Genomic DNA, 57,671 nt, shown 5'->3' on the forward strand with positions numbered 1-57,671 from the left:
ATTTAAAAAAGATGACCCCTGTTCAATACAGAGATCATCTTCTTCAATCTGCCTAGACTTTTTTTAAATGTCCTTTACATAGGGTACAGTTTAAAATAGACCTGTCTTGTTTTTTTGTTTGTGTTTACGCTAGGCCTTAGCTATAATGATGAACTCAGCCAGAAGCACAAGTAGGGCAGTAGCAACGCCAAGCGAATTAATTACCGTTAAAGCATCTGGGTAGCTTTCTTTCTTAAATTGCGAGAATAAAGATACCATCCATAATACACTGAAGAATAATGCGACCAATCCGGAAATAGCCTCACTATCCACTTTTCTGCTCCGCATAAAAAATCCTACAAGGCCAACAACGGTAAAAATCATGTATATAACAAGCTCTATGGATGTGATGATAATCGCCTCGCCTGCAGAGAACAAATGCATTAACATGTATTGAATCCCTAAACAAATAAACACAAGCTGGTTAAAAGAAACTTTGCTCACTCTCATAGCTTATCTCCTTTTAATTTAAGTAAACTGCAATAAAAAGATAACGCTTTCATTATATCGATAATTAAAATAATCCTCTGTGACTTTCAGTACTCTTCCGATATCAGCCCAATCAAAAACAAGCCCTGAACAAAAAAAATCTCCTGGCAATATGGTTGCCGGAGATTTTAGATTAGAGTTTAAATGCTGACATAAAGGATGTATCCAAAACAGCCAATTTTCTAATAAAACTTCATCAAAAACAGGATCTCAATTAATGATGCATAAATCCACTAATTTTTAACTGCATTCAAAGCATCTAATTGGTCACTATGTCTTTTTTCTGTAAAAATAAGGCATAGGCACATACACCAGCAAGCTGCAAATGTAGAGACCATAGGAGCTACTTGTTGAGAAGCGTTTTTATTCAGTTCCATTGTTTAGTCCCCTCCTTTCAGTTTGTCATAGGGTCTGTTTTGAATACATCTCTTATGTCAGCATTGAGAATGATAGAGCGAAATTTCTATGCCACTACTTTAGATGTTTCGGTATAACTTCAATAAGTTTTTCTACAGTTAAGTCTTTGATTTCACGGATAAAAGAATCATTGATTTGGAATCCTAGTTCATTCTCGAGATCTGTTAAAATATAAATGATATTTCTAACAGAAGTTACACCTAATAGATTGGTCGTTCTATCGAATTCTTTAACATAATTTTTGACTGTTTCTTCTATAACCTGTTCGTTTAGATACAACAACTCCTTCTCCTCCTTTAAATCATCGGAATATTATTTTGCAGCTCACTTATAATTCTTCTAAAAGCCTCTTCTTGGCTTGTAGAATTAGAAAGATTAAAAGTATACATCCCCTCTTGAGAATAGGAGTTATTTTCCATTGAGTCCAGATAATCTACAGAATAGTATTCTAGTTGTCTTGCTTCTGGATTATATAAACAAACATTCTCAGAAATATGATAGTAATCAAGATTAACGCCATATTTGTACAAACAAGTGGACTTCATTTCTTTCAAATGGGACTCTTCGTAATTTCCGTTATACAAACTTAATATTGTGATATCTGGTGTGACTGCATTACTGATTAGAAAAGGTATATACCCATATCCATTGGGAACTGAAGTGCTATACTTAAGAATGCTTCCTGGAACTCCAATAATAATGACATCTGGATTCTCAGCTTGTTCTATATATTTAATATAGGCATTAATACTCTCGACCTGTTCTGAAAACGTTAGATCATTGCCGTCTATAATGTCTGGGATTGTATGGTATCCCCATAATCTAGATAGTGCATTGCTGGAAATCAAACTCATCTTATATCCCGAATTGCGAAAGTTTTCACTTAGTTTAAGCTGCAAATTCCATTTTCCGCAGTTTTCCCCCATCCCCATAATTAAAATAACTGGGACGTCGATACTCGCTAATGCATTCTGTTTCGATATAGAAGGATGCTCTAGATTCAGACACTCCCAACACTCTATAGTTGATTGGTTTAATACAGTTTTCAATTCAGCCACGTACATAATATGCTTTCCCTTCTCTTCTGCAAGAGAAGTTAACCGGCAGTAACCTGATTCATCAACTTGAAATTGAGGCTTACATAATAACAGTACATCAACAGAGTTAATCAGATCATTTAAATAAAAGCTCTCTTCATCACATATTAAAGCCTTTTTAGTGTCGTCCACTTCATCGAATGACTCCCAGCCTTTTGGAACTACGGCATATATCAGCTCGAAATTCTGAAGCTCACTTTCTGTTAGCAATAAAGGCATCAGACCTTTGTGAAAAGGGTAAACCGCCAGTTTTTTCTTCACAGTGAAATATCCTCTCTTTTAAACTGATATTTAAATTCCCTCATCATCGTATAGTTCTTCAAATTCTCCAATGCCGACGCTTTAACCCTGTTGCATTTGCTAAGCTTATAGCTTTCTGAATAATGTTCATCCTTTCCATTATCCGCTGCAGCGGGGCATATAGAGCAGCAATGAAAGGCCCAGCATTCTTTACAGTGTTGTTCCGTAACTGCTCCAACATTCAAAATTTCTCGAACCTTTTTAATATCAAAACCATCCTGAAGATTTCCCATTTTCATCAGTGAAGAATTTTCATCTATACGCTCACAAGGAAATAAGTTACCGTTTACATCTACAAAAAGTTTTTTCAAGCCTGGTATACAAGTCCCGCTGGGGTGAGCTACTTTCGGGGTCTCCTTGATTGGCGAAAGAAACTCTTTGTAGCTATAAATGGTTTCGATATCACGTTTATGATAGGCCACAGGCTCTTCTTTTACTTTTCCTAGCAGCAATAGATATGCCTTCAAAGCTTCGTAATTTCGTTCTTCAAAATAAGCCTCACCATAAACGAATTCCGTCTCTGTATAGTTCATGGATAGTGTATTAAAGTTAACTTTAGAGAGGTCACTAACTCCTTCTCCCGCTCTAAAATAATCAAAGATCTCTTCAAACTTACCATCTGGACTAATAACTGTATTGAACTTCAGTTTTTGATATAGATCAGGATAGTTATCTCGAATATGTACAACATTACGATATACAATCTCATAGGAACCACGTCCATTTACAAACGTCCTATTTTCATTATGAACATCCTTCGGTCCATCCAGGCTAATCATAATGGATATGTTAAAATCACGAACGTCCCTTGCAAAACTATCATCCAGAAGTGTGCCATTAGTAGTCATACCAAAGGAAATTTCTTTGCCGCTGACTTTTTCCTGTGTATATTTCATAGTATCTATGATGAGTTTTTTTTCAATCAAAGGCTCCCCACCATAAAAAGCTACATGCAAGTGGTCCACGTCTTTAGAATGGGCTACAAGGAAATCAATCCCTTGCTGCAGAGTATCCCAGGTTATATTCAGGGCAGAATGTGAACGATTATTATAAATTTCATTGCTTGAGTAAGGACAGTAACCACAACGCAAGTTGCAATTTTGAGACATTTGAAAAGTGATTGAGTTAACACAGCGCTCTAACTGGTACTCCAACATTTGACTTGCCGGATGCTCAATTTGTAGAATCGGAGATTCAGCTAAAAGCCCTCTCTTTTGAAAATCTTTAAGCACATTTACATCAGCTTCCTCATAACTGCCTTCAGAAATATGACTTAACGCTTCATACTGATTCTGTTTGATTTTATAAATACTGTTTCTATTCATGTCATAGACGTAATGTAGATTCGCTCTCGTTTGAAAAGGAATAAAAGGCATCCGGGGTTTCCTCCCTTTGCGTACTAGTAATCATATCTCTAAAACTCTCCTGAGATGTATACAACTCATCAAAAGTTCCTATCCCAAGAACCTTGCCACCATTTAAATAAATGATCTTATCTAATCTCTTTAATACTTCCGGTCGATGCGTGATAATGATAGTCATCATATAACGATCTGAAGATAACAGTTCCTCGTTAAAAACCTGCTCCGAATAATAGTCATAGCTTGAGGTTGCTTCATCCAATAGCAGAATTTTTGTATCCTTACGTGCTAATGTTCGGGCGAGTGCTATTTTTTGTTTTTGTCCACCCGATAGTTTAGCGCCATTATAACCAATTCGAGTGTCCATTTTTTCGGGCAGGTCTTGGATAAATGAATATGCCCCTGACTGTTTGCAGCTTTCCAATATCTCAGTAAGTGTAAGCTCTTCAGAAATGTTGATATTGTTCGCCACAGTATCATTGAAAAGATAATTGTTTTGAGCCATCAAGCTCCATATTGAGCGATAGGATTCAAAAGTATACTCTTTCACATCTTTATCGTTTATTTTGATGCTGCCTTCAGTAGGCTCATAGAATCTTAGCAGCAGATTTACAACGGATGATTTGCCGCTGCCGTTCAAACCAATAATCGCTACTTTCTCACCTTTTTGAATGGTAAAATCCACTTGATCTAGAGCTTTTTCATTCTCATAAACCAAGGATACGTTTTCGAATTTCAGATCATTGATAGATATTGATTCTAATAATTCCTTCGCTTCCGGTTTATCAATTTCAGCATCGGTATTTAGAAATTTTAAAAACCGCTCAAAAGCTGGTTTCACGCTGGATAATTGCGTAATCAAATACGATATGATAGTAATTGGTTCAAATACCAATGATGAGTACGAAATGAAAGATACCAGACCGCCAATGGTGATTTCATCTTTTTGGATTAACCAAGCACCGTACAAGTAAAGACCACAAGTAAACAATGTCGTCATAAACGAACCCGATATACTATCAATAAATCCATAACGCATTAACTTGGATTTAGCATTTTTACTTCCATCCAGATTCACTTTCAGTTTCGCTAGTCGTTTCCCAGTAATCCCCCATACTTTTATCGCTTCAATGCCACTAATTGCATCGCCTAACCATTCTGAGAAATTTGATTGCAAGTGCATAATGATTTCATATACCTTTACTTGCTTTTTATATAAAAAACTGCTAATTAGCATTTTGACTGGAATTGTAGCGAGCATAACTAGAGTTAATTTCCAGTTAATATAAAACAATGCTGTTAAGCCGGCGAAAACTTTAAATAGATTAACGAAAGATGTTAAAAATTGCGTGTCTGTCAAAGACGATATGTTGGCGATATCTTGAAAAAGCTCAGACATCACTACTGAGAAATTTCTGTCTTTAAAAAATTTCGTGCGTACGGATAACACATGTTTACAAGCTTTCTTATTCAAGTCATAGGGTATTCTCACACTTATTTCCTTATAGTAATAGAATTGAAAAATACCAAGTAATTGTTGGATAAGGAATACTAAAAAAATCAGTCCTACGTATTGAATAACTCGATAAAAATCCAAACCTAGAATTCCAATGTCAATAAGTTGCTTGGTAAACCAAGGAGTCAAAAAGCTCCCTATAGAAGTCAGCAACATAACAATACTGATTATCCAAATGTTTTTACGGTAAGGATGAAATAACTCTTTAATGCTGATCCATACTACATTGTATTTCATTTCACATAACTCCCCGCGACATATACTGAGACTAGCCTCATCCCATCTCAATACCAACAAAAAGAACAACAAAAACTACAATAGCTAGCAACGCACCTACAATAACGATCGTTTTTGGTGATCTATTACCCCTGTCCATTTCAATTCCTCCTTTATCTACGCGTGTATATCTCTTTTTCCAAACGAAATATAGGTGACAGACAAACTAATAGCTATGATAATCACAGGAATCAACACCACTTCCATAAAGCTCTTTGCTCCGGTTAGGACTATATGTTGTGAATTAACGACGTAGATTCCGGAAAACTTCATAACCTGAGTCGTTAAAGCATGGTCTGAAATCCCCCTTAACAATGCGGAGGAAGCATCACGGAAATAACCGGATATCATGAAGTCTCCGAATATAATTAGAAAAGTTACAACCACCGCTGAGGCCGTTCTTTTAATAAGAATACCTACCATAATGATTAGAGCAGCATAAGCTGATAAATAAAGGATATTTAATCCCAGTACACGGGAAACTTGAATCAAGTCAGCAGAAAAATTACGATTACCGATGTCAGTCCCAATTATCAAAGCAGCTATCATATAAGCGAGATAAAACACTACTGTAAATTGTAAAATCCACCATATAATAATTTTAAAAACAGAAAGGTATTTCCCCGTGATATAGATAAACCTACTTTGTCCGGAAGCCAGGATAACTTTGATAGATCCATATTCAAATCCTTCGGTTGCAAAAAAACATACGTAAACTGGAATAATAAAATAAAAAAATAAAGATAAAGGTGTCACAATCGTTAAGGGTTCCGCGAGATTACCGATTTCAAAACCACCTTTACCGCCAATCCAGATTGCTAGAACCAGACTTGCTATAAGGAACAGAAGAGAAATTCCCTTAAACATGATATCCCTTCTTATAAAGTAAGACTCAGCTTTCAGAAAATCCCTCATTGCTCATTCTCCTATCAGATCCATATAATAATGCTCAAGATTTGCTGTGGACAGGTTGATTCCTTCAAGTGGAATTCCATTTCTAATTAACGTTGACATTAACTGTTCAAGATCTGTCAAATCCTTGGGAACCAATATTTCTCCGGCTTCTGACAATGTGATCGAATGAATATTAAGATCGTTCTTAAGCACGTTTATTGCTGCAGCTATTTCAACGGTCTTAATACAAATTTGTGCTTCGGCTGATTGCAAGAGTTCTTCCACAGAGACTTCCTTAATGAACTGCCCTTTATGAATAAACCCGAATTTGGTAGCTAACAATTGGAGCTCACTCAAGATATGGCTGGAAATCAAGATGGTAACCCCTTTTTCATGTGCCAGCTTAGCCAATAATTTTCTCATCTCTACAATTCCTGTAGGATCAAGTCCATTAATCGGTTCATCCAACACTAAAAATTCCGGTTCATTGAGAAGGGAAATCGCCAGCCCTAAGCGTTGACGCATGCCCAGAGAATATTCCGTTGTATTTTTGTTTTCAACATCCGTTAGTCCCACTAAATTCAGCACATCTTTAATTCTCTTGAAATCCGAAATACCATGAATCTTACAATAAAAGCTTAAATTCTCTTCAGCATTCATATGGGGGTAGAGGGCAGGTAGCTCTATTAAAACCCCCATTTTTTTTCTTACCCGTGCGATGTCCTTCTCACTACTTTTACCCATCAATTGGATAGTCCCTTTTGTAGGGTAAACTAATCCACTAATTATTTTCATGAGTGTGGTTTTACCTGCTCCATTCTCACCTACAAAGCCATAGATATCACCCTGTTTAATCTGCATATTTATATTTTGAAGCGCATTTGCACTGCCGTACTGTTTAGTTAATCCCTCAGCTTCAAAGATTGTTGTATTCATTTTTCAACTCCTCCATTGCCTCTGCTACTACTAATTGATATTAAATTAGCATGTTTACTAGACTTACTAATCGCCATGGTAAAAAACACGGGAATAAATGTAACTTTCGCCGCTTCCAAGTGATCCCTAAAAGGATAAAGGTTGATTATAATCCCATATAATGTATTATTATTTATAACACAGGAGGGGAATTTCACATGATACATATTGCTATTTGTGATGATGATTTCAAGACAACAGAATATATTGAGAGATTGATCCTCAACCATCCCATTCAGCAGACCGTAAAGATAGAGGTATCCATATTCTATTCTGGTGAAAGCTTCACGAAAGCCATTCAACATGGTTGTCCATTTGATCTTATTTTTATGGATATAGAAATGAAGGGAATAAGCGGAATAACAGCGGGTCATATATTACGGAGAGATTGTGATAATGATAGGGTTCGGTTGATTTACGTATCGAGCCACGAAGAGTATCATGTTCAACTATTTGACGTTCAACCTTCTGGTTTTATAAAGAAGCCTATACATAACGAGTCTTTTGAAAAAAAACTAATCTCTATGATTCAGCAAATAAAGGTCAAGCGTCAGCAAAATCAACCAAAATTACTGCCTGTACACCAAAGTGGAACTAAACTACTTATTCCAATCCGTAATATTATGTACTTGGCAAGTGATCGCCGAAAAATCATTTTGCAAACAACGGAAGATCAAACGGAATATTACAGTACTTTATCTATAGAAGAAGGAAAGCTACCTTCGAAGCAGTTTGTGCGGATTCATCAATCATATCTTGTGAATTTCGATTACATAAAACAAATTCAGGGCAAAAAAATTGTATTAACGAGTGGGGAAGAACTTCCGATTAGCGATAAGCAAAGCACCGTAGTGAAAAAGAGTTATTTGCAATTCAGGGGGAGTCTGCTTGAATAATATTCTACTGGATGAGCTGTTCTATGCCCTCACACTGGCAGCTCTCCCATTTATCATTCATTATTTCTATGATCATTGTTTCCCACGGCTTTGGGAATCCAAAGTAATCCTTTATTCCGTATACACTGCTTATTATATTTTCGTACTCCTCCTTCATTACAGCCCATTCCCCGGCTTATGGATGCTAGGGCTTAATATAGTGGGGATAGTTCTCTTGTCCTTTTTGTATAAAGGAAAAATACAATGGCGAATTGGTGCTGCTTTATTTATAGTCGCACTGATTATTCTTTCAGATGCAGCTACTGCACCTGTGTATACGACAAGCGGATACATCTTTACCTTGTTTTTGTCGAAGATTCTGATGTTTATACTGGTACAGATCACGCTTCGGTTTACCAAAGCTTTTGGCGAGGGTAGTCTAAGCAGTTGGTATTGGATCGGGCTGTTCTGCTTTCCGTTTATCAGCATCCTCAGTATTGCAAAATTATCGGGCGAGCTGTCATTGCGGGAATATCCGGCGTTGTATCCGACTTTGTCCGGAGGATTGCTGTTAATCAACTTCCTGATCATTCTTTTGTGTGATCGTGTATTAACCATACAATCGGCACAGAATAAAAACTACTTGTTGGAACAGCAGAACACCTACTATATGAACCAGTATCTGCTCACGAAAGAAAGGCAGCAAGAAGTCTTTACGTTTCAACATGATTTCAGGAATATCTTGCTCGGCCTGAGGTCTCAATTACAAGCTGGGGAAAAAGAAGCCGGACTGAATGATGTGGATAAGCTTCTTGGAGTAATAGAACTCTCTTCAGGTGAAAGTAATACCGGCTCCATCCTAATCGACTCTATCATTAATTACAAGTCGCAATTTGCCAAAAAGCTGGGTATTTCCTTTCAAACGGATATTAAGATTCCACCTCAGCTTGACCTTGATGCTTATGCATTTAGCATTATTCTAGGGAACACCCTTGATAATGCCATAGAAGCATGCAAGCATCCAGGTGTGACTCAGCCCTATATTAAATTCCAACTTCATTATCATAAGGGTACTTTATTTATCAGAATACAGAATCCATATCAGCATTCAATACGTATGAATCATTTCGGGGAATTAGCCACAACAAAACGAGACAAGCATTTTCATGGTATCGGTCTAAAAAGCGTAAAGAATGCGGTAGAAGAAATCGGCGGAATATGGGATATCATCTATGAAAACCAAATTTTCCAAGTGGAAATTTGTCTTTTTAACATTGAGATCTTATCAGTTGCAGAAACTGAGCAAAAATGCACCTCATAGAAAGACATCGGACCCAGAGGGTTTTCCAATGTTTATTCTAAGGGGTGCATTTCAGTCACAAGTACATCTATTATTTTACTTACGGTTCGATTGTAAATTTAGACGAAAACGAAATACTGCATCTTCACCGTACCACATAGGGAAATTGGTACCCCAGATATTGTTGTGCAAATTAAAATGCCATCCTTTATCTAGAGAAACAAAAGAATTATCAAATTGTAGCAGTCTTTTTTGACCCGGTGCAGCCAAAGCAGCATCCATGGTTTCGATAAAGGCGCTCCCATCTGCCCCCTGATAACTAACGCCACGTCCAATGGCATGAAGATTACGATTCCCGTCCTTCACTACACGCAAAGGTGAGACTGGCAAGCCCATCTTATCCATCATCCAAAGATTTGGATTATCGACATTCAATGCACAACCGAACCAGCTTGCTTCTGGAAGGCGGTTCGCTTCTTTTCCGAACCATTGCAGTGATACGTCAACCGTACCTTCATGCTCAAAATCATACACTAATTCAAGTTCCTTCGGCGCACCATATAATTCATAGGCTTGTACCGGCATGCGTAAACGTAGCAAGAACCGTTTGCCGTTTACTCGCTTCATATCAGTCACGATGGGCTCATATAGCTGATGGCTAGGTAATGGTCGAACGAATTCAAAGCCAGGCTTATTAAAGTCGGCATCAGACCATGGATGGGTGAAGCTTAAATTTTGCATATAGGTACGGAAGTATCTGGCGTAGTCCTCCGTTCCAAACGTCTCATAGGCGTAAACGCCGAACGGATGGCTTTCGTCTACCCATACTTTCTCATTAGCGTCCGATAAATGAACAAGTGAGCCATTCACGCCAAAGGTCAGTTTGTAACCTTCAACCGCGTACACCTCTTGGACACTAACCTGCTCAGCATCAGCGGAACAATCTTTCCTCGTAGGCTCTAGCCTACCGAACGCTTCCTTTGCCTCCGCTTGTTTATCTTTATCCAGGCATACGACTGCCTGATCCAGATAGCCTCGTTGCTCCGCCCAAGAACGTTCGATCATCGAATACTTTCGGACGCTCTGTTCTGAGGCAAATAAACCACTAGAATGTTTATCGAATTCATCCATAGCGAATGCACCAATATAATTGAATTTCGCAGGAATATCGTCTACATCAATCTCGTCCTTGATTCTAGCATCATTGAAATCTTTTTTCGCATAGTTTCGAAAGTCAGGAAGCCATTTCTTTACGTCTAAACCCCATGTATGCTCTGCTACCATCAACATAGCATCGCTCATCCCTTTATAGGCAGTACTATGCTCGTCTAAGCTTCCTTCGGACAGCCATTTGCTTCTCAAACGTTGAAGCTCGCGAAGCTTGGCAAGTTTTAATGGATCTGTCCCTGCACCATGAATCCAAGTATCACCGATTTCTTCACTAACCACAGGAAGCTGCTCGCGAACTTGCATAAGACTTCTTGCAAATGCATCTAGTGAAGACGCTATAATCTCAGCGTCAGGGTATCGTTCTTGGATTTCACGGAACTGCTCTTCGATTTCCTCAGCACTTGGCGGCCCACAATTGTCACCTGTATGCGCAAATAGCAATATATCGTCGATCCCTTCAATCTCAACCGGCTCTCCGTAGCTTCCGGCATAGTTCACAATTAATTCGCTGCCATCCTCTGCCTGCCAGCGAAACAGCTTTGGTACATCAGGACGCATAGATGCTGGGTTAACTCCGAGATGCATATACTGAATGCCTGCTTTCTGCATATACGGAACCATGGACAGGGTATGACCTGGCACATCCGTCATTTTGGCGGCTATCGTTTGTTTTCCAAATTGTATATCAAGCTCTTGGCTGATCGTTAGCCCGTATTGGAAAAGCTCCTTATCCATAAGCTCTGTATGTGTAGTGAACGGTAACCCATGCCACACTATATGTCCTTTACGAATTGCCTTCTCCATCGCTTCTCTTTCCGAAGCAGGTGCGCGATCCAAATAATAACGAATTAGCCAGGATCCAGTCGTCCATACAAATTGCGCGCGGCCTCCTTCAGCCTCTAATGTATCGGCCAAAGCGATCGCTTTCGGAATATACTCTTCCATGTATTGTCTTAATACATGCGCAGCCAAATTCGTGAACCCAATATCCAAATGCGTTTTAAATACAACATGGACCTTCTTAGTGTTATTCATTTTCCCGACCTGCTTCCGTTAGATTATGGCTTATAGAAAACTGGAATTTCCAACGATCTATTTTCAGATTATTATATGTCACTGATCTATACAACCAAATAGTCCGAAATAATAACATTAAATAATATGAAAAATACAATGTCGCAATTTTATATCACTGATATAAAAAAAAACTCTTCCCTCCACAAAAATGTGGGGAAAGAGCCTCAAAAGTTAATTTACAAGCGAATTATTTAATAACGTTGGGTCTAACGGAGCTTCGCTCGACGATGGTGGTATCAATCTTAATCGTTAGCGCCCCTTCACGTGAATTATCCATCCGTTTAACAACTCGCTGGACAGCTGCTTGTCCGAGTTTCTCTGTAGCTTGTCTTGCTGTAGTTAATGGAACCGGCAGCAAGCTTGCCAATTGAATGTCGGTAAACCCTATGATAGACAAATGATCCGGAACCAATATTTGCATGGAGATTGCCGTATACAAGCATGATGCAGCGATATAGTCGTCTGCACATACGACTGCCGTTAAAGCGGAATTATTACCTAAAAACGACGCCAACTGCACATTCGGAGCATTCAACTGATGCATATAATCTTCTGAGCAGCTCAAGTAAATTTTACGGCTGTTTACCGGCAGATCATGATCCAGCATAGCTTGAAGATAACCTCTATACCGGTCTTCCCTGCTCGTCACACCATCAAATGCCATTGAAAGATATCCGATTTCCTGATGGCCTTTCTCAATCAAATACTGGGTGGTTTTATAAGCCCCTTGGTAATGATCATGGTAGACACAGTCAATCTGCAACTCTCGAAAGATACGATCAATGATAACTAGAGGGTAGTTTAATAGACTAAGCTCCAATACTTTCTCACTGCACTGCGTACTCCCACGCGGATATAAAATAATACCCTCCACTTGATCATCGTACAGCTCTTGCAAGCATATGCTTTCGTCTTCTTTGTCCCCAGTCATTCGAATGAGTAAATGACAATTCGCTTCACGCGCTTCTTTTTCGACGGAAGTAATTATTCTACCAATATAATCATCCATATTAGGAATCACCAATGCAATCCTTCGTATCGGTTTCTTCTCCTCGATCACCTTCTCCAGCATCTGTTCACCGGAATGTGTATGCTGGTAATCAGCGGATATGAATGTCCCACGACGGGCATGGCGATAAACGATCCCTTTTTTCTCCAAGATCTGCAGAGCAAGCTTCGCCGTCATGCGACTGACACCGTACAACTTCGCAATTTCCCCTTCAGATGGGACAAGATCATGTGACTGAAGCCTTCTCTTCCTTATTTCTTCCATAACATGATTTGCTGTCTGTATATATAATAGCGGTTTCCGCTCTTTTTGATGATCCTGATTATCCATTCGAGTCTTCACCCTTTACTCTTCTATGCCGTTAGTCTAAATATTTCGAATGGGACATCTTGTTCTCAAAATAGAATGAACAGTGGATTTATATGCTGCGTTATCAAATAGGAGGTCAACCACTTGAAAAATAAAGAATCATTTGTATTCGTCACAATCCCACTATCCGAGATCAAGAAATTCATTCTTATTGACTTTGTAGCTGGAACGGTCATTTACTTTGCCATTAGGTTTCCCTTACATTCCTTTATAGCCGCCTCAGCCGGCAGCATGTTCGGCCCAATACTTATTCGCCAATCCATGAAATTGGTTCAGAATCGCGCTAAAGCTTAAACCATAAAAGGCAAGCTTTCAACCTTGCTGTATGTATTTTAGAAATTGTTCAATCTGTTTTTTATGATGCTTATCATGTGGTATAAAACTTCTCATATACTTGCGAACACTGAACTTCTTGCGGTCTCCATCCTTATATTCCAAATCACATTCTTCATCCGATAATCCAGAGACTGCATCTAAAATTCTAGATCTGTAGAGCACAAATTGTTCAATCAAGGTTTGCTTGGATAACAATTTGGCATACTCAATCGCGTTAGCATTAAATTCGTTAAAATCCAAATGTTTCGTTGTTAGTGGTTCTTTCAAAATAATCTTCTTAATAGCACCTTCATAGAAATATTTATCCCAGAGCATGAGGTGACAGAGAATATCCTTCACGGTCCATTTACCAGTAGCTATGGGCTTATCCCAATGTTTATCTGGCACCTCTTCTAATGATTTCACGAATGGAATAAGAGACTTAAATTCGAGTATCATTTGCTCCTTTGATTTTACTGCCATAGAAGCTAACCTCCGTGTGAATATAAAATAGAATAGCAAAAATATTATGCAGCATCATCCTTAGAAGCAGTTATTAGATCAGCCTCAGTAGATTCTGGATTCAGCCAAATCTCAATCATATCATGGGTACGCTTTACATCATTTTCATCGAGTATATAATACCATTGATCCGTATGTTTTCCTTCCCCTTGGAGCATATGACTCGTTATTTCAGGGGTTCCACCTTCAAGAATTACCTTCTTAGCCAAATCCAAAATAAAATCTGACTTCATATTGGTTTTAAAGTTACTGCCAGCAATTTCAATAATGTTCTGTATATTAAGAATATTATCTATTCTTTTCATCCGATCAAGCGCTGCTTTTAGGAAAATCCGTTGTCTCTCTGTTCGCTTAAAATCAGAATCTTCCCGATATCTTACATACATTAAAGCTTCCTTACCGGAATAGATCGCTTTGTTCGGCTCAATTCTTAGTTTCTCATGATCGGGGCTCTTATTCTCTATCACCTTGGTGATTGGAAGCACCACTCCTCCAAGAGCATCTGTAACACCCACAAGCCCATTAAAATTAATAGTAGCATAGTAATCAATAGGTGTGTTCAGTAGATTCTTAACGGTATCCACACTCATCTGAGGACCACCGTAGGAATGCGCTGCATTAATCTTGGTTTCTTTTCGTGCTCCTTTGATATTTTCTGCTCCAATAATTTCAGTATATGAATCACGGGGAATGGAGACGAGCAGTGCTTTATGGTCTACAGGTCGAATAACTGTATAAATAATAGAATCAGATAGTCCGTTTTCTTTGCCACGCTGATCGGTGCCTAGTAGAAGGATAGAGAAAGGACGGTCTTTATTTTCCGTCGTTGCTTGTAATCCAGATTCTTCAGTGTCTTCCAACGGCACATAGGACTCTTCAAGGGTGTGTTCAATAGTTGGTGCTACAACATTATTAAACCCAAATATCATTAGTTCTTTACGGAAAATAAAGGATCCTAGCCCAACAAGAAGTAAGGTAGCGATCGAAAAATACCAAATCTTCATTTTCTTGCTGATTTTATTCTTTTTCACTTTCTTTTTCTCGATTCTACTTAAAGCAAATGAAGCAGGTGGATGAGTGCTCTGTTTATTTTTCATTTGAATGAATTACCCTTTCTGTTTATGCGACTTCTCACCATTAATGAACATCACTTTTTATTTGTGCCTACCCTCCATTACCTAAATATCCCATTATTATAGACGATCATTGGATCGATAAGTTTCTTTTTATAAGAAATTTTTGAGGCAAAAAAAAGACCACATCCTATCAAGGATGGGTCTGCTAAGTTTATTGAGGTTACATTAGGTTTTGTTCAGGATCGTATCGATTTCACTTTTCAGTAAAAGATACCTGACAACACTTCTCATAATTGGGACTTTGGTTAACTTATGCTGGTCTACATAGCTTTTCATTTGATCTTTAGACAGACCAAGCAAGCTACCGGCTTCAGACACAGTCAATACTTCTTTGTTGCTTGTAGCGTTAAAGGTTTTCTTCACTTTTAAATTCCAGTCTTCAAACACCTGCACTTACATCCGCCACCTTTCTACTAAGCGAGAAATATAAGACATAAAGTATTGTGTGAAACTTATAATTTCTTATATTTAAAAAAATCCCCAAACTATAAGTTTGGGGATTTTTTTCACAACTTTAGAGTTTTACAACATTCTCAGCTTGTTGACCACGATTGCCTTGAACTACGTTAAATTCTACACGTTGTCCTTCATCCAAAGACTTGAATCCGTCACCAGTGATTGCGCTGAAATGTACGAATACGTCTTCTCCGCCTTCAACCTCGATAAAACCAAAGCCTTTGTCTGCGTTAAACCATTTCACTGTTCCTGTTTGCATAATATAATTACCACCTTTTTTTAATTTACATGTTATTCTTATCCCAAAAAAATCTCTTACAAAATCTCTAAAAAAATAAAAATTCACATATGGTACAAGGTTATTGTCATCTTAAGAATAACCCTCTACGCTATGTGAATTAGCAGGTAACTACTTTCGATATATTGATTATAGCACATCCGATGGCATGTAGATACCTTTTAGATTATGTAATAAATGGAAAAAACCCTAATCCTTTAGAAAAGGACAGGGTTTCCCAACTGTAATCACGATATCACATCAGTTTAAATTTTAAAATAAGACAATTTGTCCAGCAAATCTTGCACCATTGAGCTGAGGGATTCCGTCGAAGCTGAGATTTCTTCCATAGAAGCAAGCTGCTCCTCTGAGGCTGCTGCAACACTTTGTGAATCTGCGGACGCTTCTGATGCAAGTTCGGCTAATACTTTTACACTAGCTGAAATTTGCTCTGTACCAGCAGTCATCTGCTGTGCAGCTGCAGATACTTCCTGAATCTGATCTGTAACCTGTGTCATTTCAGCAAGAATCGATGTAAACAAAAGATCACTGTCAGATACACCCTGCACACCGATACGTACTTGCTCATTACCAACAGCCATAGCCTGTGAGGCTTGATTAGTATCTTGGACCACATGTTCGACTAATTCAGTAACTTGTTCGGCAGCTTGTTTCGTTTGATCCGCCAACATGCGTATTTCCGAAGCTACTACAGCAAATCCACGACCTTGTTCACCCACTCTGGATGCTTCAATTGCTGCGTTTAATGCCAATAGATTAGTCTGCTTACTAATATTTGAGATCAGACCAATAATCCCACTAATCTGTACAGATCTTTCACCTAGTCGTTCAATCGCCAGACTGGTCTCGTCCACGGATTGCTTAAGCTCTGTCATCTGGTTCACCGCCATTTGAAGCTGTGCACTGCCTCTCTTCGTTTGATCGGTTACTTCGTCTGCAGATGCAGACACCGCTGATGAAGAGTCAGCGATACGTTGCACTCCAATGCTAAGATCGCTCATGGCCAGAGAAGATTCTCCTGCATAACCATTCTGCAGTTGCGCTCCCTCGGCGACTCGTCCAATAGCCACAGCAATCTGTTCAGCAGCTTTCCCTGTCTGTTCCGCGTTCGCTGTCAACTCTTCAGAAGTAGCACCCACTGACATCGATAAATCAGCCACAAGTCCAAACATTTCTCGAAGCTTATATGTCATCTGATTAAAATGTGAAGACATCTTACCGAATTCATCATCATTTCGAACCTGCAATGTTTGTGTTAAGTCCCCTTGAGCCATAAGCTGCAATTTCTCAGATAATACTCGAAGCGGTTTGATCACCATTAACCATAATTGTAAGACTATAACTATTCCTAGAATCAGCATCCCAACAATCATGATAATAAATGATTCTGTTTTCGTTTGTTCGTAATCAGCCATGATTGTAGCTTTAGGAATCGCAGTCTGCGTATACCATACCTGATCGCTTTCTGGCAGTGGAATCGGAACAAAAATACGAAGTACATTTTCTCCTTTCGAATTATTGGTGTACCCCTGAACCGACTTCCCATTCTTCACTTGTCTCCACAGTGCAGCTTTCTCTTCCGTATCACCGAAATCTTTAAGTACACTTTCTGGATCATTAGGATTAGCTGCATATTTACCATTACCCGTGACTAGAGAAACGTATCCACCCATAGGTTTATATTTCTCAGCATCCTCCTGGAGCTTTGATAACGAAACATCAAATCCTACCGTCCCAAGAAAAGTGCCCGATTTGTCCAAAATGGGCAGCATAACCGAAATCATCTCTATAGCCCCACCAGTCGTCTCATAGGAATAGGGTTCAATGTAGATCGGTTTTTTCTCTTTTTTAGGTAAAAGGTAATAATCACCCGCACCTTCTACATCGTAATTCTTTAAGGGTTCAACCGTTATTGAACCTTGATTCCTAAGAACATAAGGAATAAAACGCCCCGTACCATCATCATAAGGCATCTTATTGATATTAGCCTGATCGTTTTGATCGAAGGCATTCGGTTCCCACACTGTACTAATTGCAAAAAGCTCAGGTCTATTCTCAAGCATCGATTTCATTGTAGAAATAACTTCTTCACGACTCAAAGTTTGATGTTCTCTTGATTCAACCAGTACTTCTGTGAATACCTTTGCTGCCGACTCTATGTCTACCATACTATTCTGAATAGTTTCCGCATAACTTCGCCCAGCAACTTCCGCCTCTAGTTCACCGTTCGATATGCTCACACTTCGCAGATTAAGCAGATTCGCGATTAGACTAAAGAAAAAGATAACAATGATAACTAAACTTACTACCAGAACAAATTTTACCGTTAAAGAAAGCCTACGATATAACGCCATCTGAACAACTCCACTCTAGGATAATATACCTTATCTTTAATCGACAAAATACGACTATCATTAAATAGGTCTTTTCACCTATAATTAAATAATAAAATTTAAAACACCTATCCCTTCAAAAAGTATGTTTAAATAAAAGTAGCCTAACTAAAAAAATCTCAATACAAAGGAGTTCATGCCGATGGAAATATCCTCTTTTTTGTTGCCTAAAGATCAAGTTGCCTATATCACTAACTCACTATCCATGCTGGAAGCCTTAGAACAATTAGAGCAGCACCATTATACGGCTATCCCTATTATTGATAATGAAGGAAAATATGTAGGAACACTTTCGGAAGGTGATCTATTGTGGAAGCTGAAAAACACAGCAGGTCTAACTTTTGACAATATAGGAGAAGTTCCAGTAAGCGATATCCAGAAGCATGTTCATAACGAGAGCGTTCTCATAAATGCCGAAATGGAGGATATGCTGACGCTCGCCGCAGATCAGAATTTTGTTCCTGTGATTGATAAAGAAGGCGTGTTTGTCGGAATTATTCGTCGAAAAGATATCATTGAATATTATACTCGCAACATTACTGATTAACTGATTAATTGAACAACAAAAAGACCTGATCAGCAGCATCATGAGAAGATGAAGCTAATCAGGTCTTTTTTCTACCCTAAATTATAGTTCAGTCAGAATAATGGTTCCTTGAGGGGTGATAGCTAATGTATGTTCATACTGTGCTGACAGACCGCCGTCAATGGTACGTGCAGTCCAACCATCCGCATCAATCTTTGTTCTGTAGCTGCCTGTGTTCAGCATCGGTTCAATGGTAAATACCATCCCCTCTTTAAGACGAGGTCCTCTGCCAGCCGGACCATAGTGAGGTACCTCTGGTGCTTCATGCATTTCTGAACCAATCCCATGGCCAATAAAATCACGCACAACAGAAAAACCATTAGACTCTGCGTAAACTTGAATAGCATGAGCGACATCCCCGATACGGTTGCCTGCAACTGCCTGCTCGATACCACGGAATAAAGATTCTTTTGTGGTGTCTAGCAATTTAGTCGCCTGCTCACTAATGTTGCCAATCCCATATGACCAAGCGGAATCTGCCAACCAGCCATCTAAGTTAACTACCATGTCTATGGTTACTATATCTCCATCTTTAAGTGGTTCCTTCTTCGGAAATCCGTGGCAGATTACATCATTTACAGATGCACAGGTTGCATACGGATATCCGTTATATCCCTTTTGCTCAGGAGTCGCTCCTTGAGACAGTATAAATTTTTCTGCAAATTCATCAATCTCCCAGGTAGTAATTCCCGGCTGTAGAATTTGCGCAATTTGACGATGACATTCAGCAAGAATTTTTCCCGCCGCACGCATTTTTTCGATCTCTTCCATCGTTTTCATGATAATCATAATATCGCCTCTTCTGTACAGAACACATCACTCTCGGGCAATGGCTCTTCTTTTGTATTTAGTTTCCCCTTTATATTATGAAAGAAAAACACAAGAAATCCAAATCATTAAGCAAAAAAAAATATTTATCCCTGTCTGAAACTAAAAAACTCCCCTTATTCTTATAAAAATGTGGTTAGGGTAAGGCCAACCAACAAAGAGGTGTCCCAGCAGCCATAATGCAGGCTCTGGGACACCCATTTCAGTCTAAATTAGATTAGTCATGAAAATTAAGACCTGACGAAACCGCTTTGACATAACCTGCTCGGATCACGAAATCTCCAAAATGCTCGCTATGCAGACGTTCTTTTGAATAACGATGAAGAATTGGCTCCAGCGTCTCCAGAATTTCTTTTTCATCTATGTTTTCTTTATACATTTTGTTCAAGCGATCTCCCGTAAAACCTGCTCCCAAGTACATATTATATCTGCCTGGACCTTTACCAATAAACGAGATTTCGCCTAGTGCCGGTCTTGCACACCCATTAGGACAGCCTGTCATCCGGATCACGATTTCCTCATCGCGTAGACCAGCTTCATCAAGGACAAGCTCTAGCTTATCAATCAACGAAGGCAAATAACGTTCTGCTTCAGCCATTGCAAGTCCGCAGGTTGGTAGCGCCACACAAGACATCGAACTGCGTCGTAGCGCAGACAGATGAGCTCCGTCCGTAAGTCCATGCTGTTTAGCCAGCTCAGCCACTTTTCGCTTTTTGGCAGTGGTTACGTTAGCAATCGTTAAATTCTGATTCGGCGTAAGCCGGAAATCCCCGGTATGAATCTTGGCAATTTCCCGCAGTCCAGTCATCAACGTGTACCCTTCTTGGTCATGAATCCGTCCGCTTTGGATATAAAGCGTCAAATTCCATTTTCCATTCGTACCCTTCACCCAGCCATAGCGGTCTCCATTATGGTCGAAATGGTACTCACGTGCCGCCTCAAGCTGCCATCCGAGTCTTTCATGCAGCTCATCGACAAACCATTCCAGACCGTGGCGGTCAATCGTATACTTGAACCGTGCATTTTTGCGGACAGAACGATTTCCATAGTCCCGCTGAATCGTTACTGTCTTCTCCGCTACATCGATTAATTGATCAGGACGGCAAAAACCAATGATACGGCCAAGCTGAGGATACGTGCTGGTATCGCCATGCGTCATTCCCATACCACCGCCTACAGAAACGTTGAACCCTACCAGCTTATCATTCTCAAGAATAGCGATGAAGCCTAGATCCTGCGAGAACACATCTACGTCATTTGAAGGAGGCACCGCAAGACCAATCTTGAATTTACGCGGTAAATATACCGGACCATAGATCGGTTCAACTTCTGCCCGATCTCCTAAACTATCCACTACCTTTTCACCGTCTAGCCAAATTTCATGGTAAGCGGGAGTACGTGGGGATAGATGATCACTAACTTTGCGCGCCCATTCATAGACTTCTGCATGCACCTCAGATTGATAAGGATTCGGATTGCTCATTACGTTACGGTTGACATCCCCACAAGCTGCAAGGGTTGTCATTAGCGTATCATTGATGCTTCGAATGGTTTTTTTTAAGTTCCATTTGAGAACGCCATGCATTTGAAATGCCTGTCTTGTAGTCAGACGTAAGGTTCCGTTACCATACTTCTGTGCCAGATCATCCATCACCAGCCATTGTTCCGGTGTAGCTACACCACCTGGGGCAACTACGCGAAGCATAAACTGGAATGCTGGCTCCAGCTTCTGACGTTCCCGTTCATTGCGCAAATCTCTGTCATCCTGCATATAGCTTCCGTGAAATTTAAGCAGCCGATTATCATCTTCAGGCAGACCACCCGTAATCGGATTGCTTAGTGTCTCAACTAATGCACCCCGCAGATAGTTACTCTCCGATTTAATATGCTCAACATCACTTGGAGGCCCGCCGATCGGCTTAACCTTCTCATTGTTTGCCATTGTTGTTATCTCCCCCCGAAGTCATTCGATAACTCCATCTATCCATTAATAGACATCACGCTGGTAACGCTGCGTCTGTTGCATATCTTCCAGATAAGCCGCTGCCGCTTCAGGGCTCAGTCCGCCCTCACTCTGAATCACCGTAAGCAGTGCAGAATGAACATCATGCGCCATGTACTTCTCGTCACCACAAACGTAGATATGAGCACCTTCTTGCAGCCATTCATAAACCTCACGACTCTTTTGTAAAATGCGATGTTGTACATATACTTTCTCTTCGGTATCACGTGAGAAGGCGACATCCAGCTTACTTAGAACGCCATCCTTTAGCATTCTCTGCCAATCAGTCTGATACAGGAAATCTGTTACAAAATGCCGATCCCCATAGAACAGCCAAGATTTCCCTTCCGCTCCCAGCTCTCCACGTTCCTCTAGGAAAGAGCGGAATGGTGCAACACCTGTGCCTGGTCCGATCATGATGATCGGCGCATCCGGATTAGTCGGCAGCTTAAAGTTAGGATTATGCTGAATGTAAATAGGCAATGTATCTCCCGGCTCTACTCTTTCTGCGCAATGCACTGAGCAGACACCGTAACGTTCCCTACCATGAGCCTCATAACGTACAGCTCTGACGGTTAGATGAACCTCATCCGGGTTAGCTTTATAACTGCTGGCGATAGAATATAGCCGTGCAGGAAGCTTCCGCAAAATCGTCACAAAACTGCTGGCTGGACCTTCCCACGGTGAGAAGTCCTGGATCAAATCGAGTAGATCGCGTCCTTGAATATACGCTTTAAGCTCCGGAGCACGGTCTGGAGCTAATAACTCACTCAGCTTGTTTGAAGCAGACAGCTTTGCCGCTTGCTCCAGCAAAGGTTTGGTCAATACAGTGATTTCATAATGATGCAGAAGTGCCTCACGTAAGGCTCCTTCATCACCTTTCTTATTAAACGGAACCTTATCATTAGGATTCCAGCCCATAGTATGAATAATAGCGTCCACCAGTTCAGGATGATTCTCTGGGTATACTCCCAGTGCATCCCCAGGTTCAAACTGTATATTAGAGCCTTCAAGCGATAGTTCCAAATGGCGAGTCTCCCGGTCCGAACCGCGTCCGTTCAAATTCAGATTCTCCAGTACCTCTGCCTTAAAAGGATTATTACGAGTATATAGAGGTTCTTGTGACTCTGCGTCCTCCGCGGCTTGAACCGCTTTTGCAGCAATGGCTGGAGCATTTAAATTTGCATTTAATGCACCAATTACACCTTCAAACCATTCGGCAACGGAATCGTCATAATCGAGATCACAATCTACACGTGGACTTAGGCGCTTACCACCAAGCTCCTCTAACCTCTGATCGAACTCTTTACCCGTCTGACAGAAAAATTCATAAGAGGTGTCTCCCAGAGCCAGAACTGAAAACCGTAGGTTCTCTAATTGAGGAGCTCTTTTACTGTAAAGAAATTCATGAAAAATCCTTGCATTATCAGGTGGTTCACCTTCTCCATGAGTACTCACCAATAGAAGTAGATTTTCAACCTTTTTAAGCGCTGTAGGTTTGAAATTGTTCATCGCGGAGAGTGTGACCTGAAATCCTTGCTCTTCCAGCTTGCGGGACAAGCTCCCCGCAAGTCGCTGGCAATTCCCCGTTTGCGAACCAAATAATATGGTCACTTCCCGTGAGGCTGCTGGTTGGCTCGTTACAGCAGCGCCAACCTCTGTATTTCCAATCTTATTCGATGGCACTTGAAGTTCAGCACCTGCTGGCGCTGCCGCCGTAGTACGTCCAATCGCGGACAAATATCCACTGAGCCATATTTGCTGCGTCTCCGTTAAGGTTGGTAGAAGACGATTGAGAAGCTCGACTTGATTCTCGTTAAAAGGACTGTTCGTTACCTGTAGTTGCAACAATATCCACCTCTCCTAAACATGAAATCTGGTTATGATCCGTGCCTCAATTGAATTTATCTGAGCCTTTTTTAGAACCTCATAAAATCAGGCTATCACAATATTTGTAAACGATCAATGAAGTCATTTTCACCTAAAAATTGTTAATTATTGAAAAAGTATCAATAAAGTACGTAAAAACCGATCAAAACAGTATGATTTGTCCTGTTTTGATCGGTTTCATTATAAAAAATGATACTATTTATAAAATATTGTGATAAATAAAAACTATAAATCCTTCTTACTTTCGGGAAATAATACCTCGCCTACCCCTGTCTTTATCTTCACAATCTCTTCAAGCGTATTTGATAACTCACCTGGCGGATAAGGCTTCGTCAAATACTTCTGTATCACATCATTCAATTGGTTCTTATCTGATTGATCCAGAGCAGAAGAGATAACAATCGGAATATTCTCTGTTCTCGAATCCTCTTTTAGCATTCGGATCAAATCCCAGCCGTCCAGTTCTTCACCAAGCATCAAATCAACCACGATCGCAACAAATGGTGTTTTCAAGGCTTGATCAAAAGCTTGCTGTGGATGATAGTGATGGGTAACACGGAACCCCTTCCCTTTAAGCTCTTCTGATAAAAGCAACGAAAGACTATAATCATCTTCAACAATCATTACATTCGGTTTGAGCTCTTTATCAGCATTCCATTTATTCAGCTCATCTTGCTGCCGGCTTGCTTCTGCATTAAGGATTGGAAGGCTAAACCAAACGGTTGTCCCTTCACCCTCTACCGAATCTATACCGATGGTTCCCTTTTGTTTCTCAATAATTTCTTTACAGATGGCAAGACCGAGACCTGTTCCACCAATTCTTTTGGAGGCACTGTTGTCCACTCGTCTGAATTTTTGGAATAGCTGTCCGATTTGATCCTTTGGAATGCCCAGACCATTATCCTGGATACGCACAATAATATGATCCGGCTCATTATGCAGCAGTACCTTCACTTCATTGTTAGAGGGTGAGAACTTGATCGCATTACTTAACAAATTCGTTAGAACTTGGACGATCTTATCCTTGTCCACATCTACCTCCGCATTCAGAGCCTCATCCACCAATAGCACATGATGTGTGCTACTAAGTTTATATTGATCGATAACCCCAAGGACAATTTCACTAAGATTTACATGCTCCGTGATATACTGCTGCTTCCCTGACTCCATTCTCTGCAGATCCAGAAAATCATTAATAAGCTCAGTCAACCGCTTCGCTTCCTTATGAATCGTCTCCAAATACTTCAGCTGCTTCTCAGGCTTCATGGTTTTGGACAATAGCAGTTCCGTGAATCCTAATACACTCGACAATGGTGTTCTCAGCTCATGACTTACCGTACTGACAAGATCAGATTTCATAAGATCCAGCTCGTACTCCCTAGTGATATCTCTATATACAAACAATGTACCAATTCTAAGCTCCCGGCGGAAAACAGGAATCGCATAAACATCAATATGCTTCTTGGATTCCGTTCCAATGGAGTATTGCATACTGCTGGACTCCAGAGCATCCTCAGAGATTGCCTGTTCAAAAAACGACCGAAGCTCATGGTTCTCATTCGAGCGTTCGATGAAATAATCCATCCATTCTTTTCTAGGAGTCAGTGTACCTTCAATCCAGTCATAGTTAACGATGTTGCACAGCGCCTTATTCATCTGAAGCATCACGCCTTCTGTACTCACGAACTGAATACCTTCGTTTACGTTATTCACGATATCGCGGTTCAGCTTTCGCCCATGTTCAATCTCTTCGTACATGAACAAACGTTCAATCGCCAGAGCTACGCGGTTCATCATTCCTTGAACCTCATTAATTTCTTCTTTACTGAAAGAATGTCCAATCCGGGTCCCGCAAAATACAGCTAGAATCTCATCTTCTGCATTTACAACAGTGGTATAGAAATCATAACAGTAGACCTCATCCGCAGAAATCCCCTGTTCCGATTGCGTAGCTAGACGCTTAATCAGATAGGTTTTTTCCGTCTTCAAACGATATAACATTTCATTGTTCTCATTATCGAGATAACGGTCTACATTTTCCTGAGGAATCCCTTTAACAGCCGCGATCTTATCTTTTACAAGAAGGAAGAAACTCGAATCAAATGAATACAGGTGATGCATGAACTGAATAAACTTATCTGCAAATTCATGTTTATCTAAGGTGTACGTAATGTCATGATTCAGCTGATTATTAAGCTCAAGCATTTTTTTGGTTTGTTCTGTATTCTTCAGCGTTTCCGCTAGCTCCAGCTGTACACTTTTCATAGAGGTGACATCATACGCGATAAAAATGTACTGATAAATCACACCCTCATTGTTTAGATACGGCACGACAGTCAGATGCATCCAGATTGGCAATCCGTCTTTAGTCAGAATCTGGAGTTCATTGCTCCATACCCCACCCGTATATAATTTGTTGAAGATCTTCTGCATTTGTTCTCTAGATATATTATAGAGTTCAAATAACTTATAGGTAAAACCGATAATTTCAGAATTTTTATAGCCGGTATATTTACTTAAATTATCATTCGCGTAGGTAAATACGCCTTTATCTGTAAGGATCCCCACCGCTGAGGATTGATCGAGTGCCTTCATCATACTCTCTATTTCACTAAGCGAACGTTGCAGTCTATACTGCTGATCCTGAAGTTCATCTTGCTGCGCGTGCAGCTCTTCATTCTGCATCATCAATTCTTCTTCTTTGTCCTGAATACTTCTGGCCATATTTAGAAAAGCATTATAAAGCCGACCAATTTCATCTTGATGCTTAAGCTTGCCGAGAAGAATTTCCTCACCGGCAGCCAAGGAATGAGTGGCCCCTTCCAGCTTCAAAATAGGATTAATCAAATTCTTAAGAATCCGCCAGATCATAAAGGTAAAGAACAGTAGAATAATCGTGCTAAAAAAGAAGGCGATAAAGGTGAATTCGTTAGCTCGTTTAATATAATCCATAGCCATGGTATTTAATGCTGCATCGGATCGCTGTCTGTACTCTTTCGTATACGTTAGAAAATCATTCACTGATTTAGTAATACCATCTCCGGATAGTACTCTTAAAGCAGCATAATCATCAGCCTCGACAAGCCGAATTGCTTCCGGTAAGGTTTTATTTTTATACTGGACATAAAATGATTTTAAACCATCTCTAAACAAGGCTTCTTCGGCGGATAAATTAAGATTAGAATACGTATCCAGTATTTGATCAAATTTTACTAAGGCTGCATTTAAGAGCTTTAATTCATTCTCGTCCTTAAGCAAAGTGAATCCCCTAGCTCGGAAAAACACCTCATTTAACGTGCTCGCCATCTCGCTGATCGTGTCTGCTTTATACTGCAAACTTTCACGTTCTCTACTTAATTCATCTTGCTCATAGTTTATGAAAATAAAAAAAACAGTTCCCATAAGAATGATTAAAGAAAACACTAATACAATAATGCGGAAATATTTATTTTTGATGCTGTGATTAGCGTTACTTTTCTTCACCACTCAGGATCCCCTCCACAATCTGCAAGAGTTCCATCGGACTAAATGGTTTCGGCATGAAGTAACGCGCACCTGCTTCAACTGCTCGAATTCGATCTACATCTTGTGCTTTGGCCGTTAACATTAATATAGCTGTAGTTTTCTTTTTCTCCTCATCCAGCTGCTGAAGCACTTCAATCCCTGTCATTTCCGGCATCATATAATCCAGAATCACCAAATCATAAGGATCCGTAGACAGCTTAGTTAGAGCTTCCAACCCATTCTCCGCTGTGTGAATCTCAACATTATCCAAATCTTCCAATGTATCCTCGATTAACATCCGTAATACTTCTTCATCATCCACTACCATTATTTTTTGCATATTCACACAATTCCCTTCGTCTTAGAACAAAAATCTATGAGCCAACCGTTCCATTCGGGACAACAGCTCAGGCATATGGACAGGTTTTACTACATAATCATCGGCACCCATCTGCAGGGCATGTACAATATCCGCCTGATTATTTCTCCCTGTCAGCATGATCACTAATATATTCACTTCCGGATACGTCTTGCGAATTCTTTCCAGGACTTCAACGCCATCAAGATCCGGCATCACACCATCCAGCAGAATGATATATTTCTCATCTATGGAATACCAATCCGATTGCAAGAAATCCAGCCCATTCGCATAACTGCTGATATTCACCTCAGCAATATCCTCCGGCTCCCAAGTATCAATCTGATGAGTCACTATTTTTCGAATCAACGCATCATCATCCACAACAATTACATTTAGAACCGAATGCTTTTTAGTCGACGATAAATGGTCCGTGTAGAGTGTAGTCTGATTCCTTCCGGCATCTTTGCTGGCATAGAGAGCTTGGTCTGCTTCTTCTACAATTTTATCGGCAATATTCTCAGCTTCTGTTACCTCTGATATCCCACTCGAGAAGGTCACATGAAAGACTTCATTCTTTGCAAAAAAGTCAGTGGCAGCAAATTGCTCCTGAATACGGTTTATTACTGTCAATGCAGAACTCGCATCCGTATTTGGCAGGAACACAGCAAACTCTTCTCCACCGAAGCGGCAAAAGGTATCTTCCATACGAATCGAACCCTTTACAAGCTCAGACAAGGACTGTAATACCTCATCTCCGATTAGATGACCATATGTATCATTAATCTTTTTGAAATAGTCCAGATCAATCAGAGCTAAAGAAAACACCCGTTCCGTGCGCTTAAAATCGCAAATCAGCTGCTTCATCACTTGATTAAAGTGTTTTCGATTAAACGCACCCGTCAATTCATCCACAATGATGGATTCCTGCCACTCCCGCTTTAACTCAAAGCGGTTTTTAATCAAAGCCAGAAATAAATCAATATCTACAGGCTTCGATAAAAAATCCATCACGCCCAGCCTATACGCATGCAGTTGAGTCGCTTTGGAGTACTCCCCACTTATAATGATGATTGGAATACGTTCTTTTTTGGCTTTGCCGATAATTTGATTCAAGACCTCAATTCCGCTGATATCAGGCAAAAGAATATCCAGAAGAATTAGATCCGGTTTGGTTTCATAAAAAATCTTGAGACCCCGTTCAGCGGATAAGGCTATGCTTACATAATAGTTCTGCTTCTCCAATGATTCTTTTAAATAAGCCACTAATTCTACATCATCATCAATAAGCAAAATATCATTATGTGGGAGTGCAACATCATTTCCTTTTTTGTCTAACGGCTTAACTGAACCTAGAGAAACCGATGAATCTTGATTAAACAGTGGAATAAGCGGATACAAATAATCGCCCCACTCTTCAATAGACCAGCTCTTAAGGCTACTTTCCATGAAATAGGGCAACGTTGCATCGGCAAACTGTTCAACTTCTTGTAACCCCACTGTTCCTGCCGTACCTTTCAAATTATGCAAAAAACGATAAATGTCCTTCTCGTTAACTTCCGACAGTTCCGACCATTCCTGGAGGGTTTGTTTGGTCCGCTCTTCAACCATATTTTTATATTTTTGTGTAGTCATATTTACTCCTTCAGAGTATCGTATCAATCTCTCACTTCATCATATTTTTCATATACTGTCAATCGAATTTTCTTTAAATTCATAGGACTTTATATAAAAATGATCAAACGGACAAAAAACCTTTGGTTGAAGCTTGCTTCAGCATTTGTAATAATGATTGGAATGGTTCATTCCGTTTACACGGCGTAATCACCATATACAAAGGGAGGCTGTATTTATGAAGGGGATTATTACTGTATTAGGAAAAGACAAAGTAGGGATTATTGCCAAGGTATGTACATATCTTGCCGAGCACAATTTGAACATTCTGGATATTTCTCAGACGATTGTACAAGATTATTTTAACATGATGATGATTGTAGACATTTCTGGCGCGACTAAAGCATTTGAGGATATTGTTGAGGATTTACATTTGATCGGAGAAGCGATCGGCGTGGAAATCAAGCTTCAGCATGAGGATATTTTTAATATTATGCACCGCATTTAGGAGGATGACCATGATATCACTGGTGGAAGTACAAGAAACGAATAAGATGATCCGTGAAATGAATCTGGATGTACGTACTATAACGATGGGGATCAGCCTCATGGATTGTGCACATACAGATATGAGAATTTTTAACCAAAACGTATACGACAAAATCACTAGATCCGCCGAGAAGCTCGTCAAAACAGGTGAAGATCTGGAAAGACAATTCGGTGTACCCATTGTTAATAAACGGATTTCTGTGACTCCTATTGCTATTGCTGCTGGTGCCGTGAAGACGGATACGTATGTGCCTGTAGCGGAAATTTTGGACAAGGCTGCCAAAGAAGTCGGCGTTAACTTTATTGGCGGCTTCTCTGCGCTTGTGCAAAAAGGGTGCACCAAAGGTGATCGTATTCTAATTGACAGTATCCCAGAAGCACTTGCAGTCACTGAAAGAGTTTGTTCTTCCGTCAACGTCGGCTCCTCCAGAAGTGGAATCAATATGGATGCTGTGAAATTAATGGGTGATATCATTATTCAAACTGCGGAACGCACCAAGGATCGGGATTCCATCGGCTGTGCTAAGCTGGTTGTCTTCTGTAATGCTGTCGAGGACAATCCTTTTATGGCTGGAGCCTTTCATGGGGTCGGTGAACGGGAATGTGTCATCAACGTTGGCGTCAGTGGCCCGGGTGTAATCAAGCGTGCATTAGAGGAAGTAAAAGGTCAGGACTTCGAAACCCTGTGTGAAACGATCAAACGAACTGCGTTTAAAGTTACGCGTGTGGGACAACTAGTTGCGCAGGAAGCATCGAAACGGATGAACGTGCCTTTTGGGATTATCGATTTATCTCTGGCTCCAACACCAGAAATTGGGGATTCCATTGCGGAGATCTTTCAAGTCATGGGTCTGGAAGAAGCTGGCGCACCAGGAACAACAGCAGCTCTGGCGATTCTAAATGACAATGTTAAAAAAGGTGGCGTGATGGCCTCCTCCTATGTTGGCGGACTCAGTGGAGCCTTTATTCCAGTTAGTGAAGATCACGGAATGATTCAAGCCGTACAACGTGGTGCTCTTACACTTGAGAAGCTAGAAGCCATGACCTGTGTATGTTCTGTGGGACTGGACATGATTGCTATTCCGGGAAGTACCACCAAAGAGACGATCTCTGGCATCATCGCCGATGAAGCTGCTATCGGAATGGTCAACAACAAAACAACCGCTGTTCGCGTCATTCCTGTCATTGGCAAGGATGTAGGCGAAATTGTAGAATTTGGCGGCCTACTTGGATATGCGCCTGTCATGGCTGTTAACGGCTTCAATTGTGCCAACTTTATCAACCGAGGCGGACGAATTCCTGCTCCAATTCACAGCTTTAAGAACTAATAGAAACCTCAAACAGCAAGTCCCTATTTGTACCTAGGCGACTTGCTGTTTTTTATTGTTCAGAGCTTGAAGATGTTAATGTTATCAGATTTAAGCTCTCTGGATCCCAATATTAGGTGTTCCCCCGGTCAAATCGATAAATAATACATAGTCATTTCCATCCGTGCCCTTCAGCACGAGTCCTGTCTGACTTGAAACTCCCACAGCGAAATATCTGACTTGCTGAAGGCTCGTAGGTGCTGAAACTGGTGACAATGCCTGATTCACCGCGATCAAACGGGTCGCAGTTTTGATGGTGCCTGCACCGCTAATCTCACCGGTAACCCCCAAATGACCGAGCAGGGACTGACTGCCGTTCACCTGAAGGCTTCCCATAATAGTCTGACTACCATTTAATTGCAAGTTTGAATCGATAGTCTCATTCCCGTTGACATGCAGATCATTTTGAATGGTCTGACTTCCTGTAACAAGAATATTATCGAAGGTTGGCAAGACGATCATCCCTTTCAGGTTTTATAGTATATCTTATGTTAGACAAGACAATCCGGTCATAGATAGATATACATCTTTTACTAAATCCGCTTTTTCCTTCAAGATTCAGATTAATGGTCTTATACCTAAAGTCAAATGAACCCCCTACACATATAATGATTAGCAAGACTAGGTGCTAGAGCGAACGACTGGCTCCAATGAATACAGGAGGAATTATGAAGAAGACAGCTACTAGGCTCACTCCTCAAAGGACCTCAACTCACGAAGTCTCCATCAGCCAAGTTCATCAATCGCAACACCATAATCTCATTCTCGAGAACTCTTACAGAGCGGAAACCATAACACGGGAACTAAAGCAATTAAGAGTATTGCTTCTGGTCCCCTCAGAGATAAGTGATAAAATGCCTAATGTACGACTTTTTAAAGATCAGCTAAGGCATCTGGTCAAAGAAGTGCTTGCCATTAAGTTACATCATAATCTAGAAGAATATTTAGCACACTATCAGCCTGATATGATACTAGCCTTGGGATCAGAATCCCTGTTCCCTGAGGAGAATATTCCTGCCCTCAAAGCTTATAACGCTCCTAAGGCCGTATGGATGGCAGACGCGACCTGCCTTACCCGAACAGAACGTAATCTAGCGTTGTTATTCGATTATATTTTCACACAGAACATAGCTAATCTAATCTATTATCAAGGTTTACGTGAGAAACTTTCGTGCTACCTCCCTTATGCTCCAGATACAGAACTCTATTATCCAAGACGTGTCGAGAACCGTTACCACAGTGACGTACTCATTCTCGGCCATTTTCAAATGAATAGTGTTCTTGACACCCTAGCTCATTCGGAACTACTTCATGGTCTCAAGATAATGACCATTGGTAGCGGGTGGGAGCCCACCAAAAATTTCATAGACATCACCTACGATAAAGCAGAAATATCTAACTATTATAATGGAGCAAGGATCATCATCAATTGCACAGGATCTGTGCAGCAAATTATGGAGGTCGCTGCTTGCGGTGTATTTCAGTTCGTGGAAGATCATCCCCATTTTCAAAGTTACCCCATCACAGAAGAAGGCCTTATTCGTTTCCAGAACTTTAAAGAGCTCTCTGAGAGCTTCAAGTACTATATTGCTCATAGTGATGCAAGGAGAAGTTCGGCCTCTCGTGCTCTAAAGGAAGTGAAGTACAATCATTCTTATCTTCAGCAGGGAAAGCTGCTTCTCAAAAAAATATTCACGGAACCATAGGGGGTGACTTGACTTGAAATGCATCGCTTTTGTATTGCCTCAGTTTCATCAGATAGCAGAGAACGATTCCTGGTGGGGAGAGGGATTTACAGAATGGACAAATGTCAGGAAGGCTACAGCCCTTTATCCTGGACATGATCAACCGAAAAAACCGTTAAATAATAACTACTACGATTTAACGGACCCTAATGTGAAACAATGGCAGGCAGAAACTGCAAAAGCTCATGGCATTTACGGTTTTTGTTATTATCACTATTGGTTCAATGGCAGGCGACTTCTGGAACAACCGGTTCAGCAGATTCTTGCCAGCAAAGAGCCTGACTTCCCCTTTTGTCTGTCTTGGGCTAACGAACCTTGGACACGAAGCTGGGATGGCACTGAAGAAGATGTCTTGATGCCACAAGAATATGGAGAAGAACGGGATTGGCGAATGCATTTTTATGCTTTGTTGGAGGCCTTCAAAGATGAACGATATATTTGCGTAGACGGCAAACCAGTATTCATTATCTATAGATCCTCCAGCATCCCTCGGTGTGATGAGATGCTTCAATGTTGGCGTGATTTGGCTCAGCAAAACGGACTTAAGGGCCTTCATCTTGTCCGGACACTGGGCGGATTCCCCCTAAATACAGAGCACGGGTTCGACGCCAGTCTAGAATTCGAGCCTCACTACACATTCGCACATGGCGGTGTAAAGCACTTATGGAGTTCCAAGCAGGTGGAGGATCAAAAGCATATTGTCATTGATTACGATGAATTATGGGAATCTATGTTAGAACGGACACCTCATAGGGATGGGGAAATTATATATCCGGGAGCATTTGTTAACTGGGATAATACACCACGCAAAGGTGCTGCCGGACAAAGTACTTTAGGTGCAAATCCTCACAAATTCGGTCAATACCTGTCACGACAAATTGAGAGGACCAAGAAGATGTTCAAAAGTGATTTTATTTATATTAACGCTTGGAACGAGTGGGCTGAGGGTGCCTATTTAGAACCGGATGATCATTATCGGTATCAATACTTGCAAGCCATTAAGAAAGCCCTTCAATATCATCACAAAGAAGATCCTTCCACGCCGTAGCGTCAGAAGGATCTTCTTCTTTTATTCCTTATGGTCTTTCCGAAGTCTGCACTCTGGCGCTTCTTGCACTAATCATTCTCCAACCCGTTAGCAGTGCAGCCACAAAGCATATGGATGCCGAAGTCATGAACACTACATGCATCCCACTGATAAATAACTCTGGTCGGCCTGGAACTAGACCTGTTACCCGATAACCAGCTTCACTGCTCATCACATGAAAGAGAATCGTCGTAGCTATCGTAATACCAACGACCATCCCCACATTACGAACAAGCGAGTTGACGCTGCCCGCAGAACCAAGCTGAGTTCTAGGCACCTTAGACATCACAAGTGAATTATTTGGCGACTGAAACAGACCACTCCCTATTCCTAACATAGCGATCCACACGCCTACCAGCACAACAGAGCTTCCTTCATGAAGCTCAGCTAATCCAAACTGAGCAATAACCATGACTACCAGCCCTGCAAAAGTTAGGAATTCAGACCCTATTTTATCCGATAAAGCACCGCTTATTGGTGCTACGACTACCATACATATAGGTAACAGCATTAACAGGAATCCCGCTTCAAAGGGCGATAGATTCAGCATATTCTGTGCATAAAACGGCGCGATGATATTAAAGCAGAAGTTCGCTGTAAACACGAGAAACCCACATAAAATACTTAATGAAAACAACGGATTCTTAAATAATGACAATTGCAGTAGCGGTTCTTTCCGGCGAAGCTCCGTCCATAAGAAAGCAATGAAGCTGACTATAGCTACGATTAAAGACGTCACAATTAAGCTATCGCCATAACCGAGCTGCTGTCCCAATAAAAGCCCTGCGAACAAACTTATGATAAAAATAGCGAAGAGTAAACTACCCGGAACGTCTATTGTAGATTTCGTCCTAGTTAAATCCTTAGGCAATACCTTCCAGCCTAACAGGATAGCGATCACTCCAATAGGAATGTTCACCCAAAAGATATACTCCCAGCCTAATGTCGAAACCATTATCCCACCTAAGCTAGGGCCAGCTATACTTCCCAGAGACACGAATGTACCTATGAAACCAAGCGCTTTACCCCGCTCATTGGCAGGAAAGATATCCGTAACGATTCCCTGGCTGTTCGCCATTGTCATCGAAGCTCCGATAGCCTGAATGACACGCGAAGCAAGTAATGCAGGTAAACTTAAACTAAATCCACACAGCATAGAACCAATAACAAAAACTATCGTACCAATCTTAAAGATTCGAATCTTCCCGACAATATCTCCAAGCTTCCCGAAGAAAAGAATCGCAGCACAAATTGCCATCAAATATCCTGTGGTTACCCATTCGATTTGTGCCATAGGCAGCTTCAATTGTTTCGATAATTCTGGCAGAGCGATGTTGACAATACTACCATCAAGTGTGGACATGAAGGTGAAAATATTCAGAACAATTAAAATCATCCAGCGTTTCTTCTGAATTTCCTTGTCTTCCTGATAGGTTGCGCTAATAGAACTCATAAACTAACACCTCATTGAATATAAAATCAACGTTTAGTTGCGTACGCAACAAAACTTACTTACCCAGTGTACATCAATTTAGTTGCGCACGCAACGACTTTATTGTACACTTTGTCTCAGAGTAGCAAATGCGCGAACTATAAACCCAAAGAGGTGTCTATATCTTGGAAAAAGAGCCTATAGGAAAGTTGATTTCCTATTTTCATCGTCAAAATCAAAAGCAATTGGTAAAAAAATTCATGCCCTATGGAATAGGTAGTGGTGGGCAACATAGTTTTCTAAAACTGATTACTTCCAGACCAGGGATTACACAAGATCAACTAACTTCTGAACTAAAATTCGATAAAGCCACCACCGCACGCTCCGTGAAGCAATTAGAGAATTCGGGTTATATTGAACGTAAACCAGATCCTAATGATCGACGCTCTCAACTACTGTATCCAACGCCTAAAGCAATCGATTTCTCGCCAATTCTTCAGTCTATTTTAGATGATTACAACAAGAGCCTAGTTGGTAAATTAACCAGCGAGGAAGTAGAGCAGCTTCGCTACTTACTTCAAAAAATCAGCACTGACGAAGAATAGGACAAAAAAAGAAACTGTCTCAAAAGTAGTAAAGGCTACTTAAGGGACAGCTTCTTTTTTTGAGAATTATTAGGGAAATCCTCCCTAAAAATCAGAGTAATATCGGTATTTGCCAACAAATCAGCGAAATTATAGGGAGAAATTCCCTAATTATCGATCTGTGCTCCCGTTTCCTTGGTGAGGACACTCCACTTTTCCACAATCAGTCCATTCACTCCGCTACTTTTAGAGAAAAAATCTATATCATCCCGTACTTACTTCACCTTTACAGTTTCAGCAACTTCTTTCGTAATCGCCTCCCCGCCGAGGCTCTTCCATTTCGCTACAAAAACATCAAAGTCACTAAGCGGTGAATCGCCCACAATGATATTCAAAAATGTCTCGCTCTCCAGATTTTGCAGCTCCGTCCACTTACTCTTCATTAGTTGGGTGTTTCCGTAAAATACTCCCCGCACTCCCTCAATAGCAGTTGAAGTTAAGACGGCAACTCCATATTTATATGCATTCGCTGCTTTCCAGCCTTCCAGATCTTTCTTTGGTTGTTCAGTGTCCTCCACCCATTGATCATAAATGAGACGGGTATCTGGATTTAATGTTTCCGGGTCTATTTTGCCATGTAAAGCTTGCTGGATATCTGCATAATGTTTCTCTATCGCATCCGAATAATCAATTAAAAGGTCAAACGGATAATAAGCACGCAGCTGAATTCCTGTTTGCGCAGAGAAATCATCAAGCTTCTTAACTTCCTCCGAATTAGGGTCTTGTCTTCTCTCAAGTCTTGTAAACACGTTCAATTGCTTCATAATCGCCTCTGGATGCTCGAAACCTTTACGCACAACAAGGTATCGGTCTGTTACCGGAGCCAAATGAGCAACAAACTTACCAGACTCATCAAGTGGAGCAGCATACGCTCTCCATTCTGCCTTCGTATCGAGAGCAACCGCCTCTGACAAAGGATAATATGGCATCCACCACGGGCCAAAGAACATGCCTGATTTCCCTGTAATAATAGGCTCTTGCGTTTCTTTATAAAGCGCAAAATTAGGGTCCAGCAACCCTCTTTTATACCAATCAGCCAGTTTGGCAAGCGCTTGTTTGGTCTCAGGTGTAATGGATCCATATACAATATTCCCAGCGTTATCCTTGATCCAATTGGTGGGAAAAGCATGCAATGCACTAAACACAGCATCCAGACCATTTACTAATGGCTTTGTCCCATAGATGATATTCTTGTAGCCGCTAAGTCCGACCGTATCTCTTTTGCCATTGCCATCGGGGTCTTTCTCAATAAAAGCCTTCGCAATATTCTCAATATCTTCGAAGGTTTGCGGTGCCTGCAGCTCCAGTTTATCCAGCCAATCCTGACGCACCCAGAGCAGAACAGGCGAATCCGCATCAATGGCTACATTAGGCAATCCGTATAATTTGCCGTATCGAGAAGCATCGGATAGTGCCTCACCCTGAGTAGAATTGTACATGTCCTTAATTAAATCAGAGCCATATACATTGTAGGTCTCTGTAAGGTCCTCTATCATGTCATTATCAATGAGTTTCTTCAATTGATCTCGATCAACAACCATCGCATCCGGCAAATCATTGCTATCGATCGCAAGCTGTGCTTTTTGATTAAAAGCATCTTCACCCTTCGCTTCCCAAGAGTGAACTACCTTGATATTCGTAATGCTCTCCAAATAACGGGTGATTGGATTGTTGTCGTTGCTGTCACCTGTATTTAGCCTGGAATCGGGAACCTTAAATCCTACACGAATCACGATCGGATCTTCGTATTTGCTATACGCTACAGAAGCATCTTCGACCTCACCCTGAGGACTTCGAGTAGAATCTACTGTTTTGTTCTGGTCACGGCATGATGTAAGTCCGATCATCATTACAAGTAAGAGGATAGATTTACACAATCTCATCATTGATCCTTCCCCTCCGCACGATATTCACTCGGGAGTTGACCAATACGTTCTTTGAACAGTCTACTGAAATAACGGTCATCTTCAAAGCCAGACCTTGAAGCAATCTCACAGACGGGTAATGAAGTCTCCCGCAATAATGATTTAGCCAACTCAAGCCGCATTCCCCGTAAACATTCACCGAATGTCTCCCCGGCAAAACGAGCGAAACATTGACTGAAATAACCACGGCTCATATTAATTTCCGCCGCTACGTCGCTCTGATTGATTTTGTCACCTGCATGGCTCTGCATGTAACGAACTGCGCGAATAAGGCAAGACATCACCTCTTTAGTCAATCCTAGCTCGAGCATTCTCCTTCCCACATGATCAGAAAATCGGCGCAGCCAGGTCTTCCAATGACACCAGTTCAAATTAAACGAAATATCCCGTTCCAGTTGAACAGCATCCTCTGACTTCAAAAGTAAAGAACTCCAGCTTTGCAAAAGGGAATGGGCGAACGTTAGAAATCTATCCTGCCTTGGCTTCTGCAGGAGTATGTTCGTTACAAAATTCTCCCATTCGTTTCCATCAATCGTCCACTTGAGATTTTGAGCTTGCACGAATAGATCAGCTTCATCCGGTTTTAAATGGGGAACCGCTATTTCCTTCTTTAGTTCCTCATAATTCAGAAAGGTCAGTTCTTCAGCACTAGAATGATAAAATAGCATATGCCGAAGCTTCGTGGTGAGTTGCTCCTCCAATTCCTGTAGTGACTGATCTCTTAACCCACTGATGAGCGCGGTCTGCCATCTCCCAGAAAGCTGGTTCTTAAGCTCACGCTTCCCCTCCACTTCCGAGAACCGGTGAAGCAAGGGCGACATCCACATCTCATGAAAGGTAATCAGCGGATTATTCTTCACGAAGGATAGGTGAAATAACTCTTCTTCATTACAGTGGTTGCTTAATGGTAAATAGAGCAGTGCCTTGTCTGCAGCTATCCTTTTACCTTCACCATGAACCAGTGCATCCCTTGTATTGTCCTCCCATTTGATGCGATCGACCAGGCGACGTATAGTCTCGTCCGCATTTTCCATCTCCAATAGAGTTTTGACAATATAATCAACGGCTCCTAAACGCATGGCCTCCTGCACATAGTCAAACTCATGATGGCAAGTAAGCACAACACAGCGAATACCTGCGAAACGCTGCCTTACTAGTTTAATTAGCTCGAACCCAGAAATGCCGGGCATGGTCAAATCTACAAATAACAGATCCACATCCTGTTGTTGAAGTAGCTCCAAGGCCGATTTGCCATCTCCCGCCTCGCCGACAATCACAACCCCTAAGGATGACCAATCAATTAGAGATATGAAGCCTTTCCGCACAAGTCTCTCGTCATCAACCACTACAGCCTTAATCATCGAAGTCCTCCTTACCTTTCCTCGGAATCACGATAGATACAACCGTACCTTCCCCTAGCTTGCTGTACATCTCTAGCTTCATTTGTTCTCCATAGTAGGTTCTGAGCATCCGGTTCACGTACGAGAATCCGATTCCGAGCCCCCGTTTCTTGGCGCCATCCTCTGACAGCAGTTGATCTAACGTATCCGCATCCATTCCAGCCCCATTGTCTCTTACACACAGCTGAACTTCTCCTTCACCATGCTCTGTAATCAAGACGTCCACCCTGCCATTATCGCTTAGTCCATGATAAATCGAGTTCTCAACAAGAGGTTGAAGTAAGAATCTGGGGACAGCCACAGACAATACATCCTCATCAGCCTCCACGTTAAATTCGAATTCATAGTCATAACGGATGCGCTGCAGTTCCATATAATTTCGGATCGCTTCAATTTCCTCTCCAAGGGTAACAATGATGCTTTGCTTGCCCAGATTATAATGCAGCACCTTAACAAGAAGGGTAACCAGCTTGTCGATCTCCTTCTGACCGTTAAGCCTTGCCATCCACTGCACCGTGTTCAATGTATTATGCAAAAAATGAGGGTTAATCTGGCTAAGTAGCTTTTCAATCTCGAATTGGCTTTTCTGCTTCTCATTATGGGCTACCGCAACAATCAGCTCATTCACCTGTTTCTTCATCTGCTGGAAGTTACTGAGCACAAAATCAAACTCTTCCACATTCGTGTAGGCAACCGGAGAGGTAACATTTTCCGCCATTCGATTAATTTCAAGGTTAACCTTGCGCAAAGGACCATAAATCTTTTTCCAGATCATCAAAGCCAGAACTCCAGCAAAGAGTAGTGTCGAGAACGCGAGCAGGATCATTTTATAGAACCAAGAATAAATTTCACTGTTGAATTCGGACTTTTTAACTACTGCAATAAGCTTCCATCCCTGTGGGCTAGCGTATCGAAACAGATGATATCCGGTAAGTGTTTCATGTGATAGATTAGAGTTGCTTCCAGCAGCTTTGATAATTCCTTGAGGCAATTTACCATCAATGACATAAGTGCTAGAGCCCTGTTGATTCACAAGCAAATGGTTAACCTTCATCCCGTAAGATTCCTGATTAAATATTTTGCGAAGCAGGCTATAATTCGTCTCTAAATAAATATATAGCTTATGCTCACCTGGTACGCGTACAATGCGCTGCTCTGAGAACACGAGATTATCGCCGACGGCATACATCGTAGAATGAGGTCCATAATAATCAGCTCCGTTATATCGCATAAAAGAAGGTAACGTACTGATATCGAAATTTCTGCGCGCACTCATATTCGTGAACAGAACCGGATCATCACTGCTTGGCATAATGTAGGCTGTAAGTCCAATGTAGGGATTCGTGAAATTAACGAGGTTGATCTTCTGGTTGATGGAGTTCATCATTTGCGATTTGCGATAAATTTGCTTTTCCTGAATAAATGAGGACATTTCTTCCACAATCTGACCATCCAGCGCAAACTGTTTAGAGGCAAAATCCATATTGTCGATGGCATTCTCCAAGCTAGAGGCTTCCTGTTTCAAGCTTGCACTTATACCATTGCCAATTTTCCCTGAAAGAATAGAGTAAATAGAGGTGTAGGTTACGAATCCTACTAAGAGAAGCGGAAGAAGTGTTCCGATAACTAGATAGATGAATAAGGTATTCCGTAAGGATTTGACAACTGGGGTATGATTACGCTTAAGTACTCTTACCATCCGAATGATCCTCTTCCTTCTTCCTGTAAGCGTTCTATATATATCAATGTGAGAATACCACATTTATCCTTAATTGAATAGAATAGGGCAGAACAGCCTCCACGCCGCCCCGCCCTATTTGTATTTTTCTAATCACACCTTATTTTACGCTTTTACGAGCCTCGAACAATTCCTCTGCCTTTTTAATCGAGAAATCCATAACTTCGGCATAGCCGAGACCATTCACCTTATCATGCATTTCTTTATTCAATTTGTCATATTCAGCTTGATCTTTAGCAAAAACCATTTTCCAAGAAATTTGTTGAATGACCGTACCAATTTGTTTGTTCTTTTGCTCCAGTGTTTTGTCCATCATCAATGGTTCTTTTCCAGTGAAGCCTTGTGGTGCTACGGCCAATAGATTATTTTTCTCAAAATACTCCTTAGGCGTCAGAACGCCCATCTTCGCCCTCCAGTCACTATCAAGCTTAGACGGATTACGCTCTAGGGTTGTCGTCCATAGATTGTGATCGTATGGCTCTTTGTTGTCTGGATTCACCATCGCCGGAACTACAAAAGAGAAGTTCATTTGATTAGAGCCGTAATAGTAGTCACCACCACCATATTCTGCAGGCACTTGTGTATTCTGTTGATCGGCATAAGCCTTCCAACCAAAGTCAGTCACGACAGGTTTACCGCTTGCATCCATATCCCAGGTTAGACCTTTAGGTCCGTTAGGCACCGCTGTTCCGCTTCCTGCAGAGATCATTGCACCTTCCGGAGTATACATCCAGTTAATAAATTCCATAATTCTAGCAGGTTCTTTAGCTTTTGCACCGATTGCTATAATACCGTTACCACCGTATACATTGAAGCCAGTGGAATACATCAGCTCATCCTTGAACGGAACTAATGCAAAACCTTTACCTTCTGCTGTTCTTTCCGGTGTATTGTAGTTTGCTGCCCCTAGCCACGGGAACCAAGAGAACAACAGACGACCATCCTTGTATTTCGCTACAACATCGTCGAATTTTTGTGTCATAGAATCTGGATCCACCAGACCCATTTGGTTAGCTTCAAAATACAGTTTGAGCGACTTCATATACCAGCTGTCTTCGGATAAGAAGTCATAATATTTCTCTTCGTCTGCTTTAACATATACAGCGGTATCAGGAATTTCGTCATAGCCCATCATGTTGGCGAACTGTTTCGCCAGTGTCATTTTATAGTTGCCGTCCCAGTCAGACCACATCGAGAAAGCATAGGTTTTCTTTCCTTGCTCATTTTTGGGCTCAAGCTCTTGCATTTTTTTCAGCACGGGCAGATAATCTTCAATCTTTGAAATTTCAGGTGCTCCGATTTGTTGATAAAGATCCCATCGCAGGTCTGGCCCCCAAGTCATATCTTTCCCTTCAGAAGGTCCAGATGGATTAGAAGCTACGCTGTTTCCGATGCCAAACACTGATGATCCGCCGCCAAAAGCAACCTTTGCTTTCTCAATCGCTTTTGGGAATGTACTCCCAATGTCTTTTCCGTATTTATCAAGAAGCCCTTCTTGTGTCCAGTCTAAGAGAAGCTTTCCTTTGATCGCATTTGGATAATGGTTCTTATCATCACCGAAAATAATGATATCTCCAAGATCACCCGATGCCATCATTGCAGAGATTTTGGTATCTCCACCTGTAAGGTTTGAAGCTACAATATCCATCTCAATATTGAACTTATCTTTGATGATTTTGGCAAACCATCCGGTTTGTGGACCCGCATAGTTAGCTGTTGTAGAGAATACGGTCAGCTTCAGCGGCTTGGAATGATCAAGTGCTCCGTCATCCGGTGCTGCTGTTTTTTCCGCCGGCGCATTCGTTGCAGCGGACGTAGGTTTCTCTGTGCTCGTGTTTTTACCCGAGTTAGCCGTATTATTCCCCCCGCCACATGCTGCCAGAACAAAGACCAGGATTACGGATAGCATGACAAGCGATGCTCTTCTTAGTCTCATTGCTTTATACCCTCCCTTTCGTATCTTCACATATAGTTCAGCTCTGCTCCTAGCAGAGGAAAACCCCATTTCGTTACCGATCCGGTAGCTCATTAGCCCTTAACCGCACCGATCATAATCCCTTTGACGAAAAAGCGCTGGAAGAATGGGTAAACGATTAGAATCGGCAATACGACGATCATCGTTACGGTCATCCGTACAGAGGTTGGAGTCTGCATATTCGCTACACTAGCGGCCATATCTGGTGAATTACGAATTAAAGCTGCGAGCGAGCTGGACTCGTTCAAATAACGCCATAACAAGAATTGGAGCGTAAAGTACTTCGTATCTGTCATCAGAAACGCCGTATCAATAAATGAGTTCCACTGATTCACTGCGGAAAAAATCGTAATCGTAGCCAAAATTGGCGTAGTAAGCGGTACAATAATGCTCCAGAACACCCGCATGTAACCAGCACCATCCATAGACGCTGACTCCTCAAGGGATGGAGGAATGGCCTCAACGAAGGTTTTGACCAAAATGATGTTGATTGGCGTAATAATCGTAGGCAAAATATAAGCCAGATAATTATTGGTCAGATGCAAATTGTGCATTGTAATATACCAAGGGATCAGACCTGCGCTAAAATACATCGTAACCACGACACTCCGGTACCAAATACTCCGGCCCCACATTTCCTTTTTGGTGAACAAATATCCTAAAAAAGCTGAAGACCCCACAGTAAGCAACGTCCCGACAACCGTTCTATACACGGAGACTGTTGCCGCATGTCCTAGACCACTGATTCTTAGCACCTTACTATAGTTATCAAAATGGATCTGTCTTGGATAAAATTTGATATCCCCCGCTGCGCTAAGATCATTCGAGCTGATCGTATTGATGAATAAATAATAGAATGGGTAGATGCATGACAGGGTGAACAATCCAAAGAGCGTATAGATCATAATCTGGAAGATAAGTTCTCCAGCCGTTAGTTTTTTCTTTCTCAAGTGGGATCACCCCTGACTTAAATGATAGATTCGTCACGCACCATCTTAGACAACGTGTTCGCTGCGAATAGTAGAATTACACTGACAACCGATTTCAACATGCTGACGGCCGTGGCAAAAGGAAAGTTGTTCGCGAAGGCGATGTTGTATACATAAAGATCCAGCACCTCAATAGAATCCTTATTCATCGCATTTTGAAAGGCAAAGTACTGCTCCATCCCGTTATTGACTAGATTACCTATGGAGAGCAGAAGCAGTACAAAAAAGGTTGGAATCAGACCTGGAATGGTGATATGCCAAATTTTGCGGAACCGACTTGCACCATCCACCTCAACAGCTTCGTACAATTCCTGATCAATGCCTGCGATTGCAGCAAGATAGAGAATGGCACCCCAGCCTAACGATTTCCACCAGTACCAAACGATCATCGTGACCCAAATATTTGAGCTGGAGGCTAAGAAGTTATACCCTTCATCAACCACTCGAAGCTGCACTAAAATGTGAGTGATGACACCGTTATCTACAGAGAACAACGAGAATGCCAATGCATATACCAGAATCCAGCTGATAAAGTTTGGAATCGTGGTAAGTGTCTGCACCAACTTGCGATACCAGCCTGACTTAATCTCAGTCAACATAATGGCAAAGATCACTGGAAAGATGGATGTAATTAATCCGAGTGAACTCATGGCAAGCGTGTTCTTTAGCACCCGCAGAACCTCTGCGGTCTGTGTCGGGTTAGATACAATCGTCTTGAACCATTTCAAACCAACGTAAGGCGTGTCTGACAACGGTATTCCGGGAATGAAATCATAAAAGGCATAAATCCATCCGCTGATCGGCAGATAATAGAAAATAAAGGTGACAACAAGAAATGGAAAAGCCATGAAGAACAACTTATGTTTGTTCTTCATCTTCCAGCGGGATCGATGAACCGGATCGACGCTGGGAAGCAGTTCGCCAGCAGGTACCCCCATATCGGAATCTCCTATACCCAGATTTTGATTACGTTTTCAGAGTATCAGAATCTGAGCTTCTGGCGAGATAGAGAGCAGAACGTCTTATCAGGGAAACCGTCAGATACTTGTGAACCAAATTCGCAGTACAATCGACCATTTTCTACCTGCCTTGTGGGACTAGAGATACAGCGCATATACGACTTTAGACAAAAAACGACCACCACTTAGGAAGTACCCGAAGTGGTGGTCGTTTTTTTAAATGTCTATTTTCAACTGAATCATAATCAAACGAATATTATCTAGACTACATGCTAATGCCCAGACGCCTGAACATTCCCTTCCGCAGAGGCATCCATCTTCTGACGTCCCATATAGAACGAAGCCAATAACGCTAACGCTGCAGGAATCACCGCCCAAGCAAAGGTGTTTACAATGGATGAGGATAACCCCGCTGTAATCTTACCCAGAATTTCAGGTGGAATGAGCGCCCTAGTCTCAGGTGAGAGCAAAGCATGCGGATCTTTAAAATCCATAGCTCCCGCCGGAGCCGCTCCTCCACCATTAGCCGAGAGTAGCTTGGTAAGATTGCCTGAGAAATAGTGACTTTGAATGATACCGAAGGTGGTAATGCCTATGGTCATGCCCAGTGAACGAATGAAATTCAGCGTTGCGCTGGCAGAGCCACGTTGCTGTGCCGTCAATCCATGAATAGATGCCGTACTTAGCACTGAGAATGAAGCACCAATCCCTAGCCCAATTAAAATCATATATAAAGTAACAAGCAGTCGTGAAGCATCCGGCGTGAGTGTCGCTACAAGTCCAGTACCGATCACCAAAAGTGCGAATGTAGGAATCAGCAGGCTGCGGTAACTGGTTTTTGACATCAGAAATCCGCCCATCGTAGCTGTAACCACTGAGCCAACCATCATTGGTAGCAATACAAGTCCTGAATTTGTAGCTGATCCGCCCAATACCCCTTGAATAAAGATCGGAATATACACAGAAGCCACAATAAAGGCTGCACCGCTAAATAGTGCACAGATAATGCTCACCGCGTATAATCTTTTTTTAAACAAAGCAAAGGAAATAATCGGTTCTTTCGCTCTAGTCTCTACAACAAGAAACACTGCTGCAAGGATGGCAAAGGCTGCAAATAAACCAAGAATCATGGAAGAATTCCAAGCATACTCTTTCCCGCCTAGCTCCAGCGCAAACATTAAGCAAATGACTGAACCAAGCAGCGTACCCGCGCCCAACCAGTCAATGGGCTGTTTAGAATGCTCATGCGATTCTTTATAAAAGAATACGACCATCGCAAAAGCCAACAGTCCAAGGGGTAAGTTAATGTAAAATATCCACTGCCAAGCAATATGATCGGTAATATACGCACCCAGTAATGGACCAAATATACTCGACAATCCAAATACTGCTCCGAATGCCCCGCCGAGCTTGCCCCGCGTCTCCAGCGGAACAGCATCGAACATGATGGCAAAAGCGATTGGCACCAGCGCCCCACCACCAATGCCCTGAATAGCCCGGTACGCAGCTAACTGAGTTATTGTATCAGCCGTTCCACAGAGAGCCGAACCCGCCATGAATACGATAATTCCAAAAATAAAAAACTTCTTACGACCATACATATCAGACAGCTTGCCGAAAATGGGCATACCCGCCATCTCGGCTACGAGATAGGCTGATGTCACCCAGACAAATTTGTCCATTCCGCCAAGCTCCCCAACAATATTACCCATTGCAGTTGCAACGATGGTGCTGTCCATGGAGGCCATAAGAATTCCTAATAGGAGACCTGCGATTACAATACCCAGATTGGGCGATTTGGCAGCACTCATATGTTCCACTCCTCTTTTTCTCAAAAAATAACTATAAAATTGTCTTTAAATCTTCACTTGATGCTTCACTGTTGCGTGCTTATGAACTTCTAGTGTATCGCGGAATTCCACCGTTTCTATTTCACAATCCGGACCAATGATTACACGTTCTCCCCTTACCATACTAGCCTTTGTATTGACCAGATCAATAGCATCGCCTTCGATTAGCCCCGCTTCAAACAGTATTTTCGAAGTTGGCTTCATCATATGCAGCAGTCTTCCCGTTTTACTCTTCTTAATGGTTAAGATACTGCCCCCAACCTCCTTCGCACTACTTGGACCAAACAATTTAATCTCCAAATGCTCAGCACTAAGTAATCCAGCTACGCTTAAGGCACCAGAAATTTGTAATTTTTCCCCTTCACAATCACCCTTCACATCCAAATTTCCGTAGAGATGAAGCTCATCGATTTTTACGGAGGCTGCTTTTATTTCACCCTGTCCACGTAAGGAATCCCCTTCAAGATTACCCTCGAGTGCAATTTCGCCAGTGATTTTCATTTGCTTCATATGCAGATTTCCAGCTATATTGGCATTTCCAGTCAGATTCATCTTCTCGCAATTCACATCTCCAGCGAATTTGCATTCTCCAGTGATCTTAACATCTTTGAAAGAACCACCGGCTGAAGATGTCGTTCCAATTATTTTCAGATTATCATTCACAGGGCCTTCTCCACCTTTCCAACCTTAGCCTCTGGATGCACTGTAATTTGTTCGCGATACTCTACCCGTCCGAGTGTACAGCCTGGGCCAATAATGACAATATTTCCTCTGATGATATCCGCAGTTGTATATTCTACATCTATAAAATCTCCCTCGATCGTTCGAGCACATAGCTCAGGCCGAAGTTTAGGGATGATTCCGCTAAACATCTTACTCCAAAACCCATTATTCACTTGCCGTATCACGAGGCTTTCCACACCAATTTCATTAGCCTTCCCTTGACTCTGCAGTTTGAAATCCACATGACCGGCACTTAGTAAACCACCAACACTAAAGCTACCTTCACCTACGAAATCCTCAAGCTCACAATCCCCTTTGACACTCACCATTCCGTTAAGGGTACAGCTTTCACCTCGAAAACTCTTACCTACATTAAGAACCCCATCCACCTTTAGGGTACCAAAACGCATATTACCCATCACTTTGATGACCCCGTTGCATTCTGCTTCTTCTGCTGCGAGATCATCATTCAAATTCATATGCCCATTTCCTTTAAACATTCGCGCCACAATCGGTCCGACTACTTTACCTACACCATCCATGTTTACGTTGTTGTAAGTACCTCCGGCCCCACCACTAACCCCGTTTATTATCAAATCAGGCAGCTGATGTTTGTCCATTACTCTTCCTCCTATTCAACAAGCTTGTAGGCAAGCTTACCTTTCAATTGTTCGATCAAATCTGCATATGTCATTTTACTGACTAATCTAACCCCTTCATCAAACCATAACTCCGCAGGTGCTTGTGCCAGAATGAAGGATGAAACCCCCATTTTCCGGACAAAAAACAACTCCCAGCTTCCACTCTCGAGCCTTGAAACTTTCTCCTGCAAAGTGCGAAACAGAAGCTCCGCCTCCTCCATACTCATTTCCCCAGCACTAAGCAGGCGGTCTACGGCGAATAAATGAACGAGCTCCTCAAAAGTATATTTACTTTCATCACCGAGACTTTCTCCAAATTTCCTCAGCGTTGTTGTCGAAACAATGTTACGCTCTATAATTTCCTTAGCAGTTACACTCACCTTCTCAAAGGATGCCTTATCCGATAGCTTATCAGCCATTTCATCCAAAGAAAGCCCATCTTTCATATTCACAATGTTGTGAATTCGCGACAAGATCATCTCTTTAGGAAAAAAAGTCTCTTGTCCAGTAAAGGTAGATTTGCGAATAAACCATTCCTCGGGGATTAACTGCTTCCTTTTCCAGCGATACAATTGCCCATATGAAATACCGGTTAAATCCAGCAGTTGCTTCTTCGAAATCAAATCATCTTCCATATGCGATCACTCCTCGAAAACATCGTAACATAACACTGTTACGTTGTAAATAAAACACTCCCCCTTAAATCTCCTACTGAAACAAATCATTGCATTAAAGTTTCCCTCCAAGATTTTACGACACAAGAAAAGAGTGAACCTCCGTCTAGAGGAGGATCTTCGCTCTTTTACCCGCACTGTATTCTTTGATTTAAGCTAGGCATATTAATTTATGACAAAAAGAGAAGGAGTCTTTATCGACTCCTTCTCTTTTCCTCACTTAATGTCTTCAGAATCTTTTTTTTGGTTTGGCTTAATCGTTTTTCAGCACCATGTGGGTGTAATGGTTCACCCCAGATAAATCCATCACCTTCGTACCTCGGAATGAGATGCATATGGTAATGGGTAAGGTCGTTAAACTTCCCTCCATCTTGACAAATTCTTATACCGTCAGGTTTAAACACGCTTTTCAAAGCAATTGAAAGTTTTTTCGAAGCATCCATGATAGCATAAGCAGTCTCTGACTCCATCTCTTCGACATCACAGTAATGCTTTTTGGGGAGGATTAGAGTATGTCCTTCATTAAAAGGAGCAATATCAAGCACACAAGTAATAAATTCATTTTCATAAACAATATTCAAGTCAGGTTCAATACCGTTAGCGATTCTACATCCTAAGCATTCCATGTACAGCAGCACTCCATCCTATTTATTTTCATTTACTACTTGTTGAGCAATGCTTAGAATTGTATCCTCATCCAAACTGTTGAACTTTAAAGTGATTGAACCTTTTGAAGCATTGAATGCTAAAAACGTATAATCATCTTTTTTTATTTTTTGCACCTGATTGCCGCTAATACCAATAATATCAGCATCATTCAAATCAACTTGATTATTGCTATAGGTTATTTCAATGAGTGTTTCTCCTTGATAAGGTCCGTAGATGATTTCTCTTTCATTGGACGCTTTTTGTTCCTTTGTTAACTTCTCCAGTTTCCCTTTGTTTTTCGTATATGTGACTAAAACTTCTTGATTATCTCCAATAAAGTTGCCTTGTTTGTCCTTTGAAGGGAATTTATGTTGTATATAACTAACTTCATATCCATCCAGTGTAGGGATACTAAATGAAGATCCTAATGCACTAACCTGCACCTGCGCTTTAGCTAATTCATCGTTGGAACCAGCCTTTTGACATCCTGATATTAAAAATATAATTGCAGCAATAAAAAATATAAATCCAGATTTGTTCATGAAATCACCTCTAATTATTTGAATTAATACCAATGGAAAACCTTGTTAGTTCGTAGATATACTTCAGTAACATTCCTCTTAATCCCCTTAATATCCCTAAATATGGAAGCACTATATATACGTTGTAAAAGTAAATTTGTTGCACTAAACCCCTCGTCCATTTCGACGATACCTTGGAATGATTCCGTTGGAATTTACTTCATTTCCTTCAAATCCAATGGGTAATCAACTCCTTACCATAGTGTCATCTTAATAACAGAACAAACGTTCGTAAAACTTAAATATCAACAATATGATTTAACATAGCCTAAAACAAAGAAAAGAAAGCCCTCCCGAGCCAATACTATGGCATCTGGGACAGCCTTCTTCATTTTACTTGCTCTATCTACAAATCTTATCGTTTAAGTCTTTCATTAACCTTACTGCACATAGGTATAATGCGCTGAATCATATTGTGGGCCGGATTTCTCATAAGTGAACCAGTACTCAATGCTGCTGCCAGCACTTAACCCACTCACAGTCTGTTTCCATGTACCTGAGCTGTTGGTCATCCGGTAATTAAGCTGTGGCCCCCCGTTAACCTTATAATGCACATCTACATAAAGAGCACTGGTCACAGGTGTAATATAAATGCTCGCTTCTGTTGAAGAAAGTCTCGTTACCCCTGCTGTAAAGTCAGCCGTCACATGATCACCGCCTCCGCTGCCTCCAGTGGGATTAGTAGTAACTGTTGCGGTATTACTGGCGGATGATAAATTACCTGCTGCGTCCGTAGCTTTTACTGTAAACGAATAGGCTGTGCTCGGAGTAAGTCCACTAACAGTTGCTGTAGTTCCCGCCACAGAGGCTACCTGCTGTGTTCCACGATAAACAAGATATCCCGTTACACCAACATTATCAGTTGAAGCAGACCAGCTCAGGTTAACTGTTGTATCAGTCTTGCTGGTTACTGTCAGATTAGCAGGTGCAGTAGGTGCTGTCGTGTCTCCAGTATTACCACCACCCGTCAAGTATTGCCCGGTGAATGGGTTAAATCGATGCAGGGATAGAATTAACCAACCCGTGCTGGACACGCAGTTTTGCTGCGCCATCACCCAATAGCTGTTGCTGGTCCCTTTCAGTGAGTACGGGATTCCCCCAAGCGAAGCGCCGCTTGTGCCTTGTTTTTTAATAATTTCAGTGTTAATGGCATCCGCTTTGGATACATTGCCTTGCATAAAGTAGGCGAGCGACATAAATGCGCTTCCTTCAAACCATACATCAGCACCCGTGTTACCGATTTGATTCCCGTTATCGTCATATGCGGGTAAAACTTCATCCGTCCAGTCAAAATCATAGCCGGTCAGCGTATTCCCAGCATCATTGTAAGTAAGCGTCTGCTTGTAACGCGGATTTGCAAGGGTCCCCGGGGTGCCGGAGGCATTTTCAACATAGGCTAAGCTTGCTCCATAGTTATGCGTTCCAGATACTCCTAAAGCCAGTACTCCCCATGGATTCACATCTAAAGGAATTTTAGGATCAATCAGATTCGTATCGTTTTTCCAGCCTCCCTTGAAGCGTTTGACACTGTCATCCCACACATAATTATCCAGGAAGGTTTTGACTCCAGAAGCTGCGCTATTGTATGTGGCAGCCTTTGAGGAATCCACCGAAGCATAATACTGCAGCACTCGGTAAATATCGATATTGTGCTCGGTTGAGCTCCAAGGCTCATCGGAGTTACTCCAAGCACTCCATCCTCCTGCGATACTGCCATTTGCTTTTTTATACTGTAAGCTCCAATCGAGCGCTTTGAGCGCCATCGGACGATATCGCGTGTCATTATATTGCTTTTCATAAGCCATAGCTGCCATTGCCATCCATACAACCGGCCCCACATGTTTACGAATTTCTTCTCCGAAGCCATTGTTATACCAATAAGAATTCAACCAGAAACCTGAAGGGTCTTGAATGTCTCGCATTTTGTTCAACACTTGCTCTGCCCGTGTCCGTTCACCTTTTACAATAAAGGCAATAGCTGCAACAGCTTGATCATACGTATATACAATCTGTTTGGGGTTGTTAGGTCCCCAGAAATCCTCAAAGCTATCTACCAAGCCTTCAAAAGCATATCCCACCGTTGCATCCTGCTGGGCCTTCAGCCAGACTAAAGCACGATTTGAAGCATCACTTGTGGCATCTGCACTCGCTTTTCCACCAAAAGGTAGAGCTACCCCAAGCACCAACAGACTTGTCATTAAGATCGAAAACAGCTTCCTCATCTTCATAACTTTCCTCCTCATAATCATGATGAACTAGGCAATGAGAGATCTTTGAAGCATAATACTAAAGCGTTTTCAAGCAGCGACAACAGGAACTTTTGAATTCTTTACCATGGTAATTGTCCTCATTTTCAGCCTTCGCGGCCAATTCGTCAACGATTTTCTGTAAAATTTTAACTAAATGAGGCGAAACAACCATAAATCCCATTTAAGAAACTATACGAAAGACCGCACTTATTTTATTAATTCGTGTTCACGAAGACAAAACAAAAAGAGCAGACAGCTCCTTGGGTAGGATTCTATCTGCTCTTATGATTTAATAACTATTCTATTCAGCTTTATCTTCACCAGAAGCTTCGACTGCAGCTGGTTCAGCAGTATCTTCATCGGTTGGCTCTTGAGCAGCTGGAGGCGCAATTCGGACAATCAAAGTGTCCTCAGGCGTCAATACTTCCCAGCCTTCATGCTTCGGAAGATCAGACACCAGCAATTGGTCACCAATATCTAGTCCACTGAGATCCACCTCAAAGGATGCCGTTAATTTATCTGGAAGTGTGCGAATATCCAGCTCATGCAATTCAATCTGCTGCACGCCGCCACTCTTCACACCTACTGGATCACCTGTAAAGTGGAATGCCACTTTTGTATCCAATTTAGCCTTCATATCAATTTGTTGAAAATCAATATGCAGCAGTTGTTTGGATACTGGCTGGCGCTGGATTTCTTGGATGACAACGTTCTTTTTACCCGAGTCTGGTAATTCCAAGGTTAATACTGCCCGAGGGTTATTAGCCAAAATCCCGGTAATTGTCTTAGCATCCGCTGTAAAGGACTGGCTATCTGAACCTGCACCGTACACGACTACCGGTACAAAGCCTTTTCTGCGCTGTGAAGAAGTCGAGCCGGATCTTTCTGTCAAACGTACTGTTGTATTCACGATGATTCCTCCTAAGTAGGGATTTTATACTAGACCGATTAGATATGTACGTCTAACCTAACCACTCTCTATTACCCCATTAACCTGGCTTCGAAACCCTCTAAGACTTTTTGTGCTCAGGCAAAAATAAGGTCAAATTGTATTATTATACAATTCAACATTAATTATTCAAGACTCAGGAGCGAATCGTCATTATATCTTTGACAGCTATCAGACCAAATGACAAGCTACAAAGTGGTTATTGCCAGCATCCCGGAATTCCGGGATTTCAGATCTGCAAACCTCTTGAGCATAGGGACACCGGGTATGAAATTTACAGCCAGAAGGCGGGTTCACTGGGCTCGGAATATCTCCCTTAAGGACAATTCTTTCCCTTTTCAGCTTGGGAATAGGTATTGGAACAGCTGATAGCAATGCCTTGGTATACGGATGGAGCGGGTTCTTAAATAATTCATCTCTAGAAGCCGTCTCCATCATAGATCCCAGATACATAACACCGATTCTTGAACATAAATGCTCAACCACACTCAAATCATGGGAGATAAACAAATAGGTTAGCCCACGGCTCTGCTGCAGCTTACTGAATAAATTAATAATCTGTGCTTGGATGGACACATCCAAGGCCGAGACTGGCTCGTCTGCAATGATTAGCTCAGGATTCAGCACAAGCGCACGCGCGATTCCGATCCGTTGTCGCTGTCCTCCTGAGAATTCATGCGGAAAGCGATCAATATGATAAGAGGATAAACCACATGCCTCAAGCGCCTCATGCACCCGATCACGAACCTCTGATTTTGAGCATAACCCATGATCCAGTAAAGCTTCTCCGATAGCATCACCTATGCGGACCCGAGGGTTAAGTGAGCTATACGGGTCTTGAAAGATTAGCTGCATTTGGGGTCTGATATTTCGCAATTCAGCGGGAGACAAAGAATGAATGTCTATCCCTTTGAATTTGATCTCGCCTGCCGTTTTATCCGTTAGCCGTAAAATCGTCCGTCCGACCGTACTCTTTCCGCTCCCGGATTCTCCTACAAGCCCAAACGTCTCACCTGGCTGAAGCGTGATGCTAATATCATCAACAGCCTTCACATGCCCAACCGTTCGGTTAAGTAATCCCTTAGTGACAGGGAAATATTTCTTCAGATGATTGACCTCAAGCAATGCCTCAGGCATGAACAACCGCCTCCTCATACAACCAGCAAGCTACCTTTTGTCTGCTGGCCACTTCTTTAAGCTGGGGCTGCTGGCTGACACATACAGGCATGCAATGCTCACAGCGGTCATGAAAATAGCAAGAAGGTACCAGCTCAAGCGGATTTGGTACTTGGCCTGGTATGGAATACAGCTCATCCTGCCGCTGATTGATAACTGGCTTCGATTTGAGCAGCCCTTTCGTATAAGGGTGTTTGGGATTGTTGAACAATTCAACAACCTCCCCCTCCTCCACAATCTTTCCGGAGTACATAACAATCACGTAATCAGCCATCTCCGCGACTACACCCAGATCATGGGTGATTAATAGAATAGACATGCCGGAGTTGTCTTTAATTTCACGAAGCATATCCAGAATTTGTGCTTGAATCGTTACATCCAGCGCCGTTGTCGGTTCATCTGCAATCAATAACTTTGGACTGCATGCGATAGCAATAGCGATCATTATCCGCTGCAGCATCCCTCCACTTAATTCATGTGGATAACTATCAGCAATTTGCTCAGGTCGTGATATGCCTACCTGTTTTATTAGTTCAATCGCCCGGATACGCGCCTGCTTCTTATTCATCTTCAAATGCACGATCAACGGCTCCATAATTTGTTCACCGATCTTGATTACAGGATTAAGAGAGGACATGGGCTCCTGGAAGATCATCGCGATCTCGTTGCCACGGATGGCTCGCAGTGTGTTTTTGTCCATTTGCAACAAATCTTCACCCTGAAAATCAATTTTGCCATGGGTTACCTTGCCCCCTGGCTCTTCAACAAGACCCATGATGGACATCGCAGTTACACTTTTGCCGCAGCCCGATTCTCCGACGATACAGACCGTCTCTCCTTCACGGACACGGAAGCTTACATCATCAACGGCTTTCACTTTTCCTTCTTCCGTGAAGAAGTATGTACTTAGACCGTCTATATTCATTAAATCACTCATGTGAGGGTCACCTACCTCTTCTGTTTAGGATCAAGTACGTCCCGGAGTCCGTCACCAAAAATATTGATCGCGATTACTGTCGCGAAGATGGATAGCCCAGGTGGAATCCACAGCCACGGCCGATCCTTGAAGTCGATCATATTATTCGCTGCGTCAATCATATTGCCCCAGGTTGGCGTTGGCGGCATAACACCTAGCCCAAAAAAGCTAAGAACCGATTCACTCAGAATAGCGCCACCGATGTTGAGCGTTGCCATAACGATCAGTAGCGGGATAATGTTCGGCAGCAAATGGTTAAATAATTTACGCCGATCCCGAAGGCCTAATACTACAGCTGCTTGCATAAACTCACGTTCTCGCAGACTAAGCATTTGCCCCCGTACCATACGCGCCATACCTGGCCAGCTCACAATGCTGAGCATAAGCATAACGATATACATCCGGTAGTCCGTTGGAATCTTCCACTCTGATAATAATGCTCCAAAAATAAAAAGCAGCGGCAAACTCGGAACCGTCAATAAAAGATCCGCAATCCGCATTATGATTTGATCGGCGATTCCGCGGTAATACCCAGCTATGGCTCCCAAAAGAGCCCCGATAAACACTGAAAGAACCATTGATGCCAGTCCTACTGTTAGTGAAATGCGTCCTGCCTGCATCACCCGGGTCAAAATATCTCTGCCCAGCGCGTCAGTGCCAAGCCAATGCTTCATATCAGGGGCCTTGTTCATCAGTGCCATATTTATTTTGTTATCCGTATAGGGTGAGAACAGCGGGCCAATAAAACAAAGCGCAAACATAAAGATCACTACCACAAACCCGGATACCGCCAGCTTGTTCTTCAGCAACCTCCGAAGGGATTGCCGGAATAAAGAGGATTTTCCTTTGGTGGTCTGGGGTTTCGAGATACCCGCTACATTACTTTGAACTGCCACGTCAGCTTCCTCCTCTCTATAGCCGAACTCTAGGATCAGCAATCCGGTACAAAACATCCGAAAGCAACGTTCCTATGACGGTAAGTATGGCAATAAACATCGTAAAGCCCATCAGCAAAGGATAATCCCTAAGTCCGAAGGACTGCATATACAGCTGGCCAATCCCAGGCCAATTGAATATTTTTTCAATAATAAGTGATCCGCCAAATAATGCTGGAAGCTCGAAACCAACCAGTGTAATTGCGGGCAGCAAGGCATTACGTAAGGCGTGTGTAAATAGCACCTTTCGTTCTTTTAAGCCTTTGGCACGGGCGGTGCGGATATAATCCTGTTTTAAGACATCGATCATATTACTGCGGAAATAACGGGTGAGTGAGCCCAATCCAAGTAGAGTCATAACAACAACCGGAAGGGTCATATGCGTTACAATCTCCTTAAAATACGCCAGACCCGTAGCATTACTACCTGTCGTGATTATTCCACCCGGAGGGAGCCACTTGAGATCGACGGCCAGGATTTTGATCAGGAATAAGCCTATAAAAAATGACGGCAGCGACATTGCTGCGAATATAGCGATCATCACGAGTGTATCGAACCAGGAATATTGCTTATAAGCTGAAATCACACCAATAATAACTGCAATCACCCACGTCAGAAACGTGGAAACGGCAGCCAGTAAAAAGGAATTCCAAATATAATCATTAAAAAGCTGCAGCACAGGCTTTTGTTGGGCTAAGGAATACCCGAAATCGCCATGCAGCGCATTCTTCATCCAGATTCCATAGCGCTCAAGCATCGGCTTGTTTAAGCCGTAAATCTCACGCAGCTCAGCTTTACGTTCTGCAGTCAATTTGATATTTCCGGTTATGAAGTCTCCGGGAGTTGAAGCATACAGGCAGAAGATCAATAATGATGCCGCAAATAAGATAATGACCATGTACAACAGTCTTTTCGATAAATAAGCGCTCATGACAGACTCCTTATGATTTGTCCCCTGCTCATCAGAGCAGGGGACACTGGATTATTTATTTCAGGCTCCAAGTTGGCAGACTGCCAGCAAGACCGATGAACGGGCTGACTGATAGATTCTCAATACGTCCGTTATAGGCGTATACAGTCTTTTTGTAACTTGTGAAAATAATAGGCAGTTCATCATTGAAGAGCTGATACAGCTCTTTGTATACCGCTTTGCGTGCTTCAATATCAGTAGTAGCTAAGGCTTTATTGTATAGCTCCAGGAATTTCGGATTGTCATAATCCGTGATTTCTCCATCGAAAAATTGCATAAACCCGTCAGCCGGATCAGTCAACATACTAGTGGAGAAGGATACGAGATCGTAGTCCCCGCCTTCTACCTTAGATACCAAAGAGTTAAAGTCTGCAAAAACCTCAGGCTGGAAATCGATACCCAGTGCTTCAAAATTCTCTTTAG

51 protein-coding genes (1 of these 51 running past the window's edge) are annotated in these 57,671 nt (G+C 41.7%); 9 read left to right on the forward strand and 42 right to left on the reverse strand.

Annotated elements, in window-relative coordinates:
* Positions 1 to 129: 129 nt before the first annotated feature.
* The 8 genes from ACFWMP_RS16830 to ACFWMP_RS16865 form a co-directional block, all read right to left on the reverse strand.
* Complete coding sequence (locus ACFWMP_RS16830; protein ID WP_042189944.1) at positions 130 to 489, reverse strand: hypothetical protein; 360 nt, start codon at positions 487 to 489, stop codon at positions 130 to 132.
* A gap of 272 nt (positions 490 to 761) precedes the next feature.
* Positions 762 to 905 carry a hypothetical protein gene (locus tag ACFWMP_RS16835; RefSeq protein ID WP_156113154.1) on the reverse strand — a complete coding sequence of 48 codons (144 nt, stop codon included), beginning with the start codon at positions 903 to 905 and terminating at the stop codon, positions 762 to 764.
* A 94-nt stretch (positions 906 to 999) separates the two neighbouring features.
* Complete coding sequence (locus ACFWMP_RS16840) at positions 1,000 to 1,227, reverse strand: hypothetical protein (RefSeq protein WP_339242538.1); 228 nt, start codon at positions 1,225 to 1,227, stop codon at positions 1,000 to 1,002.
* Between the two features lie 14 nt (positions 1,228 to 1,241).
* Positions 1,242 to 2,303 carry a TIGR04066 family peptide maturation system protein gene (locus ACFWMP_RS16845; RefSeq protein ID WP_379424319.1) on the reverse strand — a complete coding sequence of 354 codons (1,062 nt, stop codon included), beginning with the start codon at positions 2,301 to 2,303 and terminating at the stop codon, positions 1,242 to 1,244.
* Positions 2,300 to 3,718 carry a radical SAM protein gene (locus tag ACFWMP_RS16850; protein WP_379424320.1) on the reverse strand — a complete coding sequence of 473 codons (1,419 nt, stop codon included), beginning with the start codon at positions 3,716 to 3,718 and terminating at the stop codon, positions 2,300 to 2,302. The genes ACFWMP_RS16845 and ACFWMP_RS16850 overlap by 4 nt, the downstream gene beginning before the upstream one ends.
* Positions 3,669 to 5,456, reverse strand: coding sequence for an ABC transporter ATP-binding protein (locus ACFWMP_RS16855; RefSeq protein ID WP_379424321.1), 1,788 nt, complete (start codon positions 5,454 to 5,456; stop codon positions 3,669 to 3,671). Before ACFWMP_RS16855 ends, ACFWMP_RS16850 begins: the two co-directional genes overlap by 50 nt.
* Before the next feature lie 156 nt (positions 5,457 to 5,612).
* On the reverse strand, positions 5,613 to 6,410 hold the full coding sequence (locus tag ACFWMP_RS16860; protein ID WP_076300537.1) for an ABC transporter permease: 798 nt from the start codon (positions 6,408 to 6,410) through the stop codon (positions 5,613 to 5,615).
* Positions 6,411 to 6,413: 3 nt separating this feature from the next.
* Positions 6,414 to 7,325, reverse strand: coding sequence for an ABC transporter ATP-binding protein (locus ACFWMP_RS16865; protein ID WP_339266060.1), 912 nt, complete (start codon positions 7,323 to 7,325; stop codon positions 6,414 to 6,416).
* A gap of 197 nt (positions 7,326 to 7,522) precedes the next feature.
* On the opposite strand from ACFWMP_RS16865, the gene ACFWMP_RS16870 reads away from it, so the two are divergent.
* Complete coding sequence (locus ACFWMP_RS16870) at positions 7,523 to 8,260, forward strand: LytR/AlgR family response regulator transcription factor (protein WP_339242551.1); 738 nt, start codon at positions 7,523 to 7,525, stop codon at positions 8,258 to 8,260.
* Entirely contained in the window at positions 8,253 to 9,560 is a 1,308-nt protein-coding gene (locus tag ACFWMP_RS16875) for an ATP-binding protein (protein WP_379424322.1), read from the forward strand. The genes ACFWMP_RS16870 and ACFWMP_RS16875 overlap by 8 nt, the downstream gene beginning before the upstream one ends.
* A gap of 75 nt (positions 9,561 to 9,635) precedes the next feature.
* On the opposite strand, the gene ACFWMP_RS16880 is transcribed toward ACFWMP_RS16875, so the two are convergent.
* Both ACFWMP_RS16880 and ACFWMP_RS16885 read right to left on the reverse strand, forming a co-directional pair.
* A complete protein-coding gene (locus ACFWMP_RS16880) occupies positions 9,636 to 11,744 on the reverse strand; it encodes a DUF5054 domain-containing protein (protein ID WP_379424323.1) in 2,109 nt (702 codons plus the stop codon).
* A 229-nt stretch (positions 11,745 to 11,973) separates the two neighbouring features.
* Positions 11,974 to 13,125, reverse strand: a complete 1,152-nt coding sequence (locus ACFWMP_RS16885; RefSeq protein WP_042189961.1) for a substrate-binding domain-containing protein — start codon at positions 13,123 to 13,125, stop codon at positions 11,974 to 11,976.
* Positions 13,126 to 13,248: 123 nt separating this feature from the next.
* Here ACFWMP_RS16885 and ACFWMP_RS16890 point away from each other — a divergent pair, with 123 nt between their 5' ends.
* On the forward strand, positions 13,249 to 13,458 hold the full coding sequence (locus ACFWMP_RS16890; protein ID WP_042189964.1) for a hypothetical protein: 210 nt from the start codon (positions 13,249 to 13,251) through the stop codon (positions 13,456 to 13,458).
* An 18-nt stretch (positions 13,459 to 13,476) separates the two neighbouring features.
* On the opposite strand, the gene ACFWMP_RS16895 is transcribed toward ACFWMP_RS16890, so the two are convergent.
* The 5 genes from ACFWMP_RS16895 to ACFWMP_RS16915 all read right to left on the reverse strand — a co-directional run bounded on the left by ACFWMP_RS16895 (position 13,477) and on the right by ACFWMP_RS16915 (position 18,245).
* Positions 13,477 to 13,962 (reverse strand): DinB family protein, encoded by a 486-nt coding sequence (locus tag ACFWMP_RS16895; protein WP_042189967.1) that lies wholly within the window; start codon positions 13,960 to 13,962, stop codon positions 13,477 to 13,479.
* A 44-nt stretch (positions 13,963 to 14,006) separates the two neighbouring features.
* Positions 14,007 to 15,098 (reverse strand): LCP family protein, encoded by a 1,092-nt coding sequence (locus ACFWMP_RS16900; protein ID WP_379424324.1) that lies wholly within the window; start codon positions 15,096 to 15,098, stop codon positions 14,007 to 14,009.
* Positions 15,099 to 15,302: 204 nt separating this feature from the next.
* On the reverse strand, positions 15,303 to 15,530 hold the full coding sequence (locus tag ACFWMP_RS16905) for a MerR family transcriptional regulator (protein WP_042189969.1): 228 nt from the start codon (positions 15,528 to 15,530) through the stop codon (positions 15,303 to 15,305).
* 121 nt (positions 15,531 to 15,651) lie between these two features.
* On the reverse strand, positions 15,652 to 15,852 hold the full coding sequence (locus ACFWMP_RS16910) for a cold-shock protein (RefSeq protein ID WP_036685790.1): 201 nt from the start codon (positions 15,850 to 15,852) through the stop codon (positions 15,652 to 15,654).
* Between the two features lie 284 nt (positions 15,853 to 16,136).
* On the reverse strand, positions 16,137 to 18,245 hold the full coding sequence (locus ACFWMP_RS16915; RefSeq protein ID WP_379424325.1) for a methyl-accepting chemotaxis protein: 2,109 nt from the start codon (positions 18,243 to 18,245) through the stop codon (positions 16,137 to 16,139).
* A gap of 181 nt (positions 18,246 to 18,426) precedes the next feature.
* On the opposite strand from ACFWMP_RS16915, the gene ACFWMP_RS16920 reads away from it, so the two are divergent.
* The gene (locus tag ACFWMP_RS16920) at positions 18,427 to 18,831 is read left to right on the forward strand and encodes a CBS domain-containing protein (protein ID WP_042189973.1); all 405 of its coding nucleotides are present in this window, start codon (positions 18,427 to 18,429) and stop codon (positions 18,829 to 18,831) included.
* Positions 18,832 to 18,912: 81 nt separating this feature from the next.
* On the opposite strand, the gene map is transcribed toward ACFWMP_RS16920, so the two are convergent.
* The 6 genes from map to ACFWMP_RS16950 all read right to left on the reverse strand — a co-directional run bounded on the left by map (position 18,913) and on the right by ACFWMP_RS16950 (position 29,087).
* A complete protein-coding gene (gene map / locus ACFWMP_RS16925) occupies positions 18,913 to 19,659 on the reverse strand; it encodes a type I methionyl aminopeptidase (protein ID WP_042129378.1) in 747 nt (248 codons plus the stop codon).
* A 256-nt stretch (positions 19,660 to 19,915) separates the two neighbouring features.
* Positions 19,916 to 21,640 carry an assimilatory sulfite reductase (NADPH) hemoprotein subunit gene (cysI, locus tag ACFWMP_RS16930; protein ID WP_339242568.1) on the reverse strand — a complete coding sequence of 575 codons (1,725 nt, stop codon included), beginning with the start codon at positions 21,638 to 21,640 and terminating at the stop codon, positions 19,916 to 19,918.
* A 45-nt stretch (positions 21,641 to 21,685) separates the two neighbouring features.
* A complete protein-coding gene (locus ACFWMP_RS16935; protein ID WP_339248628.1) occupies positions 21,686 to 23,548 on the reverse strand; it encodes an assimilatory sulfite reductase (NADPH) flavoprotein subunit in 1,863 nt (620 codons plus the stop codon).
* A 267-nt stretch (positions 23,549 to 23,815) separates the two neighbouring features.
* The gene (locus ACFWMP_RS16940; RefSeq protein WP_339797292.1) at positions 23,816 to 27,073 is read right to left on the reverse strand and encodes an ATP-binding protein; all 3,258 of its coding nucleotides are present in this window, start codon (positions 27,071 to 27,073) and stop codon (positions 23,816 to 23,818) included.
* The gene (locus tag ACFWMP_RS16945; protein ID WP_379424326.1) at positions 27,060 to 27,434 is read right to left on the reverse strand and encodes a response regulator transcription factor; all 375 of its coding nucleotides are present in this window, start codon (positions 27,432 to 27,434) and stop codon (positions 27,060 to 27,062) included. Before ACFWMP_RS16945 ends, ACFWMP_RS16940 begins: the two co-directional genes overlap by 14 nt.
* A gap of 21 nt (positions 27,435 to 27,455) precedes the next feature.
* Positions 27,456 to 29,087, reverse strand: a complete 1,632-nt coding sequence (locus ACFWMP_RS16950) for a diguanylate cyclase (RefSeq protein ID WP_042189978.1) — start codon at positions 29,085 to 29,087, stop codon at positions 27,456 to 27,458.
* Between the two features lie 217 nt (positions 29,088 to 29,304).
* On the opposite strand from ACFWMP_RS16950, the gene ACFWMP_RS16955 reads away from it, so the two are divergent.
* A complete protein-coding gene (locus tag ACFWMP_RS16955; protein WP_042189980.1) occupies positions 29,305 to 29,574 on the forward strand; it encodes an ACT domain-containing protein in 270 nt (89 codons plus the stop codon).
* A gap of 13 nt (positions 29,575 to 29,587) precedes the next feature.
* A complete protein-coding gene (locus tag ACFWMP_RS16960) occupies positions 29,588 to 30,943 on the forward strand; it encodes a DUF711 family protein (protein WP_483874827.1) in 1,356 nt (451 codons plus the stop codon).
* A 90-nt stretch (positions 30,944 to 31,033) separates the two neighbouring features.
* Here ACFWMP_RS16960 and ACFWMP_RS16965 read toward each other — a convergent pair whose 3' ends face one another.
* Positions 31,034 to 31,444, reverse strand: coding sequence for a hypothetical protein (locus ACFWMP_RS16965; protein WP_231573315.1), 411 nt, complete (start codon positions 31,442 to 31,444; stop codon positions 31,034 to 31,036).
* 206 nt (positions 31,445 to 31,650) lie between these two features.
* Between ACFWMP_RS16965 and ACFWMP_RS16970 the strand changes: the two genes are divergently transcribed.
* Together ACFWMP_RS16970 and ACFWMP_RS16975 are read left to right on the forward strand one after the other, a co-directional pair.
* Positions 31,651 to 32,688 (forward strand): glycosyltransferase family protein, encoded by a 1,038-nt coding sequence (locus ACFWMP_RS16970; RefSeq protein ID WP_379424328.1) that lies wholly within the window; start codon positions 31,651 to 31,653, stop codon positions 32,686 to 32,688.
* Between the two features lie 13 nt (positions 32,689 to 32,701).
* Positions 32,702 to 33,775 (forward strand): glycosyltransferase WbsX family protein, encoded by a 1,074-nt coding sequence (locus tag ACFWMP_RS16975; RefSeq protein WP_379424329.1) that lies wholly within the window; start codon positions 32,702 to 32,704, stop codon positions 33,773 to 33,775.
* 28 nt (positions 33,776 to 33,803) lie between these two features.
* On the opposite strand, the gene ACFWMP_RS16980 is transcribed toward ACFWMP_RS16975, so the two are convergent.
* On the reverse strand, positions 33,804 to 35,267 hold the full coding sequence (locus ACFWMP_RS16980; protein ID WP_149646877.1) for an MFS transporter: 1,464 nt from the start codon (positions 35,265 to 35,267) through the stop codon (positions 33,804 to 33,806).
* Positions 35,268 to 35,431: 164 nt separating this feature from the next.
* On the opposite strand from ACFWMP_RS16980, the gene ACFWMP_RS16985 reads away from it, so the two are divergent.
* On the forward strand, positions 35,432 to 35,851 hold the full coding sequence (locus ACFWMP_RS16985) for a MarR family winged helix-turn-helix transcriptional regulator (protein WP_076284623.1): 420 nt from the start codon (positions 35,432 to 35,434) through the stop codon (positions 35,849 to 35,851).
* A 254-nt stretch (positions 35,852 to 36,105) separates the two neighbouring features.
* On the opposite strand, the gene ACFWMP_RS16990 is transcribed toward ACFWMP_RS16985, so the two are convergent.
* The 19 genes from ACFWMP_RS16990 to ACFWMP_RS17080 form a co-directional block, all read right to left on the reverse strand.
* Positions 36,106 to 37,776 carry an extracellular solute-binding protein gene (locus ACFWMP_RS16990; RefSeq protein WP_379424330.1) on the reverse strand — a complete coding sequence of 557 codons (1,671 nt, stop codon included), beginning with the start codon at positions 37,774 to 37,776 and terminating at the stop codon, positions 36,106 to 36,108.
* Complete coding sequence (locus tag ACFWMP_RS16995) at positions 37,773 to 39,176, reverse strand: response regulator transcription factor (RefSeq protein WP_379424331.1); 1,404 nt, start codon at positions 39,174 to 39,176, stop codon at positions 37,773 to 37,775. The genes ACFWMP_RS16990 and ACFWMP_RS16995 overlap by 4 nt, the downstream gene beginning before the upstream one ends.
* A complete protein-coding gene (locus ACFWMP_RS17000) occupies positions 39,169 to 40,914 on the reverse strand; it encodes a sensor histidine kinase (protein WP_339242590.1) in 1,746 nt (581 codons plus the stop codon). The genes ACFWMP_RS16995 and ACFWMP_RS17000 overlap by 8 nt, the downstream gene beginning before the upstream one ends.
* A 139-nt stretch (positions 40,915 to 41,053) precedes the next feature.
* Entirely contained in the window at positions 41,054 to 42,889 is a 1,836-nt protein-coding gene (locus ACFWMP_RS17005; RefSeq protein ID WP_379424332.1) for a type 2 periplasmic-binding domain-containing protein, read from the reverse strand.
* A gap of 92 nt (positions 42,890 to 42,981) precedes the next feature.
* A complete protein-coding gene (locus ACFWMP_RS17010; RefSeq protein ID WP_379424333.1) occupies positions 42,982 to 43,878 on the reverse strand; it encodes a carbohydrate ABC transporter permease in 897 nt (298 codons plus the stop codon).
* A gap of 17 nt (positions 43,879 to 43,895) precedes the next feature.
* A complete protein-coding gene (locus ACFWMP_RS17015) occupies positions 43,896 to 44,855 on the reverse strand; it encodes an ABC transporter permease (protein ID WP_379424334.1) in 960 nt (319 codons plus the stop codon).
* Between the two features lie 293 nt (positions 44,856 to 45,148).
* Positions 45,149 to 46,687 (reverse strand): MDR family MFS transporter, encoded by a 1,539-nt coding sequence (locus ACFWMP_RS17020; RefSeq protein WP_379424335.1) that lies wholly within the window; start codon positions 46,685 to 46,687, stop codon positions 45,149 to 45,151.
* A gap of 45 nt (positions 46,688 to 46,732) precedes the next feature.
* Complete coding sequence (locus tag ACFWMP_RS17025; RefSeq protein WP_052404364.1) at positions 46,733 to 47,389, reverse strand: hypothetical protein; 657 nt, start codon at positions 47,387 to 47,389, stop codon at positions 46,733 to 46,735.
* Positions 47,386 to 48,069, reverse strand: a complete 684-nt coding sequence (locus ACFWMP_RS17030) for a hypothetical protein (RefSeq protein WP_042190007.1) — start codon at positions 48,067 to 48,069, stop codon at positions 47,386 to 47,388. Before ACFWMP_RS17030 ends, ACFWMP_RS17025 begins: the two co-directional genes overlap by 4 nt.
* An 11-nt stretch (positions 48,070 to 48,080) precedes the next feature.
* Positions 48,081 to 48,725, reverse strand: coding sequence for a YhbD family protein (locus tag ACFWMP_RS17035; protein ID WP_339242601.1), 645 nt, complete (start codon positions 48,723 to 48,725; stop codon positions 48,081 to 48,083).
* Between the two features lie 233 nt (positions 48,726 to 48,958).
* Positions 48,959 to 49,390 (reverse strand): HIT family protein, encoded by a 432-nt coding sequence (locus ACFWMP_RS17040; RefSeq protein WP_341124566.1) that lies wholly within the window; start codon positions 49,388 to 49,390, stop codon positions 48,959 to 48,961.
* A gap of 18 nt (positions 49,391 to 49,408) precedes the next feature.
* On the reverse strand, positions 49,409 to 49,954 hold the full coding sequence (locus tag ACFWMP_RS17045; protein ID WP_379424336.1) for a hypothetical protein: 546 nt from the start codon (positions 49,952 to 49,954) through the stop codon (positions 49,409 to 49,411).
* Between the two features lie 419 nt (positions 49,955 to 50,373).
* The gene (locus ACFWMP_RS17050) at positions 50,374 to 52,221 is read right to left on the reverse strand and encodes a fibronectin type III domain-containing protein (RefSeq protein ID WP_379424337.1); all 1,848 of its coding nucleotides are present in this window, start codon (positions 52,219 to 52,221) and stop codon (positions 50,374 to 50,376) included.
* A gap of 322 nt (positions 52,222 to 52,543) precedes the next feature.
* The gene (locus tag ACFWMP_RS17055) at positions 52,544 to 53,152 is read right to left on the reverse strand and encodes a 50S ribosomal protein L25 (RefSeq protein WP_379424338.1); all 609 of its coding nucleotides are present in this window, start codon (positions 53,150 to 53,152) and stop codon (positions 52,544 to 52,546) included.
* 210 nt (positions 53,153 to 53,362) lie between these two features.
* The gene (locus ACFWMP_RS17060; RefSeq protein ID WP_379424339.1) at positions 53,363 to 54,328 is read right to left on the reverse strand and encodes an ABC transporter ATP-binding protein; all 966 of its coding nucleotides are present in this window, start codon (positions 54,326 to 54,328) and stop codon (positions 53,363 to 53,365) included.
* Positions 54,321 to 55,304 carry an ABC transporter ATP-binding protein gene (locus ACFWMP_RS17065; RefSeq protein ID WP_042190016.1) on the reverse strand — a complete coding sequence of 328 codons (984 nt, stop codon included), beginning with the start codon at positions 55,302 to 55,304 and terminating at the stop codon, positions 54,321 to 54,323. Before ACFWMP_RS17065 ends, ACFWMP_RS17060 begins: the two co-directional genes overlap by 8 nt.
* A gap of 11 nt (positions 55,305 to 55,315) precedes the next feature.
* Positions 55,316 to 56,239, reverse strand: coding sequence for an oligopeptide ABC transporter permease (gene opp4C, locus ACFWMP_RS17070; protein ID WP_156113156.1), 924 nt, complete (start codon positions 56,237 to 56,239; stop codon positions 55,316 to 55,318).
* 16 nt (positions 56,240 to 56,255) lie between these two features.
* Positions 56,256 to 57,209: an ABC transporter permease gene (locus ACFWMP_RS17075; protein WP_339242616.1), complete on the reverse strand. Its 954-nt coding sequence runs from the start codon at positions 57,207 to 57,209 to the stop codon at positions 56,256 to 56,258.
* 55 nt (positions 57,210 to 57,264) lie between these two features.
* Positions 57,265 to 57,671, reverse strand: partial view of an ABC transporter substrate-binding protein gene (locus ACFWMP_RS17080; RefSeq protein ID WP_379424340.1) — the 3' portion only. It continues 1,342 nt past the right edge of the window; the window shows 407 of its 1,749 coding nt (coding positions 1,343-1,749); its start codon lies beyond the right edge, outside the window; the stop codon is at positions 57,265 to 57,267.

The sequence above is a fragment of the Paenibacillus sp. NPDC058367 genome, assembly GCF_042723305.1.
Classification (GTDB): domain Bacteria; phylum Bacillota; class Bacilli; order Paenibacillales; family Paenibacillaceae; genus Paenibacillus_AQ.

What these genes read in the sequence shown, in the direction of transcription:
- ACFWMP_RS16915 (WP_379424325.1), bottom strand. Translation starts at nt 18,245, where the DNA reads ATGGCGTTATATCGTAGGCTTTCTTTAACGGTAAAATTTGTTCTGGTA.
- ACFWMP_RS16990 (WP_379424330.1), bottom strand. Translation starts at nt 37,776, where the DNA reads ATGATGAGATTGTGTAAATCTATCCTCTTACTTGTAATGATGATCGGA.
- ACFWMP_RS16945 (WP_379424326.1), bottom strand. Translation starts at nt 27,434, where the DNA reads ATGCAAAAAATAATGGTAGTGGATGATGAAGAAGTATTACGGATGTTA.
- ACFWMP_RS17040 (WP_341124566.1), bottom strand. Translation starts at nt 49,390, where the DNA reads ATGGAATGCTTAGGATGTAGAATCGCTAACGGTATTGAACCTGACTTG.
- ACFWMP_RS16855 (WP_379424321.1), bottom strand. Translation starts at nt 5,456, where the DNA reads ATGAAATACAATGTAGTATGGATCAGCATTAAAGAGTTATTTCATCCT.
- ACFWMP_RS16970 (WP_379424328.1), top strand. Translation starts at nt 31,651, where the DNA reads ATGAAGAAGACAGCTACTAGGCTCACTCCTCAAAGGACCTCAACTCAC.
- ACFWMP_RS16835 (WP_156113154.1), bottom strand. Translation starts at nt 905, where the DNA reads ATGGAACTGAATAAAAACGCTTCTCAACAAGTAGCTCCTATGGTCTCT.
- ACFWMP_RS16955 (WP_042189980.1), top strand. Translation starts at nt 29,305, where the DNA reads ATGAAGGGGATTATTACTGTATTAGGAAAAGACAAAGTAGGGATTATT.
- ACFWMP_RS17065 (WP_042190016.1), bottom strand. Translation starts at nt 55,304, where the DNA reads ATGAGTGATTTAATGAATATAGACGGTCTAAGTACATACTTCTTCACG.
- ACFWMP_RS16965 (WP_231573315.1), bottom strand. Translation starts at nt 31,444, where the DNA reads ATGATCGTCTTGCCAACCTTCGATAATATTCTTGTTACAGGAAGTCAG.
- ACFWMP_RS16895 (WP_042189967.1), bottom strand. Translation starts at nt 13,962, where the DNA reads ATGGCAGTAAAATCAAAGGAGCAAATGATACTCGAATTTAAGTCTCTT.
- ACFWMP_RS17020 (WP_379424335.1), bottom strand. Translation starts at nt 46,687, where the DNA reads ATGAGTGCTGCCAAATCGCCCAATCTGGGTATTGTAATCGCAGGTCTC.
- ACFWMP_RS17030 (WP_042190007.1), bottom strand. Translation starts at nt 48,069, where the DNA reads ATGGACAAACATCAGCTGCCTGATTTGATAATAAACGGGGTTAGTGGT.
- ACFWMP_RS16880 (WP_379424323.1), bottom strand. Translation starts at nt 11,744, where the DNA reads ATGAATAACACTAAGAAGGTCCATGTTGTATTTAAAACGCATTTGGAT.
- ACFWMP_RS16860 (WP_076300537.1), bottom strand. Translation starts at nt 6,410, where the DNA reads ATGAGGGATTTTCTGAAAGCTGAGTCTTACTTTATAAGAAGGGATATC.
- ACFWMP_RS17060 (WP_379424339.1), bottom strand. Translation starts at nt 54,328, where the DNA reads ATGCCTGAGGCATTGCTTGAGGTCAATCATCTGAAGAAATATTTCCCT.
- ACFWMP_RS16920 (WP_042189973.1), top strand. Translation starts at nt 18,427, where the DNA reads ATGGAAATATCCTCTTTTTTGTTGCCTAAAGATCAAGTTGCCTATATC.
- ACFWMP_RS16865 (WP_339266060.1), bottom strand. Translation starts at nt 7,325, where the DNA reads ATGAATACAACAATCTTTGAAGCTGAGGGATTAACTAAACAGTACGGC.
- ACFWMP_RS17015 (WP_379424334.1), bottom strand. Translation starts at nt 44,855, where the DNA reads ATGGGGGTACCTGCTGGCGAACTGCTTCCCAGCGTCGATCCGGTTCAT.
- ACFWMP_RS17000 (WP_339242590.1), bottom strand. Translation starts at nt 40,914, where the DNA reads ATGGTAAGAGTACTTAAGCGTAATCATACCCCAGTTGTCAAATCCTTA.
- ACFWMP_RS16870 (WP_339242551.1), top strand. Translation starts at nt 7,523, where the DNA reads ATGATACATATTGCTATTTGTGATGATGATTTCAAGACAACAGAATAT.
- ACFWMP_RS16980 (WP_149646877.1), bottom strand. Translation starts at nt 35,267, where the DNA reads ATGAGTTCTATTAGCGCAACCTATCAGGAAGACAAGGAAATTCAGAAG.
- ACFWMP_RS16950 (WP_042189978.1), bottom strand. Translation starts at nt 29,087, where the DNA reads ATGACTACACAAAAATATAAAAATATGGTTGAAGAGCGGACCAAACAA.
- map (WP_042129378.1), bottom strand. Translation starts at nt 19,659, where the DNA reads ATGATTATCATGAAAACGATGGAAGAGATCGAAAAAATGCGTGCGGCG.
- cysI (WP_339242568.1), bottom strand. Translation starts at nt 21,640, where the DNA reads ATGGCAAACAATGAGAAGGTTAAGCCGATCGGCGGGCCTCCAAGTGAT.
- ACFWMP_RS17045 (WP_379424336.1), bottom strand. Translation starts at nt 49,954, where the DNA reads ATGAACAAATCTGGATTTATATTTTTTATTGCTGCAATTATATTTTTA.
- ACFWMP_RS16995 (WP_379424331.1), bottom strand. Translation starts at nt 39,176, where the DNA reads ATGATTAAGGCTGTAGTGGTTGATGACGAGAGACTTGTGCGGAAAGGC.
- ACFWMP_RS16885 (WP_042189961.1), bottom strand. Translation starts at nt 13,125, where the DNA reads ATGGATAATCAGGATCATCAAAAAGAGCGGAAACCGCTATTATATATA.
- ACFWMP_RS17035 (WP_339242601.1), bottom strand. Translation starts at nt 48,725, where the DNA reads ATGGAAGATGATTTGATTTCGAAGAAGCAACTGCTGGATTTAACCGGT.
- ACFWMP_RS17005 (WP_379424332.1), bottom strand. Translation starts at nt 42,889, where the DNA reads ATGAGACTAAGAAGAGCATCGCTTGTCATGCTATCCGTAATCCTGGTC.
- ACFWMP_RS16910 (WP_036685790.1), bottom strand. Translation starts at nt 15,852, where the DNA reads ATGCAAACAGGAACAGTGAAATGGTTTAACGCAGACAAAGGCTTTGGT.
- ACFWMP_RS16850 (WP_379424320.1), bottom strand. Translation starts at nt 3,718, where the DNA reads ATGCCTTTTATTCCTTTTCAAACGAGAGCGAATCTACATTACGTCTAT.
- ACFWMP_RS16900 (WP_379424324.1), bottom strand. Translation starts at nt 15,098, where the DNA reads ATGAAAAATAAACAGAGCACTCATCCACCTGCTTCATTTGCTTTAAGT.
- ACFWMP_RS17075 (WP_339242616.1), bottom strand. Translation starts at nt 57,209, where the DNA reads ATGAGCGCTTATTTATCGAAAAGACTGTTGTACATGGTCATTATCTTA.
- ACFWMP_RS16830 (WP_042189944.1), bottom strand. Translation starts at nt 489, where the DNA reads ATGAGAGTGAGCAAAGTTTCTTTTAACCAGCTTGTGTTTATTTGTTTA.
- ACFWMP_RS17050 (WP_379424337.1), bottom strand. Translation starts at nt 52,221, where the DNA reads ATGAAGATGAGGAAGCTGTTTTCGATCTTAATGACAAGTCTGTTGGTG.